The organism is Psychrobacter sp. UBA6766, from assembly GCF_002453355.1.
GTDB lineage: Bacteria > Pseudomonadota > Gammaproteobacteria > Pseudomonadales > Moraxellaceae > Psychrobacter.
The window spans coordinates 234,301-276,988 of the sequence record NZ_DKGQ01000004.1; the positions used below are offsets into that span (position 1 = coordinate 234,301).

At 42.9% G+C, this 42,688-nt stretch carries 35 protein-coding genes, 4 tRNA genes and 1 pseudogene; 22 read left to right on the forward strand and 18 right to left on the reverse strand.

All coding sequences use genetic code 11. The features are described from left to right. Window positions 1–386: pseudogene (locus tag B4K26_RS01310) on the reverse strand (hypothetical protein); the annotation flags it as partial. 704 nt (window positions 387–1,090) lie between these two features. Between B4K26_RS01310 and B4K26_RS01315 the strand changes: the two are divergent. Then, the gene (locus tag B4K26_RS01315; protein ID WP_296243078.1) at window positions 1,091–1,216 is read left to right on the forward strand and encodes a hypothetical protein; all 126 of its coding nucleotides are present in this window, start codon (window positions 1,091–1,093) and stop codon (window positions 1,214–1,216) included. Between the two features lie 227 nt (window positions 1,217–1,443). Here the strand turns inward: B4K26_RS01315 and B4K26_RS01320 are convergent, their stop codons facing one another. Then, window positions 1,444–1,647, reverse strand: a complete 204-nt coding sequence (locus B4K26_RS01320) for a CsbD family protein (RefSeq protein WP_296243079.1) — start codon at window positions 1,645–1,647, stop codon at window positions 1,444–1,446. 825 nt (window positions 1,648–2,472) lie between these two features. Here B4K26_RS01320 and B4K26_RS01325 point away from each other — a divergent pair. Further along, on the forward strand, window positions 2,473–3,162 hold the full coding sequence (locus B4K26_RS01325; protein ID WP_296243080.1) for a TetR/AcrR family transcriptional regulator: 690 nt from the start codon (window positions 2,473–2,475) through the stop codon (window positions 3,160–3,162). Window positions 3,163–3,275: 113 nt separating this feature from the next. Continuing rightward, window positions 3,276–5,474: a molybdopterin oxidoreductase family protein gene (locus B4K26_RS01330; protein ID WP_296243081.1), complete on the forward strand. Its 2,199-nt coding sequence runs from the start codon at window positions 3,276–3,278 to the stop codon at window positions 5,472–5,474. Between the two features lie 52 nt (window positions 5,475–5,526). On the opposite strand, the gene B4K26_RS01335 is transcribed toward B4K26_RS01330, so the two are convergent. Together B4K26_RS01335 and B4K26_RS01340 are read right to left on the reverse strand one after the other, a co-directional pair. After that, window positions 5,527–6,867 (reverse strand): D-amino acid dehydrogenase, encoded by a 1,341-nt coding sequence (locus B4K26_RS01335; protein ID WP_296243082.1) that lies wholly within the window; start codon window positions 6,865–6,867, stop codon window positions 5,527–5,529. Window positions 6,868–6,923: 56 nt separating this feature from the next. Further along, the gene (locus B4K26_RS01340; protein ID WP_296243083.1) at window positions 6,924–7,685 is read right to left on the reverse strand and encodes a YgfZ/GcvT domain-containing protein; all 762 of its coding nucleotides are present in this window, start codon (window positions 7,683–7,685) and stop codon (window positions 6,924–6,926) included. Window positions 7,686–7,982: 297 nt separating this feature from the next. On the opposite strand from B4K26_RS01340, the gene B4K26_RS01345 reads away from it, so the two are divergent. The 3 genes from B4K26_RS01345 (at window position 7,983) to B4K26_RS01355 (ending at window position 11,664) form a co-directional block, all read left to right on the forward strand. Further along, window positions 7,983–8,336: a zinc ribbon domain-containing protein YjdM gene (locus tag B4K26_RS01345; protein ID WP_296243084.1), complete on the forward strand. Its 354-nt coding sequence runs from the start codon at window positions 7,983–7,985 to the stop codon at window positions 8,334–8,336. A 46-nt stretch (window positions 8,337–8,382) separates the two neighbouring features. Next, window positions 8,383–9,684: a glutamate-1-semialdehyde 2,1-aminomutase gene (gene hemL, locus B4K26_RS01350; protein ID WP_296243085.1), complete on the forward strand. Its 1,302-nt coding sequence runs from the start codon at window positions 8,383–8,385 to the stop codon at window positions 9,682–9,684. A 249-nt stretch (window positions 9,685–9,933) separates the two neighbouring features. Further along, complete coding sequence (locus B4K26_RS01355; RefSeq protein WP_296243086.1) at window positions 9,934–11,664, forward strand: AMP-binding protein; 1,731 nt, start codon at window positions 9,934–9,936, stop codon at window positions 11,662–11,664. Window positions 11,665–11,763: 99 nt separating this feature from the next. Here the strand turns inward: B4K26_RS01355 and B4K26_RS01360 are convergent, their stop codons facing one another. Further along, window positions 11,764–12,099: a DUF962 domain-containing protein gene (locus tag B4K26_RS01360; RefSeq protein WP_296243123.1), complete on the reverse strand. Its 336-nt coding sequence runs from the start codon at window positions 12,097–12,099 to the stop codon at window positions 11,764–11,766. 433 nt (window positions 12,100–12,532) lie between these two features. On the opposite strand from B4K26_RS01360, the gene ppx reads away from it, so the two are divergent. The 5 genes from ppx to B4K26_RS01385 all read left to right on the forward strand — a co-directional run bounded on the left by ppx (window position 12,533) and on the right by B4K26_RS01385 (window position 18,582). Further along, the gene (ppx, locus tag B4K26_RS01365; protein ID WP_296243087.1) at window positions 12,533–14,059 is read left to right on the forward strand and encodes an exopolyphosphatase; all 1,527 of its coding nucleotides are present in this window, start codon (window positions 12,533–12,535) and stop codon (window positions 14,057–14,059) included. Window positions 14,060–14,313: 254 nt separating this feature from the next. Beyond that, complete coding sequence (locus B4K26_RS01370) at window positions 14,314–15,117, forward strand: acetyl-CoA carboxylase carboxyltransferase subunit alpha (protein ID WP_296243088.1); 804 nt, start codon at window positions 14,314–14,316, stop codon at window positions 15,115–15,117. Window positions 15,118–15,282: 165 nt separating this feature from the next. Beyond that, window positions 15,283–16,854 carry a tRNA lysidine(34) synthetase TilS gene (gene tilS, locus B4K26_RS01375; RefSeq protein ID WP_296243089.1) on the forward strand — a complete coding sequence of 524 codons (1,572 nt, stop codon included), beginning with the start codon at window positions 15,283–15,285 and terminating at the stop codon, window positions 16,852–16,854. A gap of 166 nt (window positions 16,855–17,020) precedes the next feature. Further along, the gene (gene proC / locus B4K26_RS01380) at window positions 17,021–17,854 is read left to right on the forward strand and encodes a pyrroline-5-carboxylate reductase (RefSeq protein WP_296243090.1); all 834 of its coding nucleotides are present in this window, start codon (window positions 17,021–17,023) and stop codon (window positions 17,852–17,854) included. Window positions 17,855–18,012: 158 nt separating this feature from the next. Beyond that, the gene (locus B4K26_RS01385) at window positions 18,013–18,582 is read left to right on the forward strand and encodes a YggT family protein (protein ID WP_296243091.1); all 570 of its coding nucleotides are present in this window, start codon (window positions 18,013–18,015) and stop codon (window positions 18,580–18,582) included. Between the two features lie 97 nt (window positions 18,583–18,679). On the opposite strand, the gene B4K26_RS01390 is transcribed toward B4K26_RS01385, so the two are convergent. Then, entirely contained in the window at window positions 18,680–19,477 is a 798-nt protein-coding gene (locus tag B4K26_RS01390; protein WP_296243092.1) for a hydroxymethylpyrimidine/phosphomethylpyrimidine kinase, read from the reverse strand. Between the two features lie 336 nt (window positions 19,478–19,813). On the opposite strand from B4K26_RS01390, the gene B4K26_RS01395 reads away from it, so the two are divergent. From B4K26_RS01395 to B4K26_RS01405, 3 genes are all read left to right on the forward strand, one after another. After that, a tRNA-Ser gene (locus B4K26_RS01395) sits at window positions 19,814–19,903 on the forward strand. Window positions 19,904–20,086: 183 nt separating this feature from the next. Then, window positions 20,087–20,163: transfer RNA gene (locus B4K26_RS01400), tRNA-Arg, on the forward strand. A 248-nt stretch (window positions 20,164–20,411) separates the two neighbouring features. Next, window positions 20,412–21,065, forward strand: coding sequence for an RDD family protein (locus B4K26_RS01405; protein ID WP_296243093.1), 654 nt, complete (start codon window positions 20,412–20,414; stop codon window positions 21,063–21,065). 164 nt (window positions 21,066–21,229) lie between these two features. Here B4K26_RS01405 and panD read toward each other — a convergent pair whose 3' ends face one another. From panD to B4K26_RS01455, 10 genes are all read right to left on the reverse strand, one after another. Then, on the reverse strand, window positions 21,230–21,610 hold the full coding sequence (panD, locus tag B4K26_RS01410; protein ID WP_296243094.1) for an aspartate 1-decarboxylase: 381 nt from the start codon (window positions 21,608–21,610) through the stop codon (window positions 21,230–21,232). A 173-nt stretch (window positions 21,611–21,783) separates the two neighbouring features. Continuing rightward, window positions 21,784–22,365: an aminoacyl-tRNA hydrolase gene (gene pth / locus B4K26_RS01415; RefSeq protein ID WP_296243095.1), complete on the reverse strand. Its 582-nt coding sequence runs from the start codon at window positions 22,363–22,365 to the stop codon at window positions 21,784–21,786. Between the two features lie 194 nt (window positions 22,366–22,559). Then, window positions 22,560–23,252 carry a 50S ribosomal protein L25/general stress protein Ctc gene (locus tag B4K26_RS01420; protein WP_296243096.1) on the reverse strand — a complete coding sequence of 231 codons (693 nt, stop codon included), beginning with the start codon at window positions 23,250–23,252 and terminating at the stop codon, window positions 22,560–22,562. A 297-nt stretch (window positions 23,253–23,549) separates the two neighbouring features. Beyond that, entirely contained in the window at window positions 23,550–24,497 is a 948-nt protein-coding gene (locus B4K26_RS01425) for a ribose-phosphate pyrophosphokinase (RefSeq protein ID WP_296243097.1), read from the reverse strand. A gap of 110 nt (window positions 24,498–24,607) precedes the next feature. After that, window positions 24,608–24,683, reverse strand: a tRNA-Gln gene (locus tag B4K26_RS01430). Between the two features lie 236 nt (window positions 24,684–24,919). Continuing rightward, window positions 24,920–24,995: transfer RNA gene (locus tag B4K26_RS01435), tRNA-Gln, on the reverse strand. A 172-nt stretch (window positions 24,996–25,167) separates the two neighbouring features. After that, window positions 25,168–25,740 carry a hypothetical protein gene (locus tag B4K26_RS01440; protein WP_296243098.1) on the reverse strand — a complete coding sequence of 191 codons (573 nt, stop codon included), beginning with the start codon at window positions 25,738–25,740 and terminating at the stop codon, window positions 25,168–25,170. A 90-nt stretch (window positions 25,741–25,830) separates the two neighbouring features. Further along, on the reverse strand, window positions 25,831–26,781 hold the full coding sequence (gene ispE, locus B4K26_RS01445; RefSeq protein WP_296243099.1) for a 4-(cytidine 5'-diphospho)-2-C-methyl-D-erythritol kinase: 951 nt from the start codon (window positions 26,779–26,781) through the stop codon (window positions 25,831–25,833). Between the two features lie 72 nt (window positions 26,782–26,853). Further along, window positions 26,854–27,480 (reverse strand): lipoprotein insertase outer membrane protein LolB, encoded by a 627-nt coding sequence (gene lolB, locus B4K26_RS01450; RefSeq protein WP_296243100.1) that lies wholly within the window; start codon window positions 27,478–27,480, stop codon window positions 26,854–26,856. Window positions 27,481–27,691: 211 nt separating this feature from the next. Beyond that, the gene (locus tag B4K26_RS01455; protein ID WP_296243101.1) at window positions 27,692–29,632 is read right to left on the reverse strand and encodes a tetratricopeptide repeat protein; all 1,941 of its coding nucleotides are present in this window, start codon (window positions 29,630–29,632) and stop codon (window positions 27,692–27,694) included. A 628-nt stretch (window positions 29,633–30,260) separates the two neighbouring features. On the opposite strand from B4K26_RS01455, the gene hemA reads away from it, so the two are divergent. From hemA to B4K26_RS01475, 4 genes are all read left to right on the forward strand, one after another. After that, the gene (gene hemA / locus B4K26_RS01460; RefSeq protein ID WP_296243102.1) at window positions 30,261–31,643 is read left to right on the forward strand and encodes a glutamyl-tRNA reductase; all 1,383 of its coding nucleotides are present in this window, start codon (window positions 30,261–30,263) and stop codon (window positions 31,641–31,643) included. A gap of 579 nt (window positions 31,644–32,222) precedes the next feature. Further along, entirely contained in the window at window positions 32,223–33,368 is a 1,146-nt protein-coding gene (locus B4K26_RS01465) for an aminotransferase class V-fold PLP-dependent enzyme (RefSeq protein ID WP_296243103.1), read from the forward strand. A 143-nt stretch (window positions 33,369–33,511) separates the two neighbouring features. Further along, window positions 33,512–33,949, forward strand: a complete 438-nt coding sequence (locus B4K26_RS01470; protein WP_296243104.1) for a YeeE/YedE family protein — start codon at window positions 33,512–33,514, stop codon at window positions 33,947–33,949. Window positions 33,950–34,014: 65 nt separating this feature from the next. Next, a complete protein-coding gene (locus B4K26_RS01475) occupies window positions 34,015–34,434 on the forward strand; it encodes a DUF6691 family protein (RefSeq protein ID WP_296243105.1) in 420 nt (139 codons plus the stop codon). Window positions 34,435–34,546: 112 nt separating this feature from the next. Here B4K26_RS01475 and B4K26_RS01480 read toward each other — a convergent pair whose 3' ends face one another. After that, window positions 34,547–36,211 carry an AMP-binding protein gene (locus tag B4K26_RS01480; RefSeq protein ID WP_296243106.1) on the reverse strand — a complete coding sequence of 555 codons (1,665 nt, stop codon included), beginning with the start codon at window positions 36,209–36,211 and terminating at the stop codon, window positions 34,547–34,549. Between the two features lie 363 nt (window positions 36,212–36,574). Between B4K26_RS01480 and B4K26_RS01485 the strand changes: the two genes are divergently transcribed. The 4 genes from B4K26_RS01485 to B4K26_RS01500 all read left to right on the forward strand — a co-directional run bounded on the left by B4K26_RS01485 (window position 36,575) and on the right by B4K26_RS01500 (window position 41,862). Further along, window positions 36,575–38,710 (forward strand): NADPH-dependent 2,4-dienoyl-CoA reductase, encoded by a 2,136-nt coding sequence (locus B4K26_RS01485; RefSeq protein ID WP_296243107.1) that lies wholly within the window; start codon window positions 36,575–36,577, stop codon window positions 38,708–38,710. A 269-nt stretch (window positions 38,711–38,979) separates the two neighbouring features. Continuing rightward, window positions 38,980–39,720, forward strand: a complete 741-nt coding sequence (locus tag B4K26_RS01490) for an SDR family NAD(P)-dependent oxidoreductase (RefSeq protein WP_296243108.1) — start codon at window positions 38,980–38,982, stop codon at window positions 39,718–39,720. 171 nt (window positions 39,721–39,891) lie between these two features. Beyond that, entirely contained in the window at window positions 39,892–41,097 is a 1,206-nt protein-coding gene (locus B4K26_RS01495) for a serine hydrolase domain-containing protein (RefSeq protein ID WP_296243109.1), read from the forward strand. A 132-nt stretch (window positions 41,098–41,229) separates the two neighbouring features. Beyond that, window positions 41,230–41,862 (forward strand): DUF2238 domain-containing protein, encoded by a 633-nt coding sequence (locus tag B4K26_RS01500; RefSeq protein ID WP_296243110.1) that lies wholly within the window; start codon window positions 41,230–41,232, stop codon window positions 41,860–41,862. Window positions 41,863–42,116: 254 nt separating this feature from the next. Here B4K26_RS01500 and B4K26_RS01505 read toward each other — a convergent pair. Beyond that, the coding region (locus B4K26_RS01505) for a hypothetical protein (RefSeq protein ID WP_296243111.1) at window positions 42,117–42,688 on the reverse strand (572 nt) is incomplete at its 5' end.

Genomic DNA, 42,688 nt, shown 5'->3' on the forward strand with positions numbered 1-42,688 from the left:
CCGTTATAGCCATTGTTATGATGGTTTTTATTCTGCCAAACGTTCGACCAATCGCTTTTATTTGAGCTAATCAGTCTTAAACCAGGATAGGTGTATTTAAGTATATAAGGTTGGTTGTTCTTTTTAGCATAAACGGTCATCGCTTCATGACCCTTATAGTTATCAGGTGTGATATCCATGACCTGGTAGCCTTGACTTCGCAGGTTTTGACGAAGCTGTTGGCTAATACGGCCAAAGTTGTGATTGCCATACTGACCATCTTTGTATACAGAATTATTATTATAATCTGGACCTGCTACAGCACAGCCAGCAGTCGTTCCTATTAAAGCGATGGCGAACCCAGCAGAGAGGGCATTTTTTAATGACAAGGGGTGTAGAATTTTCACGATAAAATCTCCTATAGTATGACAATTTTTAATGCTACTTCTTAATGATTAAATACTTAGATAATAGATAAGAGGCTATATAGTAGGAGGTAGTACATAAGGAACATCTTTTTTATGGACTCGTTGCCGTATTTTTTATTTGATTCGACCTTATTTAATATCCCCTTAACTAATAACGCTTCATCTAATAAGACGATATATGAGCAATCATAAAGAAGACAAATTGATGTTTCATCACTCTTTGCTCTTTAGTATTCTATTGCTTGAAACATTTTCTTACATACCCATAGTAGGGCTTAAAACTCATTGCTACATGTCTTTGGTGTTAATAAGTTGTAAATTTTGCAAATATTTGCGTAAGCATTCGATACCTTAGGTGACTAAGATGTTGTTAATCTTAATAAATATCGCTAGCTGTTTTGTTTTTAAATATTATCAAGAAAGTTTTTGGATAAATTTTTTTTCTGATAATTATAAATTTATCAATAGCTTATAAATAAATCCTTACTACATTTTTAGTCAACGTAAGCATATGCTTACACGTAATGACGCTTACGCGACTTAACACTAGACGTATAATTTGACATTATACACACACGGCATAAGGGAATGTGGCTCAAGGATTGAGTTGACCTTATTAAGGATAATAGCTCAATTGCTGGCATCAGGATGATAAAAGCAATTGAAATAAGGACACATGACCTGTGCTACAGGCAGATGATGCCAGTAGTAGTCAGAAGAAATGGGCAGGAAGCCCGGCTATCACAATATACTCAATATTCTGCAAGGATGCAGCGATTAGAGTGGTGATGGGTAACAAGGATGGTTAACAATAAAACCGCATAACAATTAATTGCTATGCGGTTTTATCGTGTCTGGACTTTGGCTATCTAGTTGTGTAATAGGTATAACGTTATATATTCGCCATTGATGACGCTATGACTCCTATACAGATGAATAAATAAAAAAACCGCATTAATAATAATGCGGTTTTTACTTTATAATCGCCTTGCAAAAACAGATGTCTTTGACAAGGTTTTATAAAAAGTCTGCTTAATTAATAGTTATTTTCAGTACGCCAAGTATCAACTTCGCGCTCAGCGTCATCTTTACTGTGACCATAACGCTCCTGAACTTTGCCCACTAGTTTATCACGGCTACCTTCAATGTGTAATAGGTCATCATCAGTCAGATCAGCCCACTTCTGCTTCACTGTACCTTTCATCTGCTTCCAATCACCTTTTAGCGTATGTTCGTTCATTATTATAATCCTTATTTTAGTTATCGCGCTCTACATGTGTTTTATTTAAAAACTATTGTTTAAAAAGTTAAATCAACAATACAGCGCTTTAGAAGGCAAGTTATGATTTATGGTTTTTCTTACCTGTTCAATACGGTTTTTAAGTAATGTGCTTTAATTACTATTCTTGAGTACTTTACAACTAGCCAATGGGTACTTTACGACTAGCCAATGGCTAACTTGTGAGTCCAATATATGAATTTTGGACTGCCTTGTCTGTATGAGCAATGTTTGTAGTGTTGCTAAAGTATAGTAAAAAACCCGGCTATGTTATGGAGCATGTAGTTCTGTAATCGATAGCGTACTTTGTCGGAGTGATAGGTAAAGATAATAGGGAGCTTTTTCGATATTTAGCAAACGTATAACTTGTAAGAGATAGTTAGATCGTAAGAGATAGTTGGTAATTGATAGTTGAGCAAGTAGAAAAGTAGTGAGTGAAGCAGTAACCGTCCAACAAAAGATAAGCAGAGGTCATCATAGAGATGGTTTCTGCTTTTTTATGCCTTCATTTAAATATAAAGACTGAGAATAATTATAAAAAGTCAGCCTTTTTGAATATTTAATTATAGACTTATCGCTAAATTGGCTATAGCCTTATAGTTGAAATAATAAACGTTTTCTAAGCGTTATAGTTAAAATATTTTAAAAACGCTACGGCACTGCTTGTATAGTTTTTTTGCAGCCTCTGTCTGCGTAGGTACAGCAAGCAAGAAAAAACTATACAAGCAGTATGTGGTGAATCGATATTACTTTTCATTGACTATATCAGGCTGAGACAGATAGATAATGAACTCATTTAGCGCAGTAAGCGCGACAAAAGCGGAAACAAAGCGTGAGCTGGCAAAAGCCAAAACTCGTCGTGCTTTATTGAAAAGTGCACTGCAGATTTATAGCCTGGAAGGCGCTTGTCGCATGAGCATGAATAAGATTGCTAAAGGGGCGAATATTGCTCAGCCGAGTTTCTATAATCATTTTGACAGCTTAGAGACTTTGCAAAATGAATTGAGTAGGCAATTGAAAAATAATTATTTATCGCCTATGCGCATGGCGTGGGTCAATATGCTCAAAGATTATGCAGCATTGTCTAAAGAGGCGTTTCATCAGCGTTGTGAGGAATGTCTAACTTTGATTTTTGATGCCGCCTTTCAAAATATTGCCTTATTTCAACGTTTAATCGAAGACAGCTTACGCGTGAACTCACAAACTGAACCTAATGGCTTAGTAAGTCTTATGACAGAAATACGAGAAGAATGGACGAAGATATTTATACAAGGATTAGAAGCGTCTGACAATAATTTTTCGCGCAGTGAGGTTAATTTGTGTGTTGATATGGCTAGTGCGCAAGTGCATGAGTTGATATTGGGCTGTCATCAAGGACGTTATTCACGGCAGCAGGCGATTAAAATTTTATGTACGAACCTTGATGGAATTTTCGGTAGCTTTTTTAATGATAATGAGCAGGCAATAAGTAGCTAATTAACGCATCAATGCCTAACGAGCAAGATTTTTAAGATTGATGAATCTATCAATGTTATAAAACGGAATTTATATAATATTTGGCAATAATAACAATCACAGGGAGCGTGGCCATGAGTAGTGAACAAGTCAAAACCAGTGAGCAAACCCATTTTAGAACCTGTAATTTATGTGAAGCGATGTGCGGTATTGAAATAAAGCACGATGGAACGAAGGTCTTGTCGATTAAGGGCGATAAAAATGATCCGTTCTCTAAAGGCTACATCTGTCCAAAAGCGACGGCTTTACAAGATTTACATGAAGACTCTGATCGCCTACGTCATCCCGTTGAAAGGACTGCTAATGGCTGGAAAAAAATCAGCTGGGATGATGCGCTTGATAAAGTAGCCGCTGGTATTCAGTCGGTACAGAAAAAACACGGTCAAAATGCTTTGGGGATTTATTTAGGTAATCCTAATGTCCATAATTTAGGCGGTATGTTGACCATTAAGCATTTATTAAACAGTGTCAAGACACGAAGCCGCTTTTCTGCAACCTCGATCGATCAATTACCGCATCATATTGTTAGTATGCATCTGTTTGGTCATATGCTGCGTATCCCGGTGCCTGACGTCAATCGTACTCACTATATGCTCATCATCGGTGGCAATCCGCTGGCATCGAACGGTAGTATTATGACCGCAGCGAATATGCGCCAAAAGCTCAAAGACATCAAAGCCCGCGAAGGCAAAGTAGTAGTGATTGATCCACGCCGCACCGAAACCGCTGACATTGCGAGCGAACATCATTTTATACGTCCAGCAACCGATGTTTTATTTCTGCTTGCCATGCTCAACGAAATCTATGCGCAGGGGTACGTGGACAAAGCACAGGCTGATAATCGGGCTGCGGCACTTGCGCCAGAAATTGCGCGACTGGCAGACTTTGCCAAAGACTATAGCGCCGAGTCGGTTGCCTCAATTACTGGTATTACGGCAAATGAGATTAAACAACTGGTTAAAGAGTTTTGTGAAGCCGAAAGTGCCGTTTGTTATGGACGCATGGGCGTATCGGTGCAAGAGTTTGGCCTATTAAGTCAGTATCTCATTATGGTGATTAATATCGTCACTGGTCGCTTGGATGAGGTTGGCGGTTTGATGTTCCCCAATCCTGCGGTTGATGTGGTTAATAACTCTGGTCCAGGCTATCTGGGAAAACGCCATAGCCGAGTTAGCAACTTGCCTGACTTTAATGGCGATTATCCCGTTGTAGCGATGGGCAATGAGATGTTAGTAGAAGGAGAGGGCCAATTAAAAGGCTTTATCAGTGTCGCAGGAAATCCTGTTTTGAGTACACCAAATGGTGAAAAGCTAGATAAAGCCTTTTCCAACTTGGAGTTTATGGTGGCGATTGATTACTTTGTCACAGAAACCAGTCGTCATGCCAATATTATCTTGCCACCGGTATCGCCGCTAGAGCGCGATCATTACGATGTTACCTTTAATAATTTCGCCGTCCACAACGTTGCTAAATACTCAAAAGCGCTGTTTCGTAAAAATAAAAACGCCAAACACGACTGGCAAATATACTTGGAATTAGCAAAACGTTTGGATAAAAAAGCACCACTGACGACCAAAATCGAGCGCCGATTGGTGAAGGCTTTAGGACCGAAGTTTTTGCTTGATCAAGGATTAAGACGCGGACCTTATGCTGGCATGAGCCTAAATAAGCTAGAGAAAAACCCGCACGGTCTCGATTTAGGACCATTAAAAACCATGTTGCCGCAAGCGCTAAAGCATAAAGATAAGCAGATTCATCTTAACGTTGATTTTTATCAAGCCGATTTGGCGCGCGTGCAAACAATGGTGCAAGATTATGATGCTCAGCAGGTTTTACTTATTGGTCGGCGTCATGTTCGCAGCAATAATTCTTGGTTGCATAATAGCTATCGCCTGGTGAAAGGTAAGCCGCGCTGCACACTTATGCTACATCCTGAAACGGCTAAAGAATACGGTATTAAAGACGCCCAAAGCGTCAAAGTTACCTCGCGCGTTGGTAGCGTGATCATAGTGGCAGAAGTCACCGATGAGTTAATGCCTGGCGTGGTCAGTATTCCGCATGGTTGGGGCCACGGCCGCAAAGGCGTTAAGCAGAAAATTGCTCAAGCGCATGCTGGTGTCAGCGTCAATGATTTAACGGATGATACGTTAATCGATCGATTAAGTGGCAATGCGGCGGTCAATGGTGTACCTGTGCAGTTAGAAGCAGTTGCACCAGAAGAGGTTAATGTAGATAAAACTGATTCTGACATTGGAGCAACCGCTGCTGCTTAAAATTACTCTAGACGAGAAATTTCTTATCTAACTAAAAGGTGCTGGCTTATATTTATAGCGCCTTTTTTTGCGTTGTTATTCCAACAAAGTCAAAATCTACCTGCGGCGTCTCACCTTGCATCAATAAGCTGATCGCCTTTGCCGAGCCGCAAGCATGGGTCCAACCAAGCGTACCATGACCCGTATTAAGCCATAAATTATCAAAGGTCGCTTTCGCATTTTGACTGCCATGGCGGACTTGACCACAATGTGCGCGTCCAATTAACGGCACATTTGATGGCGTCATTGGTCGCAATCCTGTCCAATACTGTACAGAATTGGCAATGATGCCTTTTGGGAATAACTGCTGAACGCGACGCGTGATTGCTTCGCAGCGTGTGGCATTTAAATCCAAATTATAGCCATTAAATTCAGCTGTCCCAGCAACGCGTAATTTATCGTCAAGGCGTGAGGTGACTAATTTAAACTCATCATCAATCAAGCTGACGTAAGGCGCTAGATGCGGCGCGCGCGGATTGACTTGATAAGTCGCTGAATAGCCCTTAGCAGGAAAAATAGGCAGATGGACATTGAGGGGTTTCATCAGTGCCGCACTATAACTACCGAGCGCTAGCACAAAACTGTCAGCGCTGAAAGTTTGCGCGTTTTCACCCTTGGGACGAATAGTAATGCTATGTACATGCGGGCGAGCAGAATGGGAATCTGCATTTAATGCCAAAACTTGCGTATCATATAAAAACTTTACCCCAGCTTTGACACAGCACGCCGCTAAGCGCTGAGTAAATAAGTGTGCATTTCCCGATTCATCACGGCTGGTGTAAGTTGCGCCTTTGAGTTTATGAGCAATAGGATAAAGTGCAGGCTCGAGGCTGACCGCATTATTAATATCAATCACGTAACGCTCACAGCCCAGCTCCTGCATACGTTCGGTTGGCGCGATGGCAGCATCAAACTCAGCCTGATTGGTATAAAAATGCATGATTCCACGCGTTTGTTGCTCATAATTGATGCCGATATCCGCACGCAGCTTTTGTAGAGTATCCCGCGAATACAGTCCTAAGTGCACCATTTGTACCAAATTGGCATCGGCACGATCTGCGCGGCATTCTTGCAAAAATTGCATTGCCCATTTTAATTGCGCCTTATCAGCACGCAAACGGTAGAGCAGCGGCGCATCCTCGCGAAACAGCCATTTAAGCGCTTTCATCGGCGTACTAGGGTTTGCCCAAGGCGTCGCATGCGAGACTGAGATTTGACCACCATTGGCAAACGAGGTTTGCATTCCTGCGGCAGATTCGCGCTCGATGACAGTCACATCGTAGCCTGCTTGCCGTAAGTACCAGGCGCTAGTCACGCCCACCACGCCTGCTCCGAGTACTGCAATATGGGTCATAAGTTGCTCTGCTGCATTTGAGTAAAAGGGCTTTCTAGACTGCAAAATATTTCACGTTATTTTTGACGGGCCACATCCGCTTGTAGCGCTGGCGGCAAGTCTAATACCGTAAGCTCACTATCTACCAGATGTTCTGGGCGGGCAACGACCAAAGCCTTAAAGCCTTTACCATTAATATCGTCATCAGCAATCGCATTGACCACCTGAATCTTCTCTAGCTTATCACCTGCGGCTGGCGCATCACCTGTGCCGCTAACATAATGTAAAAACGCTTTCGGCGCGGCTTTAAAGTAAATACGGGCAATGACCTCTTGACCGAGATAGCAACCTTTATCATAGTCCATGCCGCCGCGCTGATGCAGACGCAGCTCTTGCGGCTGAAACTCGCCTCGTGTGTCCGCTACTATCCAATAGTTACCTATTGCGAGACTTGCCTGCGTCCACGCTTGGGTGTCCGCTGGCGTATGATGTTCCTCTTTATGGCTAAAAGTTGGCACTTCATCCAGTACGCAAGGATAAATTGGCACTGGCGCACTGGTATCAAATTTTGAAAAGGCGCCGAACTTTTTCAAATGCGCTTGAAAAGCCTCCGCACAATCGGCACTAAGAACCACATCAAAATGCTTTTCGTCTTGTTTTTTTATCCATAAACCAAAATCAATGCGACCTTTTAAATTGCTAAGCGCTGTCGCTTGATAGCTAAGCCCGAGTTTAGTGACATCAGAGGTGAGCTGACCTTGTAGAAATTTCTCCGCATCTTCACCTTGAATGGTGAGTTGAACAAATTGTGGTAATGTTGATAAGCTTGATTGAGTCATTGTTATTGTCCTATTTATCAGTCGCTATAGCCTCAGATATTAGGGTTAATACTGAGTTATTAAAGTAGTTATTGAGGTTTTTCCCATTTAAAACGAATGGCTATCAAATTAAATTCAGTTAAAGCAGAGTACCACAAAACACCGTACGATAAAAAACGTGCGCTCTAAGGTACGAGTGAATGTATCAATTAGTCACAGTACCGCGTTTACAGCCGAAGCGATTGGTTAAAGCTGGCGAGTTACGGTACAATGTTAGCGTTAGAATACACCCAATTTATCACGGCTGACGAGGAAATTATGAGCTTACCCAATTGCCCAAAATGCGATGCTGATTATACGTACGAAGACAGTGCGCTGCTGGTATGTCCCATGTGCGCTCATGAGTGGACCGCAGCTGAGAACGATTTGGCGCAAACTGAAGACCAAGATGCGGTCATTCGTGATGCGGTCGGTAACAAGCTGCAAGATGGCGATACTGTCACCGTGATTAAAGACTTAAAGGTCAAAGGTTCATCAACCATTATCAAAGTCGGCACCAAAGCAAAAGGAATTCGCCTGCTGCCGGACGCTTCTGATGGTCATGATATCGACTGTAAACTTGATGGCTTTGGCCCAATGAAACTGAAATCGTCAGTGGTTAAGAAAGCCTAACGTATTATTAATAAAATAAGATCGAATGAATAAGTAGAGAATAATTATGAGTACTAAAAATGAACAACTCTTTGCGCAAGCACGCAAGCATATTCCTGGTGGCGTAAACTCGCCCGTCCGCGCCTTCGCTGGCGTTGGTGGGACGCCTATTTTTGTGCACCGCGCTAACGGTAGCAAGATTTACGACACCGAAGACAATGCTTATATCGATTATGTTGGCTCTTGGGGTCCCATGATTTTGGGTCATGCGCATCCAAAAGTGATCGATGCCGTTAAAAAAGCCGCTGATGATGGTTTGAGTTTCGGGACGCCAACGCCGTTTGAAACCACTGTCGCCGATAAGATTTGCGACATTGTTCCAAGCGTTGAGATGATTCGGATGACAAGCTCTGGCACAGAAGCGACCATGAGCGCGATACGTTTGGCGCGCGGGTTTACTGAGCGTGACAAAATTGTCAAATTTGAAGGCTGCTACCATGGTCATTCAGACAGCTTATTGGTAAAAGCGGGTTCAGGCATGCTCGATATTGGCGAGCCAACATCAAAAGGCGTGCCAGCCGATTTTGCTAAACATACGATTACCATTCCTTATAATAATCCACAAGCAATTAAAGAGTGCTTTGAGAAATGGGGTAGTGAGATTGCTTGCGTGATTGTGGAACCTATCGCTGGCAACATGAATATGGTCATTCCAACCCAAGAGTTCCATGATACCTTGCGCGAGCAATGTACCGCTAATGGTGCGGTATTGATTTTTGATGAAGTGATGACCGGTTTTCGCGTTGGACTGGGCGGCGCGCAAGCACATTTTGGTATTGATCCTGATTTGACCTGTTTTGGTAAAATTATCGGTGCTGGTTTACCGGTTGGTGCTTTCGGTGGCAAAAAAGAAGTCATGTCTTGTATCGCGCCACTTGGCGGCGTTTATCAGGCGGGTACGTTATCAGGAAACCCGCTGGCAATGCGTGCGGGTATCGCTATGTTTGAAGATTTAACCGTTGATGGTTTTTATGACGAACTATCTGCGAAAGTAGATAAGCTGGTTGATGGTATCCAAGCGGCGGCAGACAAGCATGGTATCAATCTGCGCACCAATAAATTGGGCGGTATGTTTGGGATGTTCTTTGTTAAAGACGCCGTAACGAGTGTACCGCAAAATTTCGATGACGTGACAGAATGCGATATGAAGGTGTTTAATACCTTCTTCCATGGCATGCTAGAGCGCGGTATTTATCTTGCGCCATCTGCCTATGAAGCAGGCTTTATGTCAATCAAACATAGCGATACAGATATTGACGCTTCTATCAAGGCAGCTGATGAGATTTTTGCTGAAATGGCGAAAGCGTAATTCATTTAGTTAAAACTATTTGTCTAAAATTTAAAGTCTAATGTTCTTTAGAATTCGTATATGCAACATAAAAACCAGCATGATTAAGGTGCTGGTTTTTTGTGCTTGCGTATTAATAAATAGTAGAAGTTCTTCAGGCTTGAAAATAATCTATAACCTAAAAGTGTGCTTGTTCTAGAGTCTATAATACAACGACTAATTTGTGCTATTCTGAGAGCACCAATCACGTTTTAGCAAGGATGCAATTTGATGGATAATAGCTTTGAAAATAATGCACCAAGTACCCGTGTTCCGCCATTATGGCAGCGGGCTTACGAGCAATATGGCTTAGAAAATGATTTGGATGTGTTAATCGGAAAGGAAAATTTACTCGATTTATTGCAACCAAAAATTGATCAGCACAGTAGCGCTATTGCTTTTAGTATGGGCGCTGCCACCTTGACTTTTGACCAGTTAGATGTTGCAAGTCGCCGCTTTGCTGCTTTTTTACAAGCAAAAAATATTCAAAAGGGCGACCGTATTGCCGTGCAATTGCCAAATATATTGCAATATGCTGTGGTACTGCTTGGTTGTCTTCGAGCAGGGATAGTGTTGGTAAACGTCAATCCGATGTATACCCAGTATGAATTGGCGCATCAGCTGATAGATTCTCAAGCGTGTGGCTTGATAATTCTCGATGGTATGTCGGCAGCTTTCGATAAATTGGATGATGAGGTTAAAGCGCAACTGTCCTTAGTCGTACATTGTTCTATCAATCCGAGTGCTGAGGCTGCCGATAACGATATCGCTGTGCTTAATAATATTCATCGTTCAACAGAAAATGATGGCGGAAATGAGCTTACAGTTGCAAAATCTCATCAAGAACGTTATGTCAGCTTTGCCCATATTATGCAATCGTATCATGCGGATCAGTTTCAGCAACCGACCATCATGCGCGAAGACTTGGCGTTACTGCAATATACAGGCGGCACAACGGGTAAGCCAAAAGGCGCGATGCTCACGCACTACAATTTGATGGCCAATATTTGTCAATGCTACGCGATGTTTGGCACCGTTGTTGAAGCAGGTCGCAGCGAGCAGATTAAGATACTCAACCCTTTACCGCTCTATCATATTTTTTCTTTCACGGTTTGCGGCTTACTAGGAATTTATGGCGGCTGGGAAGATATATTGATCACCAATCCGCGCGATATCGATGGCTTAGTGAATAGCATTGAACAGCATCAACCGCATGTGATTCCTTCGGTCAATACGCTATTTAATGGCATGCTCCATCATCCAGAATTCGCCGAGCTTGATTTTAGTCGCTTGGCATTATCCATCGGCGGTGGCACGGCGATTATCAAAGCAGTATCTGACCGATGGCAGCGCGTCACGGGCATGATTATTAACGAAGGTTATGGCATGTCAGAGACTTCACCGGTTATTTCATTTAATCCACCAGGGATAGATAGCTTTAATGGCAGCGTCGGTTTACCTTTAGCTATGATGGACATCAAAATTATTGATGAGCAGGGAGCAGACTGTGCTATTGGCGTACCCGGGGAGGTCGGCATTAAAGGACCGCAAGTGATGCAAGGTTATTGGGGTTTGGATAATTCAGACACCTTTACCGATGATGGGTATTTTAAGTCCGGTGACATCGGTATGTTAGATGAAAAGGGCTTTTTGACATTGATTGATCGTAAAAAAGACATGATACTGGTTTCAGGTTTTAATGTTTATCCGAATGAGGTGGAAGCGGCGCTGACAGAGCATCGTAAAGTGCTTGAGGTGGCCGTTGTTGGCATTGAAGATGCGCACAGTGGCGAAGTACCAAAAGCATTTGTGGTTAAAAAAGATCCCAGCTTAACGGCTGAAGAGTTGGCCGCGTTTGCCAAAGAGCGTTTGACGGGGTATAAGCGGCCACAAGCTTACGCCTTTATCGATGAGTTACCCAAGACTGCTGTGGGTAAAATACTTCGTAAGTCTTTGCGCTAGATAGCTATTAAATAGTAGATGTTTAATAAGAACATAAAAAACTGGGCGAGTGTCTTAAACTGGCCCAGTTTTTATTTTGTCTGTTTATTATCCATATTTTTAACGCGCTTTATCGAACTTACGGTCTTTTAAACTCAAATTACCGCGGAGCACATCGGTGAACATACGAATATCGCCAGCGAAGCTTTGTAGTGGATATTTAAAAGTGGCAGGTTTATTTTTTTCAAAGAAAAAATGTCCAACCCACGCACAGGCATATCCTGCGGCAATGCCTTTAAGTAGCGGCTTTACTGAACGACTTTTAACGGATTTTGCTAATCCTAACAAGCCAAAACTACTTCCCGCAAAATGTAGGCGGCGGCAGGCCATGTTTTGGTGCTCCTGTAGATAAAAATCATAAAACTTCTGCTCAGTTGGGCTATTGGTTGCTGCCATTTCTTGATTAGCGTTAGGTTTCGTTTGCGGATCAGCATTTTTAACGGTGTTTTTGGTGGCAGTTCGGTTCATTTTTTGGCTTCCTTGTAGGCGATGTGCTTTTATCTATCCGTGAGATGGCTTTTATAAAAGGTTTTTTAATGCAGAAAATAGATACTTCCGTTATTAAATAATAAATAAGTGCTTGTTCTTTATTATAATATTTCTAATTTTAATGTAGCAAATCAATATTGGTAATACAAGGGGTAGAAACTGACTCTGGGTTTCTTATTAATAGCTGATTAAGTAAGGTTTAAGACCGATAGCCTCTGACTTGATAGGAATTGGCATAAATGCTTTAATGGCAAAAATTGCGCTATAATTGCGGCACATTTAAATGTGCAAAACTCTTTCGATATATTCTCTTCTTATCTGATACGGTACAACTTCTCTTATGCCTAAAGACTACCTAAAAAACCCACCACTCGCCGAAGATGAAATGATGGCAGCCATTGATATTGGTTCCAACAGTTTTCACCTAGCCATTGCTCGTCTGGATCATGGCGAAGTGCGAAAAGTGGTGTCTATGTCTGAAAAGGTGCAGCTTGCTGCAGGACTCGATGAGAATAATATCTTGGGTGCGGCGGCTGAAAAGCGCGGTCTAGAATGTCTAAGTCGCTTTGTGGCACGTTTAGATTCAGTGCCGCCCGAGCGTATCCGTGTGGTCGCAACCAACGCCCTGCGTCAAGCCAAAAACGCCAATGATTTTATCAATCGTGCCAATAAAATTTTACCGAAACCCATCGAAATCATCGCAGGCCGAGAAGAAGCTCGCTTGATTTATTTGGGCGTGTCACACACCAACGCCAGTAGTGATAAGCGTTTGGTTATTGATATCGGTGGTGGTTCGACAGAGTTTATCATTGGTAAAGAGTTCGATCCGTTATTGACTGAAAGCTTACAGATGGGCTGTGTCGCCTTTACCCAGAAGTATTTTGCCGATGGATTGATTACCAAAGAAGCCTTTAATAATGCCATCTCGAGCGCGCGAAAAGAGGTGCTGGCGATTAATGGACGCTATCAAAAAACCGGCTGGAGTAGTGTTGTAGGCTCGAGTGGAACGATCAAAGCAGTTCGCAATGTTCTGGTGTCAAAAGGCTGGGCGGATGAGCAAGAGCGCATTACTTATAAAGGTGTCAAAAAGTTAGAAAAATTATTACTTAAAATTGGCAACGTGGACGATATTGATTTAGAAGGCGTCAAAGAACACCGTAAAGCCGTCTTTCCAGCGGGCGTTGCGGTGCTACGTGCGGTGATGAAAGTATTGGGCATCGAGACCATGGTTTACTCGGATGGCGCGCTACGTGAGGGCGTCATGTACGATATGCTAGGACGCTTTGCCAGCGAAGATGTGCGTGATCGTAGTGTCTTAGCATTGATTAAACGCTACTCTGGCGATAAAAAACAGGCAAAACAAGTGGTCAAAACCAGCCGCAGCTTATTTGAGCAAGTTCAAGAAAAACTTGGACTTAGTACAGAAGATGGTGATTTACTTAGACGTGCGGCTTCTTTGCATGAAATAGGCTTGGCAATTGCGCACAGTGGTTACCATAAACACAGTGCGTATTTGGTCGAATACTCTGACATTCCAGGATTTTCGCAGGTTGATCAAAAGCGTATGGCGCAGTTGATGCTCAATCATCGCCGTAAGCTCAAAGCTGATATGTTAGAGCAAACTTGTGTGATTGGTGGCGATTCGCTCGTTTATCTGTGTTTACTGCTACGATTGGCAGTACTGGCGCACCACAGCCGGAGCGAGTATGAATTACCAAAATTGGCGCTAAAAGTGATCGACAATAACCGTTGGCAAATTACGATGGGCGACAGTAGTGAGCATTATGCTTTCTTATTGTCAGACCTGCACACTGAGATTGAGCAGTTCGCTAAGTGGGGCGTAAAACTAAGCGTGGTTGAGGCGTAAACCCATTGGGCGCTAACGCTGCTTCTTAACAACGGGACTTAACACTGAGTCGTTACTATTGTAATAATGGCGCTACAGATTAACGTAACAAAAGCGGCGTTGTTAGTAATGCCATGCCATTTAAGATGTGCTACTATAGCTTCTATTGAGTTTACAACTGTACTTTCATTATCGATAAGTTGATAACCGTATCAACCAACAGTGCCATTACTAAACATGACTACATTATATAAAATTATGAAAGGGAAGCGTCTATGAGTACCGTCTGGGATAGCGTTCAGCTTGCACGGCATGCCAAACGTCCATTATTTATGGACTATGTCAATCAGCTGTTTACCGAATTTGATGAGTTGCATGGCGACCGTGCTTATGCAGATGATAAGGCCATTCTTGGCGGATTAGCGCGTCTTGACGGTATGCCAGTGATGGTAATTGGTCAACATCGTGGCCGCAGCACGCGCGAGCGTATCGCTCATAATTTTGGAATGGCAAACCCTGAAGGTTACCGCAAAGTGATTCGTTTGGTCAAAATGGCAGAGCGTTTTAATATTCCAGTCATGACCTTTATCGATACCCAAGGTGCTTATCCTGGTATTGGTGCAGAAGAGCGCGGTCAAGCGCAAGCCATCGCCGAAAGTATTGCGGTATTTTCGAGTCTAAAAGTTCCCGTTATCGTCACTATTATCGGTGAAGGCGGATCAGGTGGTGCACTGGCGATTGGCGTTGGCGACAAAGTAAATATGCTACAAAACAGTATTTATTCTGTCATTTCTCCTGAAGGCTGCGCCTCTATCTTGTGGAAAACCGCTGAAAAAGCCCAAGATGCCAGCGAAGCATTGAAACTAAATGCGATTAACCTTTATCAAATGGGCCTAATTGACGCAGTTATCGACGAAGGTGAGGGCGCTCATCTTCAGCCACAGCCTGTAATGACTGCGCTAAAAGCTTTAATCCTAGAGCAATTGGATGAGCTTAAAGACATGGATGCGCATGAGCGCTGTGAGCGGCGTTATGAGAAATTGAAATCCTTTAATTCAGAAGTGATGTTGCCTTGCTAGCAATTTCTATTGCTCGCTTGCTGGAGCTTAGCTTTTAATATTATAGATTTACGCTTAATGCTAAAATAAAAACGTGTCATTTTATGGCGCGTTTTTTTGTGCCGTTTCTTTCATACGTTTATTGACTTATACGTAAATTTAGCCAACCAATAAATAAGATTGATTATGATTAGTAGTGCAATCCTTGCCTATCCTATTGAGCCAATTGAAGAACTGCCTATCGATGCTGTTTTAGCAGACGCGTTATTAAGCAGCTTGGCTGAATATGGTGCACAATTACACGGGCGGCGCATTTGGCTGGCTTGTAGCGGTGGACGTGATTCTTTGGCACTAGCGGCGTTGTGTGTGCAGCTTTATCGTCAAGAGAAATTACCATTTTTACCGCAATTACTGCATGTTGATCATAACCTTCAAGCAGATAGTGGCGTTTGGGCGCGGCACGTTGCCGATTGGGCAAAGGCGCAAAATACACCCTGTCAAATTTTACAGGCGCGGATCAATGGTCGGGATGAGCAGGCGGCACGGCAAGCTCGTTATGAGGTGATGCGTGCGCAGCTTAATCAAGACGATGTATTGCTACTGGCGCATCATGCCGATGACCAAGCAGAAACCGTGCTGATGCGCTTGATTCAAGGCGCTGGCGTGAACGGCCTATCGGGTATGCAGCCGTGGCGCATTCAAACGCAGGGCGCGCACCGTATAGCGTTATGGCGACCTTGGCTGACTATCAAACGCGCCAATATCAGTGTCTATGCCCAGCGTTTAAAGCTACCCTATATCGATGACCCAACCAACGATGCTGGTGATAATGTGCGTAGCGGATTACGGCGAGATATTATGCCGATATTAACAACCTATAATCCAAACGTTATTGATAATATCGCCCGAAGTGCAAAGTTATTAAATGATGCGCAATCGATAATTCATGCACAAGCAGACGAGGATTTACAGCAGACAGAGGTTGCCTCGCTACAATTGTCGCCAGCACAGCGCGTGCTAAATATAGATAAATTGCAAAAACTACCGATTTATCGTCAGCGGCAATTATTGCACCACTGGCTTGGTCAAGATGAACCATTACCGCCTGCTAAGCAGCTCGTCGATGATGTTTTAAGTCTAAGCCAACGTGATGATAATGACCATCAAACGGTGCTTTTTTGGCAAGGTCGCAAAGCGTCTTATACCATTCGTCGCTACCGTCAGCAGCTTTACCGTCTCAGCAGTGATTGGCTTAAATGGCTAGCATTGCCACTTACTAAGCAGATGCAAGTCTTATGCAGTCTCACTGCTGCTGACAGTGAGCCTATTTCAACTACCTTACGCAGTGATGATAAATTTATTTGGCAATTACAGGTTCTGCCAAATGAAGTAATGAGACTATTAGTAAGCGGTAAAGTAGAAAACGATTCAGATAAGGTTCAGATTACCTTTACACCATTAGATCGTCATCAACGTGTGCAAACCACACTGTCAACGCGACCGCAATCTGGTAAAAAACTCTATCAAACTTTGGGAATCCCGTTATGGATGCGTGAAAGTTTGGTAGTAATCAGCGTGGTTTTTATTAACGATAAAAATGAGCTTTTGCAACATAAACGCTCAACAGAAATACCTATTTTATTATTATCACCTTTTACAAGCTGGATATTGAAGACTGAACAGTCGAGTGTTAATGGTGATATAAGTCAGATTACCGAACTTATCAAAAGCCATTTGGTTACTCATAAGGCATTCTAAACGATGATATGCGGTGTCCGATTTAGAGTTTATTTAAACTGCAAGCTCTTGACTAAGCATTTGAATTTATCAAACGGTGCTAGTAGCAGTATGGTAAACTGAGTGTCATTTTACCTATCATTATGTTAGTTTGAGTGCCTTTGCATTTTTTGATTAGGAGACATGTATGTCAGTATTAGATAATAAGAAAATCAGCTTTATCGGCGGCGGTAACATGGCGCAGGCGTTGATTAGTGGGCTTGTGAGCTGCGGCGTCAAACCGAGTTTGATTACTGTTGCTGACCCTAGCAGTGACGCACGTGAGCAATTGACTGCTAAAGGGTTAAATACGGTTGATCCAACGGCTGATGCAAAAGCTGCGGTTATCGATGCTGACATCGTAGTATTGGCGGTAAAGCCGCAAGTCATGAAAGCAGTGGTTAGCGATTTTGCTGATGCTTTAGATAAGCAGCTGGTGATTTCGGTAGCAGCAGGGTTATCGACTGAGCTTTTATCAAATATGCTTGGCGGTTATGGCAATATCGTCCGTGCCATGCCAAATACTCCAGCGATGATTCAAATGGGTGCGACGGGACTGTACGGCACCGAGGATATTTCTGCAGAACAAAAGCAGCTAGCAACGGCAGTGATGGAAGCGTCAGGTTTGGTCATGTGGGTCGATAACGAAGAACACATGCATGCAGTAACGGCGGTATCAGGATCAGCACCTGCTTATATGTTTTACTTTATCGAAGCGATGGTCGATGGCGCAGTGGCACTAGGTCTGGATAAAGAGCAAGCATCGGCGCTAGCCATGCAAACCATGCTGGGGGCGGCAAAGATGGCGATGGAGAGTGAGGATGCGCCAAGCGAGCTGCGTCGTAAAGTCACTTCGCCAAACGGTACCACTCAAGCCGCTATCGAGTCCATGCAAGCCAATGATATTGGTTGTCAAATCGTTGAGGCCATGCAAGCCTGTGCAGATCGTAGCCAAGCGCTGAGTCAAGAGATGAGTAAATAATTAGTCGCTACTTGTTCTTAATCATTTACAAATAGGGTATGTCATGAATTATGAGATGCCCTATTTATAATAATAAAAATTCAAAGTAATAAAAAACGCCTGATAATGACATTCGTCATCCTAAAACCTGTTAATAATGTCACATTGAGTAGCACTTCATGAACAACATGTTATTGCAAATTTTTGATTTGGTCACCACTTTCGCTATGATGTTGGTGTTTATCCGTTTTATGTTACAGTTTGCGGGGATGGATGCCAGCAATCCTATGATTGCCCCTGCTTATAGAGCCACCCATATTGTGGATGTGTTTGGGCGTATTTTCCCAACTGTCGGGCACGGTCGTATCAGTATCGCCGCCATTGTGCTGATGTTGTTAATTCGACTGATTGATATCTCTGGCAAAGCAGCATTAATGCATAAGGGCATTGCTCCTGTACCGCTCTTCTTTACTGGTACGATTAGCCTGATATTAGACTTTTTACGCATGTGCCGCTATTTGGTTATTGGCTCTATTATTGTGAGCTGGATTGTGGTGTTTACTCAATCTCAGCATCCAATTATTGGCATTATTATTATGTTGGCGGAGCCGATCTTAGCCCCATTTCGCCGTATCACGCCAAACTTAGGAATGATTGACTTATCACCAATGATTGCCTTTTTTGCCTTTTATTTACTCGAGATATTTATTGGCGGTTTGGCATCAAACTTTATGCCAATGCTGGGTTAGGCTGGGCTAATAAAATTTAAAAAACTAGCGATTCCATACAACATAAAAAGGCGCTCTATAAAAGATAGAGCGCCTTTTTTACTGATCATTATAGAGGTTACTGAAATTCTATAAAGCGGTTCGGTATTAACTGGGCTTTAGCGTTATCAGGGTGCGGTACATCGGCGGCGCGCAGCGTTTGAGTAATCCAGCTATCCGCCGCCTTTACCGCCTCGACAAGTTCGTCATCCACCGCCAGGCGTCCAGCGATAAAGCTTGCTAACGAGCAGCCAGAACCATGAAATTCGCCTGTTAAGCGTGGCAACGTACTCTTATGCACCATCTCACCTTTGATATACAGATATTGCTCGATATCGCCGCTCTCAAAGTCGTGCGAGGTTTTTACCAATACCGCATGAGTGCCTTGGGCGCATAATTTCTGCGCACCAGTATGCAAGTCTTGCTCAGCGCTTAGCGCACGCAGCTCATGCGTGTTTGGGGTGATTAACGTCGCATAAGGAAGTAGCTTCCTAAACGCCGTTACCAATGTCTGCTCATCACCCAAACTGCCACCGCTATTGGCGACCAATACGGGATCAAGAACAAAAGGCGTCTCAGCGGCAATAATTTGCTCGGCAAACAGACGCGTCAGCATGGCGATGTTGTCAGTGGTGCCAAGCATGCCTGACTTAATAACCGCAACAGGCAAATCGTCAAGTACGGTAGTCGCTTGCGCTGCTACTAAGTTCGCTGCACAGGCCTCGAAGCCAAATACTTGCTGCGAGTTTTGTATGGTAATCGCTGTACAGGCGATGGCAGCGTGAGCGCCTGCTTGGCCGATAGCTTCGATATCCGCTTGCAGTCCAGCACCGCCTGAAGGATCCAATCCTGAAAAACACAGTACCACAGGTCGCATAACACATCCTTTTATTTACTCTAAAATGAATAATAAATACTATAGCCATCCGCTGTTAAAAAAGCCATAGCCATTCAATCTTGTGGATCGATAGAAAAGGGCCGCAATGAACTCAATTCTTACGCTTAAAAATGGAGATTTACTTATATGAAAAATAAGAAAATCATTTAAATCAATAATTATGCTAAAAGCGGCATTAAATCTGTAGACAATGCTTGCAATTCGTTTCGGCTTTGTTATAATACTCGCCCACGGCATAAGACGTATCATTAGCATCGATACTGTATTTAAAAGAATGTTTATTGTAAATATTCTGATAAGTGTCTTAAATCGTTCGGTGAAGTGGGTGAGTGGCTGAAACCAGTTCCCTGCTAAGGAACCATACGTGTAAGCGTATCGAGGGTTCGAATCCCTCCTTCACCGCCATTTATTCAGTTGTTATAAAGAGTAATAACGCAAAAATAGCGTTAATGATCTTTTAGATTAATATTCAAAAATAATTTGAATTTAATGAAAAAAGAAGTTGACACCAGCGAGATTATCTATATAATAACCAACCTAATTTGCTGCAATTGTTTTTAACAACGCAGTGGATAATGTGCAAAGTACGCGCTTGTAGCTCAGTTGGATAGAGCACTTGGCTACGAACTAAGGGGTCGGGAGTTCGAATCTCTCCAAGCGCACCATTTGCATACTGGCTTAGTTATTTTTATAATCGTTAAGCTAAAACTAAATTAATCGCCTGTCTTATGACAATTTGGCGATTTTTTTATGTCTATTGTTTTTATAGAAATGCGTTCTTGCTCTTCTGATTTTGTCCTAAATATAAATCTTCTATCCTCGTATCAACAGTCCTATCTTATCATAAGGTACGCTAAGCGCTTGAATTACGGTACAATAAGCGCTCTATTTTTCGCTTGTTATGGGCTGTATCATGTCAAAATCGTCGCCAAAAGCTGCTACTAAAGCAAAATCGCTGCGCAAAACTTCAGCGCATCAGGCCTCCGTTGCTCAAGAGGCGGTAATTGCCAAGCCAGGCACGCGTATGGCTGCTATTCTTTATGATGGCATGTTGATTTTGGCCTTACTTTTTTTGGTCGGTACAGTGCTAACGGTAATTGGTACGCTACTAACGATGGAGACGGGCACGCAATCACAGCAAGCCAGATCGCTGCCGTCGTGGTATCAAAACTTTATTATGACGCCTTCGTTTATCCTGACGCTAGTGGGTTTCTACGGGCTATTTTGGCGCCGCGGTGGGCAGACACTAGGCATGCAAACGTGGCGCTTAAAAACGGTCAATAATAGCGGTCATTTATTAACTTGGAGTCAGTCGTTTAAACGTATTTTAGCGGCGAGTCTGATGCCACTGATATTTGGTCTTATTGGTAGTGTTATCGGTGGCTCGCGGGCCATCTTATTGACCAGTGCTTTTTTGGGATTGGTCTTTAATTATGCCTTTTGCTTGTTTAATCGCCGTGGTCTGGCGGTACAAGACATGCTATCAAATACTATCACCTTAAAAATGCCCAAAACAGAAAATGAAGGGTTATGGCGGGTGATTAGAAATCGTAAAAAAGGTGAATAAAGAGGTAACTAGATAGATAAGCATTTGTACTCTTGATTCATACGTTTAAAAATTATGAGTTTAAATGGTTTTAGCAGCGTAAAAAAAGCTGAATCTTATGTATATTCAGCTTTTTTTATTGACCAATCAAACGGATAAACGTCAGCTAGTATTAATACAGATAACTAGGCTACTTGAACCGGAATGATATTGGCAGTGTCCTTCACGGTATTGTCTTCGTTGCAGTAAACCAGTTTTGGCTGATGGGTTTCAGCTTCCGCTTCGTCAAAATGCGCATAAGCACAGATGATGACGATATCGCCTAAGTCCGCCATATGCGCGGCGGCACCATTTAAAGAGATAATACCAGAGCCCGCTTCAGCGCGAATCGCATAGGTGCGAAAACGCTTGCCATTGGTGACATTGTAGATATCGATAGATTCGTTTTCACGCAGACCAGCAAGGTCTAGAAGGTCACCGTCGATACCGCATGAGCCTTCGTAGTGTAGCTCAGCATGGGTAACACGGGCGCGATGTAATTTGCACTTGAGCATATTAAGTAGCATAGGTTGCTTCCTTAGTGAAACTGATATAAATGAACCAAATCAAAAGCTTAATGGAGATAGGATGGATAGAATAAAAGTTATTTGCCAAAAAGTCACGGTTAAATTCATGCTTTCACGGTTTAAATAACTTAAAACCATCCAATTAACGGCAGTTTATTAAAAATAACGTTCGCTTATTCGGGTAATTTAAAACCATTAATCTGCGAGCGCGCTTTTTCAATATCACCATTCAATAACAATGGCAATGCATCAAAAGCAGCGCTTAAGGCGCTATCAATGGCAAATTGCTCATCGGGCGCCGCTTTCGAGAGTACATGACCGCTGACTTTAGATTTATGACCGGGATGACCAATTCCGATACGCAGGCGATGAAAATCATTGCCAATATGCGGGGTGATATCACGCAGGCCATTATGACCGCCGTGACCGCCGTCGGTTTTGAGCTTGATGCTGCCGGCTGGAATATCGAGCTCATCATGGGCAATCAATAATTCATCATTATTAATACCATAAAAATTGACCATCGGCACCACCGATTGCCCAGATTTATTCATAAAGGTCAGAGGCATGAGCAGGCGCACATCGTGACCATGAATTTGCCCGCGTCCCGTCACCCCGTGGAATTTTTTGTCAGGGGCGAGGGCAATGTTAAACTGCTGCGCCAAATGATGGACGAACCAAAACCCTGCATTATGACGCGTAAACATATACTGCTGACCAGGATTACCAAGACCGACAATAAGTTTTATGGCCATAAAAACACCTTGCTTAAATTTAATAAATGAGTAATAAGGTTTGAAAAGTAAGATGAATAAATCGTCTTTATCCTACTTTTCAAACCTTACTTACGAAAACAGCAGGAGACATTCATCACCTGCTGTTTTTTGACTAAACCAATCTTTTATAACCGAGCAACCATAAGGCTGCTATATAAGCGTTATAAAAATTATTATTCAGCGTCTTTGTCTTCTTTAACTTCGCCGTCAGCGTTTTGCTCAGTAGCAGGTACTTCAGCTGCATCAACTTCGTCAGCATCTTCGTCAACTTCTTCAACCGTTGGTGGCTGCATGTTAACGATAGTACGGTCGTGCGCATCTTCCATATCAAGATCAAAGAGGATAACGCCTTCAGGAAGATTGATGTCTGATAGACGGAATAAATCGCCGATTTCCATGCCTGATACGTCAACTTCTAGGTATTCAGGTAGCTCTGATGGTAGGCAAACGATTTCGACATCAGAAACTAGCGTAGATAAGATACCACCAGCTTTTGTTCCTGACGCCTCTTCACGACCAGCGAAATGTAGAGGAACATTCATGTTGATCTTCTGACCTTTCACAATGCGCTGAAAATCAGCATGCATTGGAAAACCTTTAGCAGGATGGCGCTGAAGGTCTTTAATAACCACTTGATGCTCATCGCCTTTATCGGTGGTGATGGTCAAGATTTGTGAGAAAAACGCTTCATATTCAAGCGATTTTACTAGCTCGTTGATTTTGATTGAGATAGGAGTCGGTTCTTCACCACCACCATAAATGATAGCAGGAACTAGGTTCTGCTTACGTAGGCGGCGGCTCGCACCTTTACCTTGTTGTTCAGCAGAGCGGTCAACTGCGTTGATTGCAAAATGATCAATAGCCATGGATATAATCCTATAGAGAGTATGAGAAGTATCTACCAGTAATAATAGACTTGCGACCAGTCTATCGCCGGATAATCAATACTTTAGAAAGTATAAATCATGTCGCTAAGTATAAAAACCTAAAGATAATAGGCTTTAACGAATGATGAATACAGGCGCGCATTATACGTGATTCTTTAACAATAATAAAGACCTAGGTAAAATGGCGCGCCAGTCTTATATAAAAAAACGCCAAGTCATATAACATGGCGTTCTTTAGTAATATGTTTTTTAGCAGAAGAAAATCTTAAGCATCAACTAGGCATCAAACATCGCGCTGATAGATTCTTCGTTATTGATTCGGCGTAAGCTTTCAGCGAGCATTGGTGCGATACTTACTTGACGAATTTTGCTACAAGCTTTAGCAGCTTCAGATAATGGAATGGTATCGGTAACCACAATCTCATCAAGCGCTGATTCGCTGATATTTTTCAGCGCATTACCCGATAGGACAGGATGGGTAATATAGGCCAATACGCGGCGCGCACCATTTTGTTTTAGCGCTTCAGCGGCTTTACACAAGGTACCTGCGGTATCAACCATGTCATCAACAATCACGCAATCACGGTCACGAACATCACCGATGATATGCATCACTTGTGACTCATTGGCGCGGGCGCGGCGTTTATCAATAATCGCCATATCAGTGTCGCCTAACTGCTTAGCCATGGCGCGCGCACGAACCACACCGCCAACGTCAGGTGATACCACCATGATGTTGTCGTAATCTTGCTTTTGTAGGTCCTTCAAAAGAACAGGGGTGCCGTAGATATTGTCTACAGGAATATCAAAGAAACCCTGAATCTGATCTGAGTGCAAATCAACGGTCATCACGCGATCGATACTGACGATATTTAGCATGTCAGCGACGACTTTAGCAGAGATAGGCACACGAGCTGAACGTGGACGACGGTCTTGGCGGGCATAACCAAAATACGGCATGACAGCAGTGATACGACCCGCACTAGAGCGACGCAAGGCGTCGGCCATCATCATGATTTCCATCAAATTGTCGTTGGTCGGTGCACAAGTTGGCTGCATGATAAACACGTCTTTACCACGAACGTGTTCTTTGATTTCTACGGCGATTTCGCCATCAGAAAAACGCGTGATGTCAGCTTTACCAAGAGGTATATGGAGATGGTCGGCTACGGTTTTTGCTAATTCTGGGTGGGCATTGCCCGTAAAAATCGCCAAATAAGGCATGACAGAAGTCCTATTGATTAAATCAAGCAGCGACCGCTAAGCAGTGTCAAACTGCTCAAATTTAGAAAAGAGTGGTGAAAACTATTGATGACTACTATTACAGTAAAAAATGGCAGGGGTAGCTGGACTCGAACCAACGGATGTCAGGATCAAAACCTGATGCCTTACCAACTTGGCTATACCCCTGTAATGTCTAGGTTGCGAACGTCGATGTCTAATCATAACTTTAGTAACCGTCACTCTTAGAGTTGCGTCACGACCTTAGCGTTATCTTATCAACGAATAAACCGTCTCAAACATAACTTTCCCTAACGGTGTTCATTGCGAACTATACCGAAACGGGGATAACATTGTCAATGTCAACAAGCAGCTATCTTAAACTGCTTATCCTAAATACACATCAAACGCTTTGAGCTTAAAAATGGCAGGGGTAGCTGGACTCGAACCAACGGATGTCAGGATCAAAACCTGATGCCTTACCAACTTGGCTATACCCCTATTGAGGCGACCTATTATAAATAAGTTTTCAGAATTTGCAAGGTCTTTAGCTTTTTTTATGGCTTTTATTCAAAACTAAATAAATTAGTGTGAGCAGTATAACTAAGATGCTAGTGAACACAGACTTCTTATTGACCTTTTAAAGCACAAGTAAATGCGCCAATAACGTTATTTAAACGAGAGGATCAACCACTCTACCGCTCATAAATACCGCAGGTTCTGTTAAACAAGCAGTGTTCTCTGGCTCATCAATAACAGTATCGCCTTTTCGTAAATAATAACCTTTTATATGCTCTTTAATGACACCACTAGTGATGACTTCTTCACCGAGTTTAACTTTGGTTCCATTTAAGGAAATAGTTTGTTCATTTTCAAAAAGAATGGCTCTGTCTGGATAAAAAATAGGGCTAAGATATTCATTATTATTTTTGACAAAGTATAAACAGTTATTTTTGATGACATATTTGCCTTTATAGACAAAATTAATCTCGCGCATTGAAAGAGCAGCAGCATAAGTGAATAGTTCAGTAGGAGAGCTAGCTTTAGCATCCTGCTGAGGAAACGCTATTTTTTGAGAGCTATCTTTTTCTTTTATATCTGGTTGCTGTGGCAAAACGATATTATCGGAAAAATGGTTAGACTTATCATGAGGTTTAGAAAAAGATGCACAACCAGTCAAAATTGATGATATGCAAATAAAAACCGTGGCTGTCTTTAGACTATTATTTAGATATGAATGGTTCATATTGATACCCACTTATTTTAAGGCTTATAAGATACTTTTGTGTCTAAAAGACGCAATCGACTGATAGTTTGATTCAATCTATAGGTTATATTACAAATTCCTTACCATATACCCTGCACAAGGTGCATCTTCAATCCATTTAGCTAACAGTTTTTCATCAGTGGCAATACTTGCATCCAATGGCAAAAACACAGCACTACCAGAACCCGTCATTCGTGCTGCTCCCAATGCTTGTGTCTCTAACCCTTGCAAATAATGTAATGCTTCATCAACAGCAGGAGCTAGGCTAGTGACCACTGGCGTGAACACGTTTTGATAGGGCGCATTCAAATGTTGAGCATAATCACTGCACTGGTTTTTAATTGTCTCAATCGATAGCGGGGCGATATCTCGTTGTAGCTTTGGATGTGCGAACAGCTTGGCAGTATTCACGTGAGCATCAGGCGTCAAGATTAAATAGTGCTGGTCTGGCAAATCAACGGCGGTCAGTTCTTCACCAATGCCTGTCGCAATCGCATCTTGCCTAAAGATAAAAATTGGTACATCTGCGCCAACTTTGGCGCCGATTCTTATTAGCTCGTTTTGAGTAAAGTTAAATTGCCAAATTTCATTAAGAGCAACCAATGTCGTTGCGGCGTTGGACGAGCCGCCGCCCAATCCTGCGCCCATCGGTAGGTGTTTGTCTAAGGCGATTTGTATTTTTGCTAGCTGCTTAGGTAGTTTGTTTGCGTGGATGGCAAAGCTTAATAACGTACTAGCAGCTTTAACAATAAGATTGTCACTGATACTGCTGGTTATCGTATCTGCACCAGTCAACGTGAGAAGCTTACTACAAAGGTGGTTAACATCTAATGTACTGTCTAAAAGCGTTACTTTATCTGCGACTGAAAAATGTAGATAATCGCCCCAGTCGAGCAGCCGAAAGACGGTTTGCAGATTATGATAGCCATCAGCGCGCTTTTCGGTAATATGCAAAAATAAATTAATCTTTGCCGGTGATAAGCGCGTGATAGATGAAGTTGCCGTGGTGCGTTCGGTCATAGATAAGCGTCTTTAGGAATTATTCTTAAAGGTAACAGTCGTAAAGTTAACAATGAATTCTGCGTGAAGTTATTATTTTTGATGGTCAATCGTCATCACAACTTTATTACCTTGTGATTGCACCGCGCTGATTTTGTTTGGCAGCTTATCATTGCCTTTATAACTGAAATTGGCTTGCCATTCACCGTTTACGGAGCTGATCAAACGATTTTGCGCATCAAGCTGTGGTGCGCTGTCTGAAGGCGCTGGGCGACCCGATATCCAGTACGGCATTTGTGAGATGGGCGCTTGCCAGCCAGTCGCCTTTTTGAGTAAGGTTTCAGGGTCAGCTGCGGTCAACGTACCGGTTTTCTCACTCACCAAGGTCGCCGATTGACCATTGTATTCGATATTGGTTTTGCCAATACCGAGCGCACCAATAAGCTCAATTGCAAAACGGTCATTTTGCTGGCCCCACGCATAAAACGCACTTCCGCCTTGAGTTCCTGAGTTGTCATTACCCGGTGTGGTGACACCGATTTTGCCCGTAATATTAAAGCTTTCAAGTTTCTTCGGTTGTTCAGCATTTTGACCTTGTACGGTCGTGGTCGGCTGATTGGTGGCGTTTGCTGTCTTCAATGACTGACAACCAGAAGTAATAACCGTTGCGGCAGTCATCGCCGCAAGTAGCGATAATTTATTAAACTTATAAGATGACATGATTTATCCTCAAAAATAGGCAGATTTTTAAAAGTCTTGATTTTAAAAGTAATAATTTTAACAGGCAGTTAGCTTAAGCGTCATTTGTTACGCGGTGATGCGTGGCTGTTCACTTTTTATAACTGGTTTGCAGTGTTTATAGCACGCGTTTTTTATTGTTCCTACTAGCATTTTATTATCAGTATTGAAGACACTTTAAACAAAGAGCCTATTAGTAAAGTTGTATGCGGTCGCTGACATTGCGCTGTCCAAATGAAAACCGCTGTTGTAATTCAGCAAGCAAAGCGTCAACTTTTTCATTATCGCCCAAACCCTGATAAGCGCGAAGCAGTAGCGTTCCTGAACGCAGAGTGGGAAAAACGTCATAAGGTGTTTGAAGATAGTCGATGACTTGTTGGTAGTTTTTAGTCGCTAAGGCATCTGCTGCCAGGACGTTTAATGCTTGCAAATGTAGCTCATTATCATAACGCGGATCATCATAGCGAATCTCAATGATAGATTTCGCCAGTGCCAAACCCTGCTCAGAGCTTCGTTCATTGGCGAGTAATAACTGTGCGTAACTGAGCTGATAAGAAAGATTGGTTGGGTCAAGTGCTTGCAGATGATTGAGAAGCGTACGCTTAACGACGTAATCGTCTTTATCATCCAGGAGCTGAGCGCGGGCAAACAATAACATCTCATTATTAGGGTATTTACGGCTGGCGCGCGTTAATAAGCGTAGCGCTGCATCGGGTTCATTTTGCTGCCATAAAATGTCTGCTTGCAGGACAAAGCTATCAGGCGCGAAGATGCTAAAGTCTTTACGCAGCCTTTCTAAAGTGGCCATAGCGGCATCGACATCATCATTCAGTAGCTCAAACGAAACCACTTTTCGCCGCGCTTCTAAGACCAAGTCCTCTTGCATAACACCATTTAGGTAGTATTTTGCTTGCTCAAAACGCTGCTGCCGCTCGGCACTGATACCAAGATAATAATAGGCTTGATCAAGGTAAGCAGGGTTTTTGGCTAATATATTGAGCAGTTGATCGGCACTAGAGTATTCTTCAACGTCTAAGCTCACAAGTGCTGCCAGCAATGTAATTTCATCATCATCGGCAAAGCGCTCGTGTGCATCAAGCAACAGCCGCCACGCTTGCTCACTTTGTTTTAAGTCGAGTAAGTAGCGAATCTCATATAAGTATAAACTCTTGCTATCAGGGTTACGCAGGCGCGCTTGGCCAACATAATCAAGGACAGCTTCTGCTGGTTTGGTCTTTCGTAATATGTCGGCTTTTAGCGTAATGAAAGGCACATAATCGGGCTGGCGTGCAAGAGCGCGATCAATGTGGACAATCGCAATCTCAGGCTCATTAAACTGATAAAGTAAACCCGCTTTTAATACCGACAATGACGCATTTTGCTCGCTATCGATAGGCTGCAAGGCGGCGAGAAGCTCGCGCTTGTCTTCATCGGTATTGGGATAAATGCCAATCAGAATTTCACTCAGATCGGCACGCGGGTCATAGTTTAAGATACGGTTTAAAGTTGCGCCCGCCAGCTCATAATCGTGTGCCCGTAGTGCCAAATGCGCCACATAAAACCAAGCAGGAACGTGATCAGGGTTTTGGTCTTGCCAAGTTTTGGCAAACTGTAATGAGTTCTCAACGTTTTCATTGCGTAGAGATAAGCTAAGCGCCCGTTCAAACACTGGCGTCGCATCTTGTTTAAATGACTGCTGTTTATAAATGGTTAGTGCTCGCTCGGCATCACCACGATCCGCCGCAAACTCGGCATCTAAAAGCGCGTATAAACTTGGCTCGCTAAGCTCCGATTGCCAAACGTTTGCTGATGCTAGGCTGTCTACATCAGCGACGTTTTCTGTTGTTTGAGGCTGTGGATTTGACGGCTGAGTAGTCGATGGCTGAGGAAGCATTCCATTAGAAGTATGACCAATGATATCGGTATCGATTGTTTGAGAAGGTAAGACTTTAGAGGAATGGGACAAGTCAGTACTTAACATTGAAGCGGTCAATACAGGGTTAGTATATTTGGCCTGGACAGGTAATCCTAGGCATAAGCAAATGGCCAACGACAAAGTTAGCTTGTAACGCTGGCATAGGCGCTCAATAGTGTCATGCAATAAAGCGCGGAGGCGAGATTGATCATTATACATAGGTTGTAATCTAAAGGATGACCCAAAAAAATCATAGCTAGCAATGTTTTCCCGTCAGATCGATCGCATGCTAACAGGAAGATTTTATTGTCATTATTTTAAAAATAGCGGCAAAAAATATTTGTTATGAACATTATAAGAGCAGGTTGAGAGGATAAACAATAGCGTCCGTGTTACTCAAATATTAGCAATATTTATGCAATTAAGTAACTACTATAAATGACCCGACGTGATTCCTGATAACTGAATCATTCAACGATGAGTCATAGTGGATAGGCAAGGCAGACACGACTGGCATTTTCTAAAACTTATCTATGGAGCAGCGTTTACTTTAAAAGCCGTCATGGCAGTTGATTTATCGCGGGCATGCCCAGATACAGACAAATATTATCGCCTAGCGTTGCGTGTTAAATAAAGCCAGCAATAATGATATAATAGGCGCTTTTTAGCGCGTTGACGTGAGCATAGTCGTTTAAAGACATTTTTCCACAGGCAGTTTATCAAGCACTAGTTTATCAAGCACTGTTTGTGAAAAGCTGTTTTTTAGCACTGCTGATTGAATAAGGTTTCTTAACATTCTAAGAGCGTTTGGCTAGCAGATGAACGTTTTATTTATGGTCTATCAATAATGAGATTAGTGGTCATTGGGGTCAATCACAAAACCGCACCAGTCGCTCTGCGAGAGCGCTTGGCGCTTGTCGGTGACGATGTAAACATTGCCCTCAACCAGCTAAAAAGCTTTACTGATGGTAGCGTCATTGTCTCGACTTGTAATCGTACTGAGATTTATGCGCTCGTCCCGCAAGTGTCATCGCCATCAGAATCTGGTGCGTCCTTATCAGAGCCGAAAACGGCTATTGTGGCCAATAATGCCATTAGTGCCCAGCCTTCTTCAGCAGCAATCAGCGCTCACATCTTAAAAATTAAAGCGTGGCTGGCTGATTTTAAGCAGTTACCTTTAACTGAGATTGACCCTTATCTTTATGTTCACCGTGACACTCATGCCCTGACACACTGGCTACGAGTCGCCGCTGGTCTTGACTCAATGATATTAGGCGAGCCGCAGATACTGGGTCAAATTAAGCGTGCTGTGCATTTGGCGCAAGACCAAAAAGCTCTGAGCAATCAGCTTGGCTGGATTGTCGATCAGGTATTTGCGGCTGCCAAACGCGTGCGTAATGAAACTAAAGTCGGCGCTCAAGCAGTATCACTCAGTTATGCGGCTGCTAAATTGGTGACGCAAATATTTGATGATTTACCCAGTCGCACGCTGTTGATAGTTGCCGCAGGCGAGATGAATCGCTTGGTAGCGACCCATATTGCGGGGCTTGGGGTAGGACGGGTAATTATTTGTAACCGTAATCCTGAGCGCGCCGAAGCCTTGGCCGCTGAATTGCGTCGACCCGATCGTATTGTAGAAGTAAAATCGCTTCAAGAGTTGCCGCAAATCTTGGCAGAGGCTGACATTGTCAGTAGCTGTAGCGGCAGTATGGATATATTGATTGATAAAACCATGACCTTGCGAGCACTTAAAAGTCGTCGCTATCAACCGATGCTGATGATTGATTTGGCAGTGCCACGCGATATCGACTCGACCATTAGTCGCATCGATGATATCTATTTGTATTCTGTTGATGACTTACAACATGTTATCGCAGGTAATATCGAGCAGCGCCGGCAAGCAGCGGTCGATGCTGAGTTACTTGTCAGCCAATTGGTTGTTGAAATGGATCGACGCTTTCAAGTGCGCCAGGTGGGCAAAGAGATTCAACAGTATCGCGCCCGAACTCATGACCAAGTGGATAAACTGCTGCATGAATCTATTGCTAAGCTGCAACAGGATAATGCCAGTCCTGAAGCAATTATTACTGAGCTGTCGCGGCGATTGACCCAAACGTTAACCCATGCGCCATCGAAGCTGATGCGTAAAGCCGCACGCGAAGGTGACAATGAGCTTCTAGACTTTGTGGTTTCAGGATTACAAGACGCGCATCGTGGCCGTCGTCAGTAGCGACTTTTCCTGTTAACTATCTGTTGTTTTTTCTATTGGCTATTTATTTTAGGACCCCTTCTGCTAAAACTATTTGTCTTAAAAAATGCAATTTAGCTAAGCAAGTAACTTACGCAAACCTAGCGTTGTCAACCCGCATTATCAGTGCTAATATCAAGTTGTTATGAGTATATTAAGTGATGATAATTTTTCTTTATATGGTAGCAATCATTTTTTAGTTAACCTCTAATGGATTGGGATTAGCTATTTTTCAAAGCTCAAAGTTATTAATTGCTTCTTAATATCTTCTCATCTCACTAGTTGTCAGCATCTATTGTTAATAGACTGCTCATGCGCTGTTATGATAATGGCGCGTCTATTGTATGTAGTATTGTTTAAAAATAAAAAACAAAGCGCACAAGACTTTCTCGTCAACGGCAATAGCGCTAGGATAAAGTGCTATATCGTCAACCCTGCGTCATACTCTCGATTATTACTCGATATTAGTGCCGAATGGATACTATCTATAGTAGTATTTGGCCAGTTATAAGTAAAATTTGAAAATACCTATATTCTCTAACAATAAACTAGGAGCGTCCTATGACTACATTACGTCAAGATATTGATCCAAACGGCTTATTAGAATACTCGGTGGTCTATACTGACCGCGCACTAAATCATATGTCAAAAGTCTTTCAGCAAGTAATGAATGACCTGTCTAGCAATCTAAAGTCAGTTTATAACGCCGATGCCGTGGTAATTGTACCGGGTTCGGGTACTTATGGCATGGAGGCAGTTGCTCGTCAATTAACCATCGATGAAGATTGCTTAATCATTCGTAATGGCTGGTTTAGCTATCGCTGGACGCAAATTTTAGAAAAAGGCAAATTTGCTAAATCGTCTACGGTATTAACGGCTGAGCGCGATGATGATGGCGAGACGCCAAAACCATTTGCGCCAGTTGATATCGACACCGCAGTTGCCAAAATCAAAGAAGACAAACCTGCCGTTGTTTATGCCCCGCACGTCGAAACCTCATCAGGAATTATTTTAACAGAAGATTACATCAAAGCATTGGCTGAAGCTGTGCATAGCGTTGGCGGTTTGCTGGTCATTGACTGTATCGCCTCGGGTTGTGTTTGGCTCGATATGAAAGAGCTGGGCATTGACGTGCTGATTAGCGCGCCACAAAAAGGTTGGAGCAGCACGCCATGTGCCGGTCTAGTGATGCTCAGCGACGCTGCGATCAAAAAAGTAGAAAATACTGAATCCAACTGCTTTAGCCTTGATTTAAAACAATGGCTAACGGTTATGCGCGCTTATGAAAATGGCGGTCATGCCTATCATGCGACCATGCCAACCGATAGCTTACGCCAGTTCCGCGATGCTATTAATGAGGCTAAAGAAGTGGGCTTTGATAAACTACGCGCGGCACAGTGGGAGCTTGGCAAGCGTATCCGGGAAGTATTGGCTAACAAAGGTTTTGAAAGCGTTGCCGCTGAAGGCTTTAAGGCGCCAGGGGTTGTTGTGTCTTATACTGATCGCGATGACATCCATAAAGGTAGTGCGTTTGCTGAAGCCGGAATGCAAATCGCTGCGGGTGTTCCGCTAAACGTTGGCGAGCCTGATAACTTTAAAACTTTCCGTTTAGGTCTGTTTGGTTTGGATAAATTGACCGACGTTGATGGTGCAGTAGAGCGTTTTGAAAAAGCGCTTGATGAAGTAATGGCCGAGCAGCCTGCTTAATTTTTTATTATGAGTTAGGTAATAATACTAAGCTCTGTTTGACAGAGCTTAGTATTTTTTTGGCTATTTATTATATTTTATAATATAATGTATTTATATAAAATGATTTTTAAAGCTGCTATTAATAAAATTGGCTAAATATGATGAGTATACAGATAGACTGGCAATCCTTTACGCCAATCTCCTTGGTAGGCGGGCTGATGCTAGGGGTGGCAACTGTCATTTTGCTATTGGGAATTGGGCGTATTGCTGGTATCAGCGGTATTTTCTCGAGCCTGCTAAAGCCTAAAGGCGTCGAGATGTGGCAAGTATTATTTATAATGGGATTGGTAGTCTCACCTTTATTTTATCGCTTGGTAAAACCTCTTCCTAGTATCGAAGTCAGCACTTCATTGCCGTTATTAATTACCGCAGGATTATTGGTGGGTTTTGGTACACGTTTAGGATCAGGTTGTACCAGTGGTCATGGTATTTGCGGTAACGCGCGCTTATCACCACGCTCGATGGCGGCGACAGTAACCTTTATGTTGTTTGGTATTGTGACGGTTTATTTGGGTCGGCATGTTTTGGGATTAATTTAGACAGAAAATAGACGGCACGTCATTTATAACAGCTTGAGTAAATAGATTAAATATGGGGCATAATAATGCTAAAAAGTATCATTGGCCTGCTGACAGGGTTACTATTTGGTTTTGGACTGCTGATATCAGGGATGACTAACCCTGCCAAAGTTCAAGGCTTTTTGGACGTGTTTGGTGCTTTGGATATCTCCCTTGCATTGGTGATGGGCGGCGGCTTGATGGTGGCAACCGTTGGTGTACAATTGGCGAAGCGCCAACAGACCAGCTGGATTGGCACACTAATTGAGATGCCGAGTAAAACGACTATTAATAAAAAATTACTTATTGGCGCAATGTTATTTGGTATTGGTTGGGGTTTGGTCGGTATTTGTCCAGGACCCGGAATCGTGTTACTTGGGACGGGACAATGGCAAGCCTATGTCTTTATCCCATCAATGATAATCGGCATGTTGGTTTATAAGTGGCTTGAGCCAAAGCTGAATTAGCCGTTTGGCTAATAAGAAGGTTTACGTTTTCAGTATAAATAAAAGGTCAGCCTAAATTTATTAGTCTGACCTTTTTTGTATTTAAGGGAATGGTGAGTTATTCACTGATGAATTATTTTGGACTGATAGTTACTTTTGGCGTTTCATGTGCCAATGACTTGGCCGCTTGACGCAGCTCAAACTTCTGCACTTTACCCGTGCTGGTTTTTGGGATTTCAGCAAAAATAATATATTTTGGTACTTTAAAACCCGCTAAATATTGCTTGCAGTGCTCCATTACATGGTCGCGCTGTAAGGTGCTACCAGCATGAATTTCGATAAAGGCGACGGGCACTTCACCCCACTTATCATGCGGCGCGGCGACAACCGCACAGCTTTGAATTTCAGGCATTTTATATAAAACGTTTTCGACTTCGATACTAGAGATGTTTTCACCGCCTGAGATAATAATATCTTTGAGCCTATCCATGATTTTGATATAGCCGTCAGGGTATTTAACGCCCAAATCACCTGTGCGAAACCAGCCATCGGCAAAGGCTTCTTCGGTCGCTTTGCGGCTTTTTAGATAACCTTTCATTACCATATTGCCGCGCAGTGCCAGCTCGCCCATTTCCTCGCCATTAGCTGAAACTGGCTCAGTAGTTCCTTGCTTGAAAACCTCAAATCCTGTCATAAGATGTGAGGTAACGCCTTGGCGAGATTTCTTTTGTGACCGTTCTGCAACATCGAGTGCATTCCATTCTTCTTGTTCAGCACAGACGGTAACTGGACCATAAACTTCGGTAAGCCCATAAACGTGCGAGATATGAAAGCCCATCGCTTCCATCGCGGCGAGCATAGTTTCAGAGGGCGGTGCACCAGCGACCCAGCCGTTGACTTCGTGGGTGATGGCGTCTTTATATTCAGGCTTGCCGCTAGCAATCATATTGTGAACCACTGGCGCTGAGCAATAATGGCTGACTTTATACTTCGCAATCAATTGCAAAATCAAATCCGCATTTATCTGACGTAAGCAAACGTTGACGCCCGCGCGCTCAGCAATCGTCCATGGGAAGCACCAGCCATTACAGTGAAATAATGGTAGTGTCCATAGGTACATTGGGTGCTTGGGCATGTCCCAATCTAGAATGTTGGAGATAGCATTGAGGGTCGCACCACGATGATGATAAACAACGCCTTTAGGCTTACCAGTCGTACCAGAAGTATAGTTAAGGGCAACGGCATCCCATTCGTCGAGTGGTTTTTCCCAATTGTCCAAACTGTCGGAACTGGCGATCAGGTCGTCATAAGTCATTTGCCCAAAACGCTCGACATCGATAGCGGCATCGGTTGCATGAATGACGATTAAGTTGGGAAATGCTTCATCAATAATTTCAGCGTGCTCAGCAAACTCGCTGTCCAAAATTAAAGCCTTTGCTTCTGAATGCTGTAGACAAAAGGTGAGGGCATTGATATCGAGTCGGGTGTTTAGTGTACAGAGCACGCCCCCTGACATAGGAACCCCAAACGCACATTCAACCATTGCTGGCGTATTTGGCATCATCACCGCCACCGTATCATTTTTATCAATACCTAGTTTACGCAGACCATCTGCCAATTGGCGACAGCGATCATAGGTTTGTTGCCACGTTTGGGTCAGATTATTATGTTCTAAATCGTCATAGATAATAGCGGTCTTGTCAGGATAAACCTGCGCGCTACGAATGATAAAATCAATGGGTGTGAGCGGTTGATGATTGGCAGCATTTTTGCCAAGACCAGTATGGAAGTCAGTCATTAGGATAGTCCTTTATCGTATTGCGGGTATTCGATGATGCCGATTAAGCGAAGCGGCTATTATAACAACCGTTATCATAAAAACGGTCGTTATAAAACACGTTAAATATTGACAACGCTCACGCTATTATAGCCAATTGCCCCAAAAATTGGGCGGGTTTTATGAGGTTTGCTTAATAAAAGCAATAAAGCCGAGGTAAACATCTGACTGTCTAGGATTGCCATCAATATAGTGCTCACTCATCAGTCGCTTGTCCGCATAGCTGATGATAATAGTGGTGTGTTACGATAGCCTTAGCGCTAAATCCCATAGCATCACTATTCTCACGAAGTAGTTTGATAAACCATTCATAAGGAAAATGATATGTCCGCCAGCCGAACTGCCAATACCATTGACACCGCCAGCACTAACGAACACTACCCGCATTTATTTGAGCCGTTAGATTTGGGCTTTACTACGCTCAAGAACCGTATGGTTATGGGTTCGATGCACACAGGGCTTGAAGACCGTTTTTATAACTACGGCAAACTGGCGGCGTATTTCGCAGAACGTGCCAAAGGCGGCGTAGCGATGATGATTACGGGCGGTATTTCGCCCAATCGCGAAGGCTGGTTGTTGCCTGCTGGCGGTACGATGAATACCAAAGCTGACGTCATTAACCATCAGCGTGTTACCCGTGCGGCACATAAATATGACAGCAAAATTATCATGCAAATCTTGCACAGTGGTCGTTATGGTTATCATCCTTTTGCGGTATCAGCGAGTCCGATAAAATCACCAATCTCACCATTTAAACCGCGTAAGATGAGCATTAAAAACATCGAGCAGACGGTCAAAGACTATGCACGCTGTGCAAAGCTGGCTAAACAAGCGGGTTATGACGGTGTTGAAATCATGGGCTCAGAAGGCTATCTGCTTAATCAGTTTTTATCGCGTCATGTCAATAAACGTACGGATGAATACGGCGGTGACATTCAGAACCGAATGAAGTTTGCGGTCGATGTGGTGAAAGCGGTGCGCGAAGCAGCGGGTGAAGATTTTATTATCTTGTTCCGTTTGTCAGTGATTGATTTGGTCAAAGACGGCAACGTCATGGACGAAGTCATTACTGTCGCCAAAGCGTTAGAAGAAGCGGGCGTAACTATCATGAATACCGGAATTGGCTGGCATGAAGCACGCGTTCCGACCATCGTTACCAGCGTCCCACGTGCTGCGTTTGTTGATTTTACCGCTGAAATTAAAAAGCATATCAATATCCCAATGATGGCCGCCAACCGAATTAACATGCCAGAAACGGCAGAAGAAATCCTTGCCAGTGGTCAGGCAGATATGATTCAAATGGCGCGTCCATTCTTAGCCGATCCACATTGGGTCAATAAAGCCAAGAACGGTCAAGCCGATCGCATCAATACTTGTATCGCTTGTAATCAAGCGTGTCTTGACCATACTTTTGAGAATAAACGCTCGACGTGTTTGGTCAATCCACAAGCCTGCTATGAGACCGAATTGGTTTATAAGAAAACCAAAAAACCTAAAAAAGTGGCGGTCATCGGTGGCGGTGTCGCTGGTATGTCGGCGGCTCATGTTGCAGCTTTGCGTGGTCATGACGTTACCCTATTTGAAGCAAAAGATATCTTGGGCGGGCAGTTTAACTACGCCAAAGTCATCCCTGGTAAAGAAGAGTTCTTTGAAACCATTCGCTACTATATCAATGAGCTTGAGCACTTAGGCGTTGAGATTAAACTCAATACCAAAGTGGATAAAGACATGTTAGAAAAAGCCAAATTCCATCATGTGATTGTCGCAACAGGCGTGGTGCCAAGAAGCCTAAAAGGCAAGCTAGAAGGCGCTGATTTGCCACAAGTAATGAGCTATGCTGAACTGCTCTCTGGTGAAAAATCTGTCGGCGAGACTGTCGCGGTCATTGGTGCTGGCGGTATTGGCTTTGATGTTAGTGAATATCTCACCGCTAAGCATGGTCAGCCATTAGATGAGCTTGGCCCAGAGTTGCTAAAAGATCCAAGCTACCGTCCAAAGCCGCAATCAATAAGTGAGTGGCGTGAAGAGTGGGGCGTCACATCTGCTACCGATTACCAAAGCGAGGGTGGTCTCATTAAGCCTGAAGGCATTAAACCTATTCGCCAAGTGTACTTGATGCAGCGTACCAAAGGTCGCTTGGGTAGTGGGCTAAATAAAACCTCGGGCTGGGTACATCGCGCGCACATCAAATCGCATGGCGTCATCCAAGTATCAGGCGCTCAGTATGATAAAATTACCAATGAAGGTATTTGGATAACTAATAATCAAGGTCAAAGCCAGTTGCTACGTGTCGATAGCGTCGTGGTTTGTGCCGGTCAAGAGTCAGTGGTCGAGTTGATGCCAAACGTCGGTGATGCGCCAGACGCACAATATCATCTAATTGGTGGTGCAAAGCTCGCCGCTGAGCTGGATGCTAAACGTGCGATTCGTGATGGTGCAGAGGTTGCGGCGGGGATTTAAGAGTTAGATCTTCCAAACAAGGGTAAAAATAATAAAACGGTAGGGAAGCAATTTCCTGCCGTTTTTTAAGCTTTATTATATTGTAGGAAGCTAATGAATAACTACGGACAAATCAAGATGTAAAGGTAATGCAACCATAAGTAGCAACCCTGAAAACCTTGTAAGTTTTCTCGAGCTTATAGTCAGCTTATATGTGATATTTGATAAAATTATAGTCTGATCTTCCAAAGATCTTGGAATTTATAATCATAACTATCAAGGTAACTATAATGAAATTATTAGCCGATAAAGTCGCGATGGTCACGGGTGGCTCGCAAGGTTTGGGTGAAGCTCATGTACGTAAACTAGTCGAAGAGGGCGCCAAAGTCATTATTACTGACATCTTAGTAGATAACGGTGAAATGCTGGCTAAAGAGCTAGGTGACAATACGACATTTGTAAAACTTGATGTCACTGATGAGGACTCTTGGGATACCGCAATCAAGCATGCTGAGTCAGTTTTTGGCCCTGTTAATGTGCTAGTCAATAATGCAGGCATCGATGTTATGAAGCCATTTATTGAGTTTACGGGTGCAGATTTGCAAAAACTATTAGATGTAAATCTCTTTGGCAACTTCTATGGTATGCAAAAAATATTACCATCTATGAAAAAGGCTGGCGGTGGTTCTATTGTCAATATTTCATCGCTAGAAGGGCTGCGCGGTACAGCAGGTAATTCTATTTATAATGCTTCTAAATTTGCAGCGACAGGCTTAACCAAAGCGGTGGCTCAAGAATATGCTGAATATGATATCCGGGTGAATTCTGTCCATCCAGGGGCGATACAAACGCCAGGGGTCGAAGCGGATGATATAAAAGATACGGTACAGAATTATATTCAAAATATCCCAATGAAGCGTATCGGTAAGCCAGAAGAGGTAGCTAATATGGTTGCCTTTTTAGCATCGGATAAATCCAGCTATTCAACAGGGGCAGAATTTATTGTTGACGGCGGTATTATGGCGACCTAATGGTAGCCTCTTATAGTAGGCAGCACGCGTAGGCTGGGCTAAAAGCCTAGCCTACAATCTAAACTCACTATTCAAAAAACCTCCTTTCAAAACCTCACATCCATGCTAAATTAAACTTACCTGCGATACGCAATCGTACTCATTAATCACGCCATAAAAAAGGATTTTATAATGGTAGTGTTAAAGACCCTGTTTAAATGGATTGTTTTGCCTATCTTAGCGCTCCTTATTATTATCAGTTTAGGCTTAGTAGTGACGGGCAATGCTTATATCTTTCGCGGCTTACAACTCACTTATCTTAAAGGTGAAAATACTGCCAATATCGACGATTATATTGATTTTGATAATCGGACGATTCGCGCCAAAGATCCTATCGTTTGGGAAAAAGCTCCCAACTTTGAGCAAGTCAAACTCACGCCTACCTTGCAAAACGCCTTAGACACCGATGAAACCGTCGCCTTTGCTATTATCAAAGACGGCAAGCTGCTGTATGAAAATTACTGGCAGGGCTACGATGCGGATTCACATACCAACAGCTTTTCGATGGCAAAAACTGTCACTACCATGCTGTATCTCAAAGCGGTAGAAGACGGTTATATATCAAGCATTGATGAACCAATTACCAAATGGTTACCTGAATATGCGGACAACAAGTATGCGAAAAACTGTACCCTTGCGGATTTATCAGCAATGACCTCAGGTTATGATTGGACGGAGGATTATTATTTGCCAATCAATCCTACCGCTGAGTCCTATTATGGTCATGACTTGGTCAAGCAAATGGTCAATCGAGATTTTGTACAAGAATGCGGCGGCCGGTTTGAATACTCCTCGGGCGATACGCAAATGCTAGGGATTGCCTTATCGCGAGCGTTAGAGCCGCATGGCTATACGATATCTAGCTATTTAGAAGAGAAGTTTTGGCAGCCGTTAGGAATGCAAGGCGATGGGTATTGGTCGCTTGATGGGGCAGAGAAAATTGAAAAAGTATATTGCTGTCTCAATGCCAGTGCTTTAGATTTTGCCAAATTTGGTCAGCTATTATTAAACGGTGGTGAATGGCAAGGTGAGCAACTGCTCAGCAAAGCGCACGTTGATTTTATGATTACGCCCAATGCGGCAGCATTTGCAGACGGGCAAGCGCAGGTTTACGGTCATTCGGTATGGACGGATATGGGCGCTTCCATTCCATTTTATGCCATGCTAGGTCATTTAGGTCAGCGGGTATTAGTGCTGCCAGAAGAGAACGCGATTGTCGTTAGATTAGGCAAGCAAAAAGGATTACCCACACCAGTAGAGGGTTTTCACTTGGAGCCAGATTTAGGGCAGTATGTGACTGAGGTGAAGAAAGTTTTGGATAACATGCCAAGAGAGTAGTAAATTGAATTTAACTATTAGAGTGAGTTAGCATTAGCATAACCTACCAAATTCATCACATGTCATTAATACTCACAACAGTAAGTAACATGATCATAATCTCTATTTTTAACAAGGAATATTAAAACCTTAATGAACCATTCAAATAAAAATAGAGGGCACGATGGCTCGCTTAAGATCATTTGGTTAGTTGTATTTTTTGCGGTGCTGATTTGGTCAGGTATAGCCCCTAAAAATTATTTCACTTGGGTTTTGGAAGTTGCGCCTGCGCTGATTGGTTTGGGCATACTAGCCGCGACTTATCAAAAATTTACCCTATCAAGGCTCACGTATTCCTTAATATTGCTGCACTGCATCGTATTAATGATAGGCGGTCATTATACTTATGCTGAAGTACCTCTGTTTGACTCTGTCGCTAGCTGGTTTGGTTGGGAGCGCAATCACTATGATAAATTGGGGCATTTCGTTCAGGGGTTTGTACCGGCAGGGATTGCGAGAGAAATTTTACTGCGCTTAAATGGGGTGAAAAATGAGCGTTGGTTATTGGCCTTTGTGATGTCCGTTTGTTTGGCGTTTAGTGCTTTTTATGAGCTGATAGAATGGTGGGTAGCGTTAGCCGTTGGCAGCGATGCAGAAGCCTTTTTGGGCACGCAAGGCTATGTCTGGGATACGCAGTCTGATATGTTTATGGCGTTGATTGGTTCAGCTATATTCTTATTATTTTTCCGAAAATGGCAGGATTCAAGTATCCGTAAATTGATTTAAACTAGCGTAACCCTTGATTAAGTAGCTTTTTGAAACAGGTCAAAAGCTTTGTAATCATTTACAGTAACTGAATCGCCCTGATATTAGGCTAGTCCGAATTTGTATATTTCAGTAGGAGTGCTTTGATTAGATAATATAGGTGTGTTTGAATACTCCGCTGAACAAGCAGAAGTTATCAAACCACTGGATAGTATTGTAGCCATTAATAAAGGCGTGATTTTTCTTTGATACATCGAAATCTCTTAGGTAAACATTTATTTGCTAGTCTGGATTGAACTTACCTGTGTATGGGTCATGGCTTTTGGTACAGGTATGCACTCTACTTCTTTTTGAGGTTGATTATGCTGACAATAATCAAGAGTATCTGATATGATCTCTTCTTGTATTTCTAAGATACTTGGATCCGCTGGAGTTAAGTAGACTTTACCCATATCAATAAATTTTTTATTTTGGAGGTAGTCTTCATTTTCTTGTTTCTTAGTTGTTGAGGGTATATCGCCTATTGTATATAACTTTGAGACGTAGGCTTCATGGTCAAAAATTAAAGAAGCACCATAATAATTTTTGATAGAGTCATGGCTTGGACCAACTAACCAATACTTATATTCTACTGGTGGTATTAAAAAATTTCCGAATGCATCTGTATTACTGAAGTTTTGAGAAGTTAGGAATACTTTAACGCCATTTATAGGCTGATCAGTTTTTCTATCAATCACTTGACCTTCAAACTGAGGAGTTAAATACACTATCTTCTGTTGACAGCCTAGTAATAAAAAAGATAAAAAGAATAAACTGCATGAATAGTTATACCAATCCCAACAATTAA

Excerpts from the sequence above, each read along its gene's own strand:
- B4K26_RS01320 (WP_296243079.1), bottom strand. The coding sequence starts at position 1,647 with ATGAACGAACATACGCTAAAAGGTGATTGGAAGCAGATGAAAGGTACA.
- B4K26_RS01325 (WP_296243080.1), top strand. The coding sequence starts at position 2,473 with ATGAACTCATTTAGCGCAGTAAGCGCGACAAAAGCGGAAACAAAGCGT.
- B4K26_RS01330 (WP_296243081.1), top strand. The coding sequence starts at position 3,276 with ATGAGTAGTGAACAAGTCAAAACCAGTGAGCAAACCCATTTTAGAACC.
- B4K26_RS01335 (WP_296243082.1), bottom strand. The coding sequence starts at position 6,867 with ATGACCCATATTGCAGTACTCGGAGCAGGCGTGGTGGGCGTGACTAGC.
- B4K26_RS01340 (WP_296243083.1), bottom strand. The coding sequence starts at position 7,685 with ATGACTCAATCAAGCTTATCAACATTACCACAATTTGTTCAACTCACC.
- B4K26_RS01345 (WP_296243084.1), top strand. The coding sequence starts at position 7,983 with ATGAGCTTACCCAATTGCCCAAAATGCGATGCTGATTATACGTACGAA.
- hemL (WP_296243085.1), top strand. The coding sequence starts at position 8,383 with ATGAGTACTAAAAATGAACAACTCTTTGCGCAAGCACGCAAGCATATT.
- B4K26_RS01355 (WP_296243086.1), top strand. The coding sequence starts at position 9,934 with ATGGATAATAGCTTTGAAAATAATGCACCAAGTACCCGTGTTCCGCCA.
- B4K26_RS01360 (WP_296243123.1), bottom strand. The coding sequence starts at position 12,099 with ATGGCAGCAACCAATAGCCCAACTGAGCAGAAGTTTTATGATTTTTAT.
- ppx (WP_296243087.1), top strand. The coding sequence starts at position 12,533 with ATGCCTAAAGACTACCTAAAAAACCCACCACTCGCCGAAGATGAAATG.
- B4K26_RS01370 (WP_296243088.1), top strand. The coding sequence starts at position 14,314 with ATGAGTACCGTCTGGGATAGCGTTCAGCTTGCACGGCATGCCAAACGT.
- tilS (WP_296243089.1), top strand. The coding sequence starts at position 15,283 with ATGATTAGTAGTGCAATCCTTGCCTATCCTATTGAGCCAATTGAAGAA.
- proC (WP_296243090.1), top strand. The coding sequence starts at position 17,021 with ATGTCAGTATTAGATAATAAGAAAATCAGCTTTATCGGCGGCGGTAAC.
- B4K26_RS01385 (WP_296243091.1), top strand. The coding sequence starts at position 18,013 with ATGAACAACATGTTATTGCAAATTTTTGATTTGGTCACCACTTTCGCT.
- B4K26_RS01390 (WP_296243092.1), bottom strand. The coding sequence starts at position 19,477 with ATGCGACCTGTGGTACTGTGTTTTTCAGGATTGGATCCTTCAGGCGGT.
- B4K26_RS01405 (WP_296243093.1), top strand. The coding sequence starts at position 20,412 with ATGTCAAAATCGTCGCCAAAAGCTGCTACTAAAGCAAAATCGCTGCGC.
- panD (WP_296243094.1), bottom strand. The coding sequence starts at position 21,610 with ATGCTACTTAATATGCTCAAGTGCAAATTACATCGCGCCCGTGTTACC.
- pth (WP_296243095.1), bottom strand. The coding sequence starts at position 22,365 with ATGGCCATAAAACTTATTGTCGGTCTTGGTAATCCTGGTCAGCAGTAT.
- B4K26_RS01420 (WP_296243096.1), bottom strand. The coding sequence starts at position 23,252 with ATGGCTATTGATCATTTTGCAATCAACGCAGTTGACCGCTCTGCTGAA.
- B4K26_RS01425 (WP_296243097.1), bottom strand. The coding sequence starts at position 24,497 with ATGCCTTATTTGGCGATTTTTACGGGCAATGCCCACCCAGAATTAGCA.
- B4K26_RS01440 (WP_296243098.1), bottom strand. The coding sequence starts at position 25,740 with ATGAACCATTCATATCTAAATAATAGTCTAAAGACAGCCACGGTTTTT.
- ispE (WP_296243099.1), bottom strand. The coding sequence starts at position 26,781 with ATGACCGAACGCACCACGGCAACTTCATCTATCACGCGCTTATCACCG.
- lolB (WP_296243100.1), bottom strand. The coding sequence starts at position 27,480 with ATGTCATCTTATAAGTTTAATAAATTATCGCTACTTGCGGCGATGACT.
- B4K26_RS01455 (WP_296243101.1), bottom strand. The coding sequence starts at position 29,632 with ATGTATAATGATCAATCTCGCCTCCGCGCTTTATTGCATGACACTATT.
- hemA (WP_296243102.1), top strand. The coding sequence starts at position 30,261 with ATGAGATTAGTGGTCATTGGGGTCAATCACAAAACCGCACCAGTCGCT.
- B4K26_RS01465 (WP_296243103.1), top strand. The coding sequence starts at position 32,223 with ATGACTACATTACGTCAAGATATTGATCCAAACGGCTTATTAGAATAC.
- B4K26_RS01470 (WP_296243104.1), top strand. The coding sequence starts at position 33,512 with ATGAGTATACAGATAGACTGGCAATCCTTTACGCCAATCTCCTTGGTA.
- B4K26_RS01475 (WP_296243105.1), top strand. The coding sequence starts at position 34,015 with ATGCTAAAAAGTATCATTGGCCTGCTGACAGGGTTACTATTTGGTTTT.
- B4K26_RS01480 (WP_296243106.1), bottom strand. The coding sequence starts at position 36,211 with ATGACTGACTTCCATACTGGTCTTGGCAAAAATGCTGCCAATCATCAA.
- B4K26_RS01485 (WP_296243107.1), top strand. The coding sequence starts at position 36,575 with ATGTCCGCCAGCCGAACTGCCAATACCATTGACACCGCCAGCACTAAC.
- B4K26_RS01490 (WP_296243108.1), top strand. The coding sequence starts at position 38,980 with ATGAAATTATTAGCCGATAAAGTCGCGATGGTCACGGGTGGCTCGCAA.
- B4K26_RS01495 (WP_296243109.1), top strand. The coding sequence starts at position 39,892 with ATGGTAGTGTTAAAGACCCTGTTTAAATGGATTGTTTTGCCTATCTTA.
- B4K26_RS01500 (WP_296243110.1), top strand. The coding sequence starts at position 41,230 with ATGAACCATTCAAATAAAAATAGAGGGCACGATGGCTCGCTTAAGATC.